The following is a 57,671-nucleotide window of genomic DNA, read 5'->3' as shown; positions in this document are numbered from 1 at the left end:
GTTCTGGGCCAATAATAGAAGTTCTTAATGTCAAATCTTTATCATTAACTATTTCGCCTAAAGCTTTTGATTGAGCATAGAAGCCAATTCCATTTTTAAAGCTATCTTCGGTATATTGCCCATTATCTTTTCCAGAAAACACGCAGTCTGTACTTATATGAATAACTTTACTGGAAGATTGTTTTGTAACATTCTCTAAAAAATGAGGAAAATAACTATTAAACCAAACTGCTTTTGCAGGATTATCTTCGGCATCTTTATTTAAGATACCAATTGCATTAATAATAATGTCAAAATTATTTTCTCGAATAAGTTTTTCCAAAGCATCAACGTCAGAAACATCTAAGTCATAAATTCTGTCTGTAGATTCTACATTTCGAGCAACCCCGTAGACATCAAATTCTTTTTTATTATTGAAATAATTAAAGAAGATATGTCCCGCCATACCTTTAATACCTATAATAAGAATCTTTTTCATGATTACATTGGTTTGTTCCAAATTGTTCTATTTACAATAGAGGTATAACTCATTATTGCTTTAATAACTCTGTCGGAAGTATTGGTAACTTCATATTCGAAAGGTTGTTTAATATTTTCATCAAACAAACCTTTTGTTATTTCGATTGCATTAAGAATCTGATCCTGGGTAATTCCTCCTAAGACAATAGTACCAGCATCAATCGCTTCTGGTCTCTCTGTACTCGTTCTAATACTTATAGCTGGAAACTTCATCATTGCAGACTCTTCACTAATTGTTCCACTATCAGATAATACAATAAAAGCTTGCTTCTGTAATTTAACATAATCAAAAAAGCCTAAAGGAGCGACATTCTTAATTAAATGATGAAATTTTATATTATTCTTTTCAATTCTATTTTTTGTTCTTGGATGGGTAGAAAATATAATTGGTTTAGCATATTTCTCTGCTACTTTATTGAGCGAATTTACAAGTATTTCGAAATTATCATTCAAGTCGATATTTTCTTCTCTATGTGCACTTACAACTATATAATTATTTTCTTCTAAACCGAGTCTCTTAACAACATCACTTTCTTCAATCTTTGAATTGTACTTTTCTAGTACTTCTTTAAGTGGCGATCCTGTTACAAATACATGATCTTTTCTAAAGCCTTCACTTAATAAATAGCGACGACTGTTTTCAGTATAAGTCAAATTAATATCCGAAATATGATCAGAAATTTTCCTGTTAATTTCTTCTGGTACGTTTTGGTCAAAGCAACGGTTACCAGCTTCCATATGAAAAATAGGAATTTTTAATCTTTTAGCAGCAATGGTACTAAGCACACTATTGGTATCTCCTAATACTAAAATAGCATCAGGTTTTTCTTTAGTTAATATTTCAAATGACTTAGCAATTACATTACCTATCGTCTCTCCAAGATGCTCACCCGCTACATTCAAAAAATAATCTGGTTTTCTAAGACCTAGATCTTCAAAAAATATTTCATTTAATTCGTAATCGTAATTTTGTCCAGTATGAATCAAAATATGTTCAAAGTAAATATCACTTTTTTTAATACATTCTGCTAGTCTTATAATTTCTGGTCTAGTTCCTAATATAGTTGCTAATTTTAATTTTTTCATAGTTATCTCCATTTTTGTGAGTCAAATTTATAGTTGTCATCTATTTCTCCTAATCGATAATTTGCGAAAACGACTAATTTTGCATTATCGCATAATGCATGAATAGAAGTTGCATAACCTGGCTGAATACACAAACAATCCATAGTTTCTGCTTTTAGTGTAAATTTTACAACTTCTAAGTTATCTGAAGGTGAGTTAAAATCATCCAATTCAATGAGTTTAATTTCAAACTGCCCCTCTACTGCAACGAACCACCTTTTCTCAATTTTGTGGGCTTGCCAAGCGCGAACAACATTTGTATCTTGATTCTCTATAACATACATTCTTTTAACCTCAGACAAGTCAAGATCATTATTAAATCGTAATTTCCCTCTATGATCTATAAACTCATTACCTTGAATTAGCATAAAATTTTATTGAAATAAGTTTAATTTTTTAAGTAAAACCTTTACACCTTCTACATCTTCTCTTTTCGTATTATGAGAATTATAATCTTCGATGGTCTCCTCTATTTGATTTCCTTGCGAGAAGTATTTTGCATAATTTAAATCTCGATTATCCGCCGGAATTCTATAAAATTCGCCCATGTCTTCCGCATTCATCATTTCTTCTCTTGTGCAAAGAGTCTCGTATAACTTTTCACCATGACGCGTTCCAATGATTTTAATATTATTTGTCGCAGATTTCAATTCTAAAACGGCTTTAGCTAAATCACCAATTGTGGCAGCAGGTGCTTTATTGACAAATAAGTCGCCTGGATTTCCGTTTTCAAATGCAAATAAAACCAATTCTACAGCTTCATCTAAAGACATAAGAAAACGTGTCATATTTGGATCTGTAATAGTTATGTCTTCGCCATTTTTAATTTGCTCCAAAAACAAGGGAATAACAGAACCACGTGATGCCATAACATTCCCATAACGGGTTAAACAAACCACAGTATCAGTAAGGTTTCTGGCTTCTGCGACCGCAACTTTTTCCATCATAGCTTTAGAAATCCCCATTGCGTTGATTGGATATGCTGCTTTATCGGTAGAAAGACAAATTACTTTTTGAACATTATTAGCTGCTGCTGCACGGATTACATTTTGTGTCCCTTCAACATTGGTTTTAACCGCTTGCATTGGGAAAAATTCGCAAGATGGTACTTGCTTAAGAGCTGCAGCGTGAAAAACATAATCCACGTCATGCATAGCATATTCTACACTATTATAGTCGCGGACATCACCAATAAAGTACTTAATTTTATCATTTTTGTAAAAATTTCGCATATCATCTTGCTTCTTTTCGTCACGAGAAAAAATGCGAATCTCCTTAAAATGATCAGTTTTCAAAAAACGGTTAAGAACAGCTGTTCCGAAAGAACCCGTCCCTCCTGTAATCAAGAGTATCTTATCTTTAATTTTCATTTTTTAATCTTTCAATAATTTTATTAATTCATCAACTTTGTTATAAATGTTCTGCTTACTTTCTGGTAGGTTTTGACTAGTTGCTATACAAAAACTATCATATATACTTTGTTCTTCAGTAGGATTAAAAACTAAACTGGGCTCACAAGCCTCGTACATGTATCCGAGATCAGCACCGATCACTTTACATCCATTTTCAATAGCTTCAACAATTCCTAATCCAAAACTTTCTGCTAAGGACGGAAAAATTAAGTACTCAGATTTTCTATAATACAAACATAAATCGTGACGAGTTATAAATCCCAAATTTTCTATTGGATAGCCTTGTTTCTGTCTATCTTCAATAATACCTTTAACTTCTGGAAAGCTATCGCTTACCGTTAATGTAAGTCGTCCGATTCCAAATTTATCATAAAATTTACAAAAAGAATTGATTAATCTAATATGATTTTTATTCGGTGTCGCATTACTAACAAATATAAAAGTATTTTTTTCTCTTTGGACATATAAATCTTGTATCGACAAAGGAGGATAGAACGGAATTTCTAATATTCTAGTATTTTCAATTTTAAATTTATTTTCCAAACCTTTTCTAATAAAATCACTCTGAACCATCCAAAAATCTGTGTTTTTATTATATTTTTTTAATACATAAATTTTTATATTAAATTTGACTTTTTCTAAAAGGCTAAATTCTTTAGGAATATTAAAGTAAATTGCTTGATGAAAGTAAGTATATACTGTTGCTTTCATTTTTACATTAGGAGGTGTGTTTCCAAAACATAAAACTTTACTAAATGCATTTTTATTAGTTTTGAGAAAAGTATTTCTTTCAGAAAATTTTTTCAAAAAAAATAAACTAATATTTTTATCTTGTTTTAGTATATATTCATCTTTAATACGCTCATCAATAAGCATTGTAACATTTAGACCAGACTCTTGTAATACTTGATATAAGTAGTCTAATAAAATTTTGCCACCACCACAATTAATAAAAATTGCATCAATTAATATCATTACTTGCTACTTAATTTGTTAAATAATTGAATCCATTCATTCATTATAAATGGTTTCGAAAATTTTGCAGAAGTTATTTTCGCAGCACTTCCTTTATCAACTCTCAAATGAAAATCACACATAAGAGCATCTAATGCTTCTGCAAACTTCTCTATATTAGAATCTTGTACCAAAATGCCGCAATCATCATTAATAATAATTTCATTTGGTCCCGTTTTGCAATCAAAACTAACTATAGGAACTCCGCAAGTAATACTTTCCAAAAGAACTAAAGGAAATCCCTCATATCTAGAGGATAATGCAAAAATAGAACTATCTAAAATCTTCTCGGTTATATTTTTGGTTTGACCTTCAAAGGAAATTGAGTTTACTAAATTGAGACTTCTAGCTTGATATTTCAATTCATCCTCGAGCTCGCCAGTTCCATAAATTTTCAAAATCCAATCCTTATTTTTTTTCGAAACAAGAGACCATGCTTGGATAAGTCGATCAAGACCTTTTTGTTCTGTTAATCGACCAACAGCAATAACTACCTTGTTATTGAGTTTAGCGACCTTCTCTGACTCAATTGCACTAAAGTTATAAATCTGGATTACATTTGCATTGGTAAGTCTCCAGGTTTTTTCATCTTCTTTTGTTAAAACAACTAACGCATCTAAACCTTGAGTCTGCTTTATAAATAACTTTGTCCTATAATCACCAATAAACTTCCAAAATAAATTTAAATTACGAGACAAATAAGCTTGTTTCCGATATTCTTGTGAAAAATGCAATTCGCAGATTTTTTTACAATTCATTTTAAGCTTATATAAAAACTCTATTTCCTTTGCCCCCGTTGATATACATATATCTACAGATTCAGAAACAAGAATTTGTTCAAGCTTGGCCTTGTATTCAATAAGCTTTTTATGTGTATTAATGTACTTGCGATATAACTTATCCTTAAAATTACTATTAAAATTAATATTCAATTCAACAATTTTAATTCTTGAATCGATACTAAAAAAAGGTTTTTCATTAATACCTTCTGTAGTCACAACAATAATATCTATATTATGACTAATCAGAAAATTAATTTTTTCGAATAAAATCCTCTCAGTTCCTCCGCTGGTAGATAAGGATGGGATACAATACAAAAGCTTCATAATAATACATCGATATTTAAATTCTAAAAAATATTGAAAATATCTTTAAGTAAATTTAATTTTTTTTGTTGCAAAGAAAACAACTACTAAGGTCCAAATTAAATACCTCATAAAAAAAAAGTATTCTGCTCTTGCTAGATATACTGCATAAGAAATGAGAACCCCATATATAGTCATGGAAAAAATACTATTCTGAGAATTTACTCTATTTTTATTAATAAAATATCCAAGAAAAGCCATAAAAAAGAATATTCCAATTTCTCCATAGGCGATATAAACATCAGCGATGATAGTTGTGCCAACTCCATAAAATTTAGCTAATTCTTCATAAGTCAAATATGTAAAAAGTTTTTGAGATGTGATATCCTGTTCTTTAAGTCCCATCTCTAGTAATAAATTTTGAAAAAATGGTACAGGTGCTACAAACTGAGACAATAATGATGTTCCATACGTAAAGCCATGATTATTAACTTCCTCAACAGCCAAAAAATTGTTTCTGTTGTTAATGATTAAGTCCATTACAACATCGGCAGCAGAATATTTGCTATCTTGGTTATAACCTCTACTAACAACAATTGTAAACATTATAGTGAGACCTACAATAATAAATGTAAAAAATCTAAGTAAGGATATCTTCCTATATAGTAAAGAATACAAACCAAAAATCATTAATATTACTTGTAGAGGAATTGTTCTACTTCCAGCAAAAACTAATCCTAATACTATAATACCAATAGAAATGTAGGCAATTTTACTAATCTTCTTTAGTTGAAACTTCTTTGGAGATAGATTTTTCATGTTATAAAAATCACAGATAATACCTGCAAACAAAAATGGTGGACAAAAAAGATTAATATACTTTGCTACAACATTTGCTTCATAATTACCTCCAAAGTAAACAGACCTTAACTCTTGATAACCTCCAGTCAAAACATATAAAACAAATAAAACTAGAGCAATTGAATAGAATTTCTTGGTTTTAATAGGTCTATAATCCTGCTGTTCTACTTCTGTCACCTTTTTTGTTTCTTGACTATTCTTAACAAATAGAGAACCGAAGATATAACATGCAGCACCAAGAACTGCTAATGATGAAGATTTAGGAATAACATGATAATCAAAAGGAAACAAAAAGAAAACATACCTTGTTGCATCCGTTTCATACATAAAGATGGGATAATACAAAGTCACAAAAAATAGTGTAAAAAAGAAAAGCGAATCAAAATCAAAATAATTATCCTTCTTACGAACTACATAATACATAATGATAATAATTGCATAAACAATCCCACAGATTATACTATAAGAGTATTCATATCTATCAGGAGCGAAATACGCAATAAAAAAACCCAAAATTACTATGATAAATGCAAAAATTTTACCCATTTTTAATTCTAAATTTTACTAACTTCCAAATACTGTTTAAAAGTTCCAGTCCTAAAATAAATGACCATGTATACTAGAGCAGCCAAAAAGTTCATAAATAAATATGCACCTGTTAAATAAATTGCTCCTTGTTTAATATTCAAAAAGAAAACAAAATAAGCAAAGCATAAAAAGGTGAAAGAATCTTTTATAAAGCAAATTATAAAAACCATCCAGTTTTTAGAAATAGAAAATAAAAATTGTTCTAAAACGTTCACAATACTTGAAAAAACAGGTATAAATACAATAATTCTTAGGACTGTTGTTAATTCTGTAAATGACTTACCATACATTGCGGAGATATACGGCGCGAAAATAAATACAATGACTGCAGGAATCAAAGTGGTAAATCCCGAAATTAAAATTGCATTTTTCAAAACACTAGCTCTTGTCGCCTCTTCATCCCGTGAAAAATATGACAATATTACATTACGTAAAACTGATGGAATAAATAATAAAACAACATACCACTGCATTGCCGCAGAATAAATCGCAACTTCATCATAATTTTGGTAATTCTGAAGCAAAAAATAATTCAACCATAGAAATATAGAAAAGAATGCTTCTATAAGTGTTAATGGAGTTGAAAAAAGCAAAATTTCTTTATAATTTACAGTATAATTAGTATTATTGATACGATTATTTCCAAGAAGTTTTAATTCTTTAGATATTAAAAAATAATTAAAGATACAATTCAAAAATTGTATTATTAATAAGGCAGTACAAGCACCTATCAGACCATTTGTATATGAAAATATGGGTAAAACAATAATTGTTATAATTCCCATTAAAACGTTTACAAATGACAACTTCTTAAAAATTCCTAGACCACCTATAATTCCACTTTGAGAGGTTGTAATTGCAGTCAAAACCACCCATGCAGCTAGTAATTTAATCTCATTCGAAAAATCAGCATTTTTATAATAAAACACTGAGATATCATTTGAAAATATAAATAATAAAAGTGAAACAACACCACTAAATACAAAGGTGATCGAATAAATTTGCAAAACAATCTTTTCCAAATTTGCTTTTTTCGAATGTAAAAAATCAGAAACAAACTTTGTCGATGTGTATCCTAAACCAAAAGTTGTAAAAACAGCCAATGTGGTCAAGGTGTTTTTCAATGAGTTAAATTCTCCAAAGGTTGTTTTCTGCAAAATATGAGCAAGCATAATGGAAGATACTAATGCTGACCCTCTCAGTATTACACTTCCTAACAGTGCCCAAAAGCTATCTCGAAAAAAATTATTTTGAAAAAATTTAGAAAATAGGGCTTTCATTGCTATTTCCCAAGAAGTTTTTGCAACCATGATTTCTCTTCAGATTGATTATAGCCATAACCATATTTATTACCATAACCAAAATTTTCCTTTGAAACATCGTTCACAACGAAACCAACATTATTAATCTTACCATTCTGTATAGTATCATTTGCAAAATTAATAATATTATTTTCTGTAAACCCAGATCTAGTAACATATAATGTTACATCAGCAAGATATGAGAACAGTAAAGAATCCGTCACTAACATTAATGGTGCTGTGTCAACAATAATATAATCATATAAACCCTTCAGATTTTCAATCAGATTGTCTATTCTACCATTACTTAATAGCTCGGTAGGATTTGGAGGAATACTACCAGAATAAATTACATCAAGATTGGGATTAAAACTTGAAACATGCGTTATGTCCTTGATATTTGTTGTAGTATCGTGTAAATACTCTGTTAGTCCTTCTAGGCCTTTTCTACTTGTATTATACCTCTGTAATTGTGGATTTCGGATATCAGCTCCAATAATAATAACTTTTACTTTAGATGTGGCAAGAGTAAGCGCTAAGTTAACAGAAGTAAAAGTCTTCCCCTCTCCTTTTATTGATGATGTTACAAAAATAGTTTTTCCCTTATCTTTTTTAGGAAGCATAAAATTCAAATTTGTAATCAAAATTCTAAATGCCTCTGCCAGAGGTGACAAATCATTAGGCTGTACAATCTCCGGACTACCTTTTACTATCCTTGGTAATTCTCCTAAAATAGTAGTATTTGTTTGTCGTTCCAAATCATGCTTTGATCTAATTTTATTATTAAACAATTCTCTAATATAGATTATAGCAAATGGAACCGCCATACCACAAATCAAAGCAGCTAATAAAACCACTAATTTTTTAGGTGAAATTGGTTTTTCACTAGGATAAGCATCATCAACTACTTTAGCTTTAGGAGTAGTATTAGCTAATGCAATTGCAGATTCCTCTCTTTTTTGCAAAAGAATAAGAAATAAACTTTCTTTAATAGCTTGCTGTCTTTCAATACTTCTAAATAATTTTTCTTGCATTGGGACTTTACTAATCTTTGAATTAGTAGAAGTTAGTTCACTTTGCAATTGATTTCTTAAAGCTTCAACGTTTGATCTATTTTTAACTAAATTATCCAAGACTGCAGCTCTAACATTTGAAATTTCTTTAGTTAATTCCACAACGGCTGGATTCTGCGTTGTGGCATTTTCTAACAATTTATTTCTTTGTAAAATTAACTCATTATATAAAGTTATATTCGCAGATGCTGTTGGATTACTTAAGCCAACAGCTGATGGTAATACCTGGTTACTACCTTGTTTTGACAAATAACCAATGAGATTGTTATTTAATTCTAACTGAGCATCTGCATTTACTAATTCCAATCTAGTTTTAGTAGTAGTTTCTAAGTTGAGCTTAGTTTCTTCAACTATATCTACTATATTATTATTTTTCTTAAATCTTTCTTTTTCATTTTCGACTTCTCCTAATTCTTTAGAAATAATATTAATCCTAGAATCGATAAATTCAATTGTTTTCTGAGATTCCGAATTTTTATCAACTATTGCATCATGATTAAATGCATCAATTAAACCATTTACAAAAACCTTTCCTTTTTCAATATTGGCTTGCTTAGCTTCTAATCCGACAATAGTTGCCTCCTTATCAACCAACTTAACATCCAAATCTTTTTGCAAAGAAGAAACAGTTTTATCTATATTATAATATTCAAATGATAAATCTCCTAATCTTGATTTATAAATCTCCTTGAATTTCGGGTTTTTAACAATGATAATATTGGCAAAGGGTAAGCTTATCGTTTTATTATAAGAAGCAATAAATGGTTGAGAAAAATCTTCCCCACTTAACTCAATTTTATCCCCAGACAGTTTTATCTTAACCGGTTTAATCCTTTTCTTTAATAAATTATACTTTTCTACATTTTTTTCATTAATCAATTTAATCATGATTGGAGATGATGACGCAAAAATTTCTTGCTTCAACATATCCTTTTCTGAAAACAACTTTATTTGAAAATCATATCGCTCCGCAACAGTCTTAATTAATTTCTTAGATTTAAAAATTTCTAACTCGTTATTAATCGTACTTGAACTTTTCCCCCCAAAACTAGATAAATCTGCGATAGCCCCAAAATCCAAAGCAGATTTTTTAACATCACGAATCAATACAGTTGATTGAATTTCGTAAACAGATGGGGTCGTTTTAATATAAAAAAAAGCAAGAAAAACAGCACAAATCACGGAAAACACAAACCATTTCCATTTATTAATGTAAGGTTTGATAATTTCGCGAACATTAATTTCGTCCGAAGAATTAATTTCAGTTTTAGAAGAACTCATCAATTAGAATTAAAATAATTATTTTTTAAAAATTGTAATAAAGATACCAGCTAGACCAATAACCATTCCAGCTACAGCCATGTAAATTCCAGTATTTGGATCTTGTTTAGCAATCTTTTCTTTTGTTTGATTCGAAGATACGTAAATAACGTCATTTTGTTTTAATTGAAAATATGGTGAATTTATAAAATTAGCATCCATCAAATTAATGCGTTCTTTTGTTATAATTCCATTTTCATTTCTAACCACAAGGATATCATTTCGTTTCGCATATATTGTTACATCGCCTGCAAGTCCCAATGCGTTAAGAAGTGTAGATTGACCTTCAGGAATAATATATTGACCAGGTTTATTAACTTCACCTAATACTACAACCTTATAATTAGTTATTTTTATAGTAACCGAAGGATTGATTACATATGCACTAATACTCCTTTTTATTTCATCTTGGAGTTGAAGCAAAGTCTTATCAAGAACATTAATTTTTCCTAAAACAGGAAAATCTATTTCACCATTAGCATCAACAATATAAGTAGGAGCAGTAGAAGATGTAGTACCAGAAACAGATGACTGTACCACTTCTCCCGAAAAATAGTTTTGATTAAACATTTTAACAACTTTCATATCTTTAGCAGACACAAAAATATTTAGATAATCTCCTTTCTGTATTGTATTAACTTGCATTTTATTTGAGATATCTGTTGCAACTTGTTCAATATTTTGCATATAATTAATCTCGCTTGGCTTTTCTTTAGTTTTACAAGAAGTAAGACCAATAAGACCGCAAAGCAATAAAACTTTTATTTTTCTATTCATACTTATATTTAATATACAATTTTGCAAATATAACATAAACTTATTTATCTAACGATTCGTACTCAGAATTATTACTCTTAAACTCCTTGACAATATGCTTAATTTTTGCAACTATTTCAAATTTTGTATCTGTCTCTAAGGAACTTAGCATAAAACACAACAATTGATCAATTTCTTCAAATTTCATAACTGGATCTTTAGAAATTAAGATTTTATCGTGCTGTGTTGGCAATGTTTTAGTATCATCACTCAGCAATTCCTCATATAACTTTTCTCCAGGTCTTAGTCCGGTGTAAATAATTTTAATATCTGTCTCAGGCTCAAAACCAGAAAGCTTAATCATACGTGTTGCCAAGTCCAAAATCTTCACAGGTTGTCCCATATCAAATACATAGATCTCACCACCATTCCCCATAGTTCCAGCATGCAGAACAAGCTCGCAAGCTTCGGGAATTGTCATAAAATAACGAACAATATCAGGATGCGTAATTGTTATTGGCCCACCTTTCTCTATTTGTTTTTTGAAATGCGGTATAACCGATCCATTGGATCCCAATACATTTCCAAAACGGGTTGTAATAAACTTAGTTTTATTTTCTGGGAGATTTTGTAATGACTGCACAAACAATTCAGCTACTCTCTTTGTAGCGCCCATCACGTTTGTTGGATTAACGGCTTTATCAGTTGACACCATTACAAACCTATTTACCCCATATTTGCTTGACAATGTCGCCAAATTTTTTGATCCTAAAATATTAACACGAACAGCTTCTTGAGGATTACTTTCTACTAAAGGCACATGCTTATATGCAGCTGCATGATACACCATTGAAAAATTATGCTTCTTAAATAACGGCTCTATGCGCTTAACATTTGAGACATCCGCTAAAATAAACTTAAAATTAATATGCGGAAATCTTTCTTTTAAACTTAGTTCCACTTCATAAAGTGGTGTCTCTGCTTGATCAACAACGACAATCAAAGATGGATTAAATTTTGCAACCTGATTAATGATCTCAGATCCAATTGATCCTGCACCCCCCGTAATTAAAACCTCCTTATCATAATGTCTTTTTCTAACTTCTTCATTGTCAAGCTTAATCGGCTTTCTATTTAGTAAATCTTCGATTTGAATAGCTTTAATGAAATTAGCATTATCCGTACTTCTCAACTTTTGAACACTTGGAGCCTTCAATATCTTGATATCTTTTTCTAACAAGACGCCAATCCATTCATCAAGCTCGTCCTTTGATAAAGATTCTTTAATAAGGATAACATCTTCAATGTTTAACTCCTCTTTATCTTGCTTAAGAAAAGATGATTTGCTCAAAATAGGTTTGCCCAATATCTTCGCAGAAATACCTCCTGTAATATTTTCATTAAGAGAAACAAATCCAACAACATGATATGGCAACTTAGGATTATCTAGAATTGCTCTTGCGATTGCAACAGACTGCTCATCTATACCAAGCACCATAACACGTTTTTTGAGGTGACTTCTAGACACCTCTCTAGCATAATGAAAAACCTCCTTAACCACTAACCTAAATACAAACAATAACATTGCTGAAAAAAGAAAATACAATACAATAAATGCATTGAGAAAAATTTTTCCAGTCCCAAATTGGACATAACAAAAGTTAATCGAGAACAAAACAATAGACGTACAAAAACAAGCTAAAAGAATCTTAAGTAAATCAATAAAGGTAGAATGTCTTATAACACCTGCATAGGTCTTGAAAATAAACATAAAAAGTACATTAATACTTATTGTCACCAAAAAAATTTGGGACATATTAATTACTTCATAAGGCTTGGCTTGAATCTTATAAACTACAAAATAAGTGAGTCCAAGTGAAGCAAAAAGAAACAAAATGTCAATAATTAATATCACCCATCTTGGGAGGTATTTGATATCAGTGAGTCCAATCACATTATCTCCTTTATATATTTTACTTTCAAAAATAGAATTAAACATATTTGATTTCATCATTTATTAAATTGTAAATTCTGCTCAAAAAACACACGCATTACATTTTTTTAGACCAAAAGTTCCAATAATACTTTTTCAATTTTATTTTTTTGCTCAATTGTTAAATTAGAACCTGAAGGAAGACATAAGCCTTGACTAAAAAGTTCCTCAGAAACATTACTTCCAAAATATTGGTAACATTCAAAAACTGGTTGCAAATGTAATGGTTTCCATAATGGTCTTACTTCTATATTCTCTTTTAACAATGCAATCCGAACTTCTTCTCTGCTGCATTTCGCCTCTTTAGAATCAATCAAAATATTAGTCAACCAATAATTACTAAAATAATTTTCATCTGGTTCCGGCAGTAACTTTACACCTGGTATTCCTTCCAAAAAAGACTTATAAAATAAATAGTTCTCTCGTCTTTGTATAATACGAAGATCTAAAACTTTCATTTGTCCCCGACCAATTCCTGCACAAATATTACTTAAACCATAATTAAATCCAATCTCAGAGTGCTCATAATGAGGTGCTACATTTTTTGACTGTGTAGATAGAAAATCAGCTTTAGCTTTCTGTTCTTCAGTCCTCGTAACCAAAGCACCACCACCAGAGGTTGTAATTATTTTGTTTCCATTAAAACTCAATACTGATAAATCACCAAAAGTACCACACTTTTGGCCTTTATACATACTACCTAAAGCTTCCGCACTATCTTCAACAATTGGAATACTATATTTATCCGCAATTTCTCTTATTCGCTCGACTTGATATGGCATCCCGAACAAACAAACAACAATAATTGCTTTAGGTTTTTTTCCGGCATTAATTCTAGAAAGAATCGCTTTCTCCAAAAACTCTGGATCCATATTCCAGGTTTCTCGCTCACTGTCAACAAAAATAGGTATTGCGCCTAAATAAATAATTGGGTTAGCAGAGGCTACAAATGTAAAACTCTGACAAATTACCTCATCCCCATCCTTAACACCTAACAGCATTAACGCAAGATGAATAGCCGCTGTACCTGACGTTACAGCAGATACATGTACGCTACCACCTAAAAAAAACTCAAGATCATCTTCAAAACCATCAACGTTTGAACCTTGTGTAGTGATCCAGTTTTGATCAAAAGCCTCTTGAATATAATTTATTTCAGCTCCTCCTAAGTGAGGAGGTGACAACCATATTTTTTCTTCCATCTAAATTCACATGATAATTTCAAAATTCAAAAAAACACATGCTTATTTAATACTCTGTATTTATATTGCAAATCTACATTAATCAGTTATAGTATTAACTATTTTTTTAATAAAATTTTAACAATAATTATCATATTTTAAAGACCGTTTTCAGCATAATTCGGAAGTCAGTAGCAAGAGACATCTCATAATAATACTTAAGATTTAATTTAACTTTATCTGGAAACAAGACCTCATCATTGTACTTCAACGGATTTTCTTGCTCGCGAAGCATTGACTCTTCATTTCTATATTTAATGCTAGCCTCTGATGTGATGCCCGGTTTTAGCTCAAGCACTTTTGAGTTTTCACCATTTAATTTATCATAATATCCAGGTATATCAGGACGGGGACCAACAAAACTCATTTCCAATTTCAAGATATTAATTAATTGAGGTAACTCATCTAATTTACTTTTCCTTAAAAATTCACCGAATTGACTTTGTTTATTCGAAAAACGATGAATACTCCGAATCTTATATATATTGAAAAGCCTTCCATATTGTCCTACTCTCTCTTGGATAAATAATCCATTTGACGCAGTATCAAAAGCCGAAACAAAAATAAGCACCAACAACAACGGCCAAAGGACTAAAAGCAAAACAAGAGCAACGAACCAATCGTAACAAATTTTAAAATATTTATAAAAGCTCATCTTAACTAGCATATACAAGTATAAGCCAAATAAAAACAATTTTAGATAGCTTATCGGACAAAAATAAGAAAGTCTTAGTTAGAATTTTGAAATTTGATGAGATTTTGACTTGTTATAAGCCTATTTTATCCTCAGCATCTCGCTATACAAATTTTCTAAGTGAAGAATCTTTTCAAAAGGGCTACTAACCGTCTTTAGAATTTCGGGTGTTTGGATGTAACTATAGCGTGATGACATATTGTGCATATTGGACACGAGAACTAGCCAACATTCATCAACCTTACTTTTATAAAGAGGATACTTGATGTTTTTCTTTTCAATGGCGTGTAGAATTTTGTCTGCACGCAACTCATCAAACAAAGACAAGCTGTAATCTAAAACCAAAAGAACGCCCTTATCATAAGGCGTTCTTCTAATTGAGGTCACGTATTTTGTACTTTTTTGATGCTTTACTGCATTACAGATATCTTTTACAACTTTTTCTTGATAACTATTGATGACAAGTTGAGAATCGAGACCAATATGATAGATACCAGAAGCCAACTCCGAAGTCAATAACCAATCTTCAACATATCGAAAAAGCTGATTGATATAGGCTTCTTGCTTCTTTTTTTCGAAATGATTAATCACCTCCGATATCTCCAAACCTATCCGTCTTCCATTTATTTTAACAATAAAATCAGGACTTTCGCCTGTAAGATTTTCAATTTCGATATCTGGATAATGTTGCAACAAAGCGCTTAAGAGAAGCACTTCGGTTTTCTTTTGGTAAGCTTCGCGCTCAGATAATCTTTCGCGGTCAATTTCATGACACCAATAGCTCAACTTTTCAGCAGCATCTTTATGTCGCAACATACATAAGGCTAGAGATTTGCCAAGATCTTCGGTAAACAACATAACAGTCTGGTTTACAATTAATCATATTCTAAAGCTACAAATAAATGCATTAAGTCTCTGACTATTAATAAAATTTAATACCAAGATTAACATCGTTTATCATTGGTTTTAGCCTGATCAAAAGCTCTTACCTAACCTGTTTCTTATTCAAAAATGATTAAATTTGAAATCAAAAAATAATCGTTAATGGATTTTAAGAACTTTAAGATGCCTTACAGCATCAACCCACAATATTCAAAAAAAACAGCTTATTTCTCAATGGAATTTGCGATAGATCAATCGCTAAAAATCTACAGCGGTGGACTTGGCTTCCTAGCTGGATCGCACATGAGAAGCGCCTACAACCTAAAACAAGATTTTGTAGGAATTGGCATTCTATGGAAGTTTGGATATTATGACCAAGCTCGTAACCACGATCAAACACTTAACCCTGTTTGGACAAAAAAATTATATTCTTACTTAGAAGACACAGGCATACAGTTTCAAATTGAAATCCATAACGCACCAGTTTGGGTAAAGGTTTGGTATCTTAACCCCGAAACTTTCAAGACTTGCCCAATGTTCTTTTTGAGTACTGACGTACCAGAAAACGACCATATTTCTAAAACCATTTGCCACAAATTGTACGACGCCAACGAGTCAACAAAACTAGCACAGTATATATTATTAGGAAAAGGCGGTGCTAAACTTTTAGACGAAATGAATTTCGAACGCGATGTTTACCACCTTAACGAAGCACATGGACTTCCTGCAGCATTTTATCTTTTAAGAAAATATGGTGGCGACCTTTCTAAAGTGAGAGAAAAACTAGTATTCACAACCCACACTCCAGAAGAAGCAGGAAACGAAAAACACGACTTAAGCCTTTGTCATAACATGTCTTATTTCTGCGGATTAACGATGAAAGAAGTGAAGCAAATTGAGGGTGCCGATGACGAAAGATTCAACCATTCGCTTTGCGCTCTAAAAATGGCAAGACTTGCCAATGGCGTTTCTCAACTTCACGGTGTTGTTTCTCGAGCAATGTGGAATAAATACCCTAACATCTGCGAAATAAAATCAATTACCAACGCTCAGGAATTCAAATATTGGGCGGACAAATTATTGTATATTTCTAAAGATGATGGCGACGCAGCAGCTTTTGATTTTAGAAAACATTATTTAAAGAGAAGAATGTTCCGCAATGTTGCCGATCAATGTGGAAAATTGTTTGATCCAAATGTCTTTACGATTGTTTGGGCAAGACGTTTTGCGGGCTACAAAAGAGCAGATTTGTTACTTGAAGATAAAGAACGTTTCCGTCGTTTATTAGAGAATAAAGAATTTCCAGTTCAGATCATTTGGGCAGGAAAACCTTATCCAATGGACTATTCAGCGATTTCTACTTTTAATAATTTGGTGGAAGAAAGCAAAAATTACAAAAATATGGCAGTCCTTACAGGTTACGAATTATCTTTAAGTAAATTACTAAAACAAGGTTCTGACCTTTGGTTAAACAATCCTCGTGTTCCGCGTGAAGCTTCTGGAACTTCTGGCATGACAGCCGCAATGAATGGTTCCGTTAACCTTTCCACAGACGATGGTTGGATTCCAGAATTTGCAAGACATGGCGAAAACTCGTTTGTCGTTCCAAAAGCAGATTACAACAATATGACAACTCTGGAACAAGACCAATATGACCTACATAAACTTTATGACCTCTTGGAAAACGAAATTATTCCAACTTATTATAAAGACAAAAACAAGTGGCGAAAAATTGTAACTAACGCAATGGATGACGTTCGATTCCAATTCAATAGTGATCGTATGGCAGACGAATATTACAAATTACTTTATAACAATTAAGATTAAAACTTAAATAAAAAGCTAGCAGAATTTAACAACTGCTAGCTTTTTTATTTTGTCTTTAAATGACTTCTGGATTTTGGGCATTGAAAAACTCAAATACCTACAACCTAAAAACTTCTACCCAAGCTTAAAACTGTGCCGTCTCCGTAGAATCTTTCATCGCAACTGTAGCAGCCATTCCGTTGGTAACAACATTCTGAACCTCATCAAAATATCCAGTCCCCACAAAACTTTGATGCTTCACGGCACGGAAACCTTTTGCTTGCAAAGCAAATTCTCGTTCTTGCAACTCAGAATAACCCGCCATTCCACGTTCTTTGTAAGCCAATGCCAACTCAAACATTGCCGTGTTCAAAGCATGGAATCCTGCCAAAGTGATAAACTGGAATTTGTATCCCATTTTCGCCAACTCTTCACGGAAACTTTCCATTTCTTCAACACTCAATCGCGCTGCCCAATTAAACGATGGCGAGCAATTGTAAGCCAACATTTTATTTGGAAACTTCGCATGGATACCTTCCGCAAATTGTCTTGCTTGTTCCAAATCTGGATTCGAAGTTTCCATCCAAATCAAATCAGCATAAGGTGCATAAGATAAACCACGATCAATACCTTGCTCTACTCCATTTTTAACAACATAAAAACCTTCCGAAGTTCTTTCTCCTGTTACAAATTTTTTATCTCTATCATCAATATCCGAAGTTAAAAGATCCGCAGCATCAGCATCTGTTCTTGCAATTATCAAACTCGGAACACCCAAAACATCTGCCGCCAAACGTGCTGCAATTAACTTATTAATCGCTTCTTGCGTCGGTACCAAAACTTTTCCACCAAGATGACCACACTTTTTCGCTGATGACAACTGGTCTTCGAAGTGAACACCTGCAGCGCCAGCTTCTATCATTTGTTTCATCAATTCGAAAGCATTAAGGTTTCCTCCAAAACCAGCTTCGGCATCCGCAACAATCGGCACCAAATAATCTTTTTCACCACCGCCATTTACCGACTGAATTTGGTCTGCACGCAACAACGCATTATTAATTTTCTTTACAACAGCAGGAACCGAATTCGCTGGATACAAAGATTGATCTGGATACATTTCTCCAGAAAGATTCGCATCAGCCGCAACTTGCCATCCAGAAAGATAAATTGCTTCTAGACCAGCGTCAACTTCCTGCACGGCTTGGTTTCCTGTTAACGCCCCCAATCCCGCAACAAAATCTTGAGTATTCAATTTTTCCCAAAGCAATTCTGACATTTGCGTAGCAATCGTATAATCGAGTTTGTATTTTCCTCGTAGTTTTAAAACTTCTTCCGCAGAATAAGGTCTCGTAATACCTTTCCAACGTGGATTGTTTAACCATTCTTGCTCTAACACTTGGATTTGTTCTTGTTTTGTTTTCATAATATTTTGTGATTTATAGTGATTAAAATGTTTAGAATTTTATTTTAAATTTTGAATAAAACTTCCCTCGTCACTCATTTTTACATTAAGTGACCTTTAAAAAACTGTCTTTAAAATTTGTTTATTATTTCCTGTTTAGGAAAAGTTTAAGAGCATTAAAAAGTTAACTCGTTTTCGATACGATTTTCTACAAAAATCACTCAAACTGATGTTACTTTTTTATAGCATCAAAAAAACTTACACTAAATATGGATAAGCTTTTAAGGTTAAAAATTCGTCGAAGTTATCAGAGAAAACCATGTCATTATATAGTTCCACAGCCAAATCAAATTTTCCATTTTCAAATCGAGTTTCGCCGACATAAGTTTTAATCTTTTCTATTTCTTCTTTTTGAAGTTTTAAAATCAAATCTTTAGTTACAACCTCGCCGTTTTCTAACTTCACCGAATGTTTTAACCACTGCCAAACTTGCGATCGCGAAATCTCCGCCGTTGCCGCATCTTCCATCAAATTGTAAATCGCAGCCGCGCCAACGCCCATCAACCAAGATTCTATATACAGAATCCCAACATTAATATTTTTGCGAAGTCCTTTTTCGGTAATCGTTCCAACAGGAACTTCCAACAATTGACTTTCAGAAATTCCGTAATCAAACAACTTATGGATTTGATTGGAAGTCGGCATATATTGATTGAAGACTTCAATCGCCACAGGTACCAAAGCTGGATGCGCAACCCAAGTCCCGTCGTGACCATTTCTCACTTCACGCTCTTTATCTGCGCGCACTTTCTCAAAAGCATCTTCGTTAGCTTGTGGATTATCTTTTACAGGAATTTGCGCCGCCATTCCACCAATTGCTGGCACACGTCGCTTATGGCAAATCTCTACAACTCTTTTGGTGTAAGCCTCCATAAAAGGCGAAGTCATCGTTACATGATCGCGGTCAGGCACTAAAAAATGAGGCAAATTTCTAAACTTCTTGATGTACGAAAAAATATAATCCCAACGACCGCAGTTAAGCCCTGCGCTGTGCTCTTTTAATTCAAATAAAATCTCATCAAGCTGAAAAGACGCTGTAATCGTTTCGATAAGAACAGTCGCTTTGATGCTTCCAGAAAGAATTTTCAGATAATCTTGCGCAAATAAAAACACATCATTCCACCAACGTGCTTCTTCGTAATGTTCAAGTTTTGGAAGATAGAAAAATGGACCACTTCCTTTTGTTAAAAGCTTCTTCGCATTTCTGAAAAAATAGATTCCAAAATCCACCAACGAAGCAGACATCAGCTCGCCATCAACCAAAATATGTTTTTCGTCCAAGTGCAAACCTCGAGGTCTAACCAACAAAACTGCGGTTTTCTCTTTTAATTGATATTGTTTGCCGTTGGTTTCAAAATCAATTGTACGATTAATCGCATCCGAAAGATTAATTTGTCCTTGCATACAATTGTCCCAAGTCGGCGAATTGCTATCTTCAAAATCTGCCATAAAGACTTTTGCACCAGAGTTAAGCGCATTAATAACCATCTTTCGATCCACTGGTCCAGTAATCTCTACGCGTCTGTCATGCAAATCACGCGGAAGTGGTGCACATACCCAAGCAGATTCGCGAACGTCTTTAGTCGCTTCCAAAAAGCTTGGTAATTTTCCATTGTCAAATTCTTTTTGAATCTTTTCTCTCTGTTTTAAAAGACGCAAACGTTCAGGATTAAACTTGTGATGCAAAGCCAAAAGAAAAACTTTTAATTCTTCAGTAAACAATTGTTTATAAGAATCTTGCATTTCTATTGTTAAACTTTCTAAACTTGTCATTTGTACTTTTTATTTGTGATTGATTTGACAAATCTAATAAAAAAAATTTCACAATTAGCGAACGTTCGCTAATTTTAATAAAAAATTATTATGCCGACAATCGCATTTATTTTATATTTGTTATATGAATGCCGATAGCGACTACATCCGTGTAATTTTTGGACTCAAATTAAGACAACAACGCCAAAAGAAAAATTGGTCGTTGCAAGATTTAGCAAACCAAACTGGCTTGTCAAAATCCTATCTTAACGAAATCGAAAACGGAAAAAAATATCCTAAACACGACAAAATCATCCAAGTTGCCGAAACTTTGGGATGCAGTTTTGACGACTTGGTGTCAACAAAACTTGACCGAAGTTTAGCACCAATTAATGAGATTTTGCAATCCGATGTGTTTAAAGAAATTCCGTTAGACCTCTTCGGAATCAACCGCAACAACCTCATTGGCATGATCAGCGAGGCGCCCAAAAAAGTGACCGCCTTCATCACAACGCTGATAGAAATTTCACAAAACTACAACCTCGGAAAAGAACGTTTTTTCTTTGCGGTACTTCGCTCGTTTCAGGAATTATACAACAACCACTTTCCGGAAATTGAAGAAAAAGCAGAAGCCTTTTATCAGCAATACAACCTCAATCCTCGCGAACTAAAATCCGCAGAGTTGGAAAAGATTTTAATAGAGAATTTCGGTTATCAAATTCACTCTGAAGATTTTGACAAATTCGGGACTTTGCAACATCTTCGTTCGCTTTACATTCCTGAAAAGAAAAATCTATTGCTCAACCAAAGATTAGACGAAAACCAAAAAACCTTTATTCTAGCTAAGGAAATTGGATTTCAGGTTTTGGATTTAAAGGCACGTCCCAACACTTATTCTTGGGTGGACATCAACAGTTTCGAAGAAATTCTTAATAATTATTATGCCTCGTATTTTGCTGGTGGATTACTTATTCCTAAGAAAGAATTGGTTAGAAAAACGGCGGACTTTTTTGATTACAAAGAGTGGAATCCGAAGCATTTTGAAGATTTAATTCAACATTTCACCAACTCGCCAGAGACTTTGTATTATCGATTAACCAATATATTAGCATCCGAATTTGGGATTAAAGACTTGTTTTATTTGTGTTTTGTACAAAAGAAAAACAGTCCAAAAGTTCAGATTCTAAAAGAGTTACACCTCAATCAACAGCAAGCACCGCGCTCTAATGCAATGAACGAGCATTATTGCAGACGTTGGGTGGCACTTAAAAATCTCGAACAACTTGAAAAAAGCGATGCGCAAGTTACCAATGCACAAATCTCACATTATAAAGATTTTGGCTTGAGCTATTTGGTGATTTCGACGTCGCAAAAAAATCCATTTTCAGATGGTAGCAACCGAAGCTATTGCCTCGGAATTTTGTTAAACAGTAATTCCCTCAAGAAAATTAATTTTACAAAAAGCGCAAATCTCACAACTGTAGAAGTTGGTGTTACCTGCGAACATTGTAGCATCAGCAACTGCGATGTAAGACAAGCACCAGCAAGTCGATTGGATAAAGAACTTTTCAATAACGATATGAAGAAGTCAATTGAAAAAATTAGAAATCAGATTTTAGGAAAATAAAAGCACGAAAATTCTTATATTTAAGTATAGAATTTCGCCATGTTTTTGGATTTATTTTTCCCAAATCGTTGTTTGTCTTGCGAAGAAGTTATCTCGACAGACCAAATTCTTTGTGATGTTTGTGAAGAGCAATTGAGTTTTAGCCATTTTAAATTTGATTCAGAAAACCCTTTAGCACAAAAAGCAAAACTGCTTTTCCCCATCGAAAAGGCTTATGCTTTATTTATTTTTAAAGAGGAAAATCTCGCCAGAAACCTACTCCACCGACTAAAATATGGCGACCAAGAATATATTGGAAAACATTTTGCAAAGTGGATGTTTGAAAAAATAGAAATCACTAACATCGACGAAATCGTCAGCGTTCCGCTTCATCCCCAAAAGTTCAAAAAACGCGGTTACAATCAATTGACTTTATTCGGTAATGAGTTATCAAAACTTTACAACATTCCGATAAATCACCAACTCCTCAAAAGGAACTTTCATAACAAAGCACAAGCTCAAAAAGATAAAAGCCACCGCACAGAAACCGAAAGTCTTTTCTCTGTTATTGGAAATCCCGAAAACAAACATATCCTTATAATCGACGATGTCTACACAACTGGAAATACACTCGCCAGCATTGCTTGGGAAATCTTAAAATATCCGAACACAAAAATTAGTATTTTGGTTGTTGCAATGGATTAAAAAATACGATTTGAGATTTGAGATTTGGGATTGCAAATTTAAAATTAACGTTGTAATTTCTCACCGTAAGATAAATCGCCAGCATCACCCAAACCTGGCGTAATATAACCTTTCGATGTTAAAGCGGCATCAATAACACCTACCCAAATTTTAGCATTCGGGAAAGCCTCCGCAACGGTATCAACACCTTGCTGACTTGCAATTGCCGCAACAATATGCATTTCTGTCGGCGTTCCGTTAGTCAACAAATCTTTAATTGCTTCAATCAACGAAGCGCCTGTTGCCAACATTGGATCCGCAACAATCAAAGGACGACCATTAAGATTAGGACAAGTCAAATAATCTTGTTTAATAGAAAAATAATCATTGGCATCATGCTTTCTGTAAGCCGCTACAAAACCACAATCTGCTTTATCAAAATAATTTAACAAACCTTGAAACAACGGAACACCAGCTCTCAGGATTGTTGTGATGACAGGTTGCACTGCAATTTCTTTTGATCCAACTTTATCAAGAGGGGTTGTAATTTCAACATTTCTAACTTCTAAAGACTTGCTAATTTCGAAAGCCGATATCTCGCCAATACGTTCCATGTTTCGTCGAAAACGCATTCTATCGTTTTGTACATCAACATTTCTTAATTCGTTTATCCATTCGGTTACTAAAGAAAAATTATTTGATAAAATACTGAGCATGAATATGTTATTTTGAATGAGGGTCGGATGACCAATTATTAAAGCAAAAATACAATTAAAAAACGGAAGAAATTGAGACAATCTGTCTAAAAAACAAGTATCTTTAAACTTGAAATAAAAACACGACTTTAAACAGAGAAACACACGCCCACTCAATGATGAAGAGTATAATTTTAGGAAAAGTAGCTCCCGAATTAATCCGTAGCGAAACTCTTCCACAACTTCTTGCACCCAATTTTGTAACCTACAAGGATAAAATTGCCTTTATCTTCAACGGTCGCGAACTTACTTATAAAGAACTTGATAACTGGAGCAATGCGATTGCCCAACATTTAATAAATATCGGCGTAAAGCCTGGCGACTGCGTTGGCGTTTGGTATCCACGAAGCTTAGAACTTCCTGTTGCAATTTTAGGAATTCTAAAAGCAGGCGCTTCGTATGTGCCTTTGGATCGAGAAATGCCTGAAGACCGAATCAAAAAAGTTTTTAGCGATATTAATGTGAAAACTTATTTTTCGGATGCTGATGCTGAAATCCATTGTTCGCCAATATCGATTCCTGCGCAACCAACGGAAGAAGTTGCTGCACCTGATATCACGCCGAATCCCGACGCTTGGGCTTATATTTTGTTCACTTCGGGAAGTACAGGAAACCCGAAAGGAATTCCGATTACGCAGAAAAATATTTGCCACCTTATCCGCTCCGAAGAGGATTTTATTCAGATAAAAGATACAGACCGCGTTTATCAAGGATTCTCTGTTTCCTTTGATATGTGGTGCGAAGAAGTTTGGATCAGTTTATTTGCTGGTGCGACGATTTGGATTGCAGATGCTTTTACAGTCAAAGCGATTGATGATTTGAGCAATGTTTTGACTGAAAACAAAATCACCGTTTTACATGCTGTACCAAGTATCCTTGCGATTATCGATGAAGTTCCCACTTTGCGAATTGTAAATGCTGGTGGCGAAGCTTGTACGATTCAAGTACTTCAAAAATGGTCAAAACCTTATCGTGTTTTCATCAACAGTTATGGACCGACCGAAACGACGGTTTCCAGTAATATGGCAAAGTTAAATGCCAACGACGAGCTTACAATCGGACCACCTTTGCCAAATTATAACATGGCTGTGGTTGACGAAAACATGAACATCGTTCCGTTTGGTGAGCGTGGCGAAATGATTATTTCGGGACCTGGCGTTAGTAATGGTTATTATAATTTGCCTGAATTAACGGCACAAAAATTTTTAGACAATCCTTTTCCAGAACTTCCTGGAGATAAAATTTATAAATCGGGCGACGCTGTTGTTTTCCGTGAAGATGGCTTTATCGAATTCCAAGGTAGAATTGACGACCAAATAAAACTTCGTGGTTATCGTATCGAATTGGGCGAAATCGAATCTCGTCTTAATCAATTAGAAGGCGTTAGTTCGGCTGCTGTTGCAGTAAAAAAAGATGGCAACGACCAAGAACAGTTGGTTGGTTATGCGGTGATGAAAAACGGAACAACCTTCAACGAACACGATATGCGATTGGAACTGGCAAAATTCTTGGCGCCTTATATGGTTCCGATTGCGATTATCGAAATGAAGGAAATGCCACGTATGCCGAGTGGAAAAATCGATCGTAAGAAACTTCCACTTCCTGAGAGTTTCTTGATCACACATGCTGAAAGTCCTGTTGAAATCGACAAAAATGCATCGATCTCGGAAAAGGTTTTACAAGCTTTGGATATCGTTTTCCCAGGAAAGGATATTACTTTGGATCAAGATTTCTTCACCGATTTGGGTGGACATTCCTTGTTGGCAGCGACTTTTGTATCGCATCTTCGTCAAAAAGCAGATTTGCCTTACGCAAGTTTGAAAGATGTTTATGAAAACCGTCCTTTGTCTGCTTTTGTTGAAAATCTTGAACATAAAGAAGGGAAAACGAAACGCAAAGAAACACATGCTTTCTCGCGGGTTTCGACTTTACAATATATCTTGTGCGGAATCGCGCAAACGTTCTGTTTGCTCATCGTTTTCGGATTGTTGAGTATTCAGATTTTCTTCCCATATCTTAGTTATTACTACTTCCAGCTCAATAACTACGGGACTTTTTATGCGCTTTTGAGTGCTGTTTTACTCTATACTTTAATCCCGCCAGTTTATTCATTGATCATCCTTTTGACCAAATGGATTGTCATTGGCAAGATCAAAGAAGGCGATTATCCACTTTGGGGTTGGTATTATTTCCGTTGGTGGCTGTGGAAAACCATCAAAAGGCTGATGCCATCGGAATTGTTTGTTGAAACGCCACTTTACCCAAGATATCTACGATTATTAGGGGTAAAAGTTGATAAAACAGCGCAATTGAGTTTATTACCAATTGCAGCCGAAGATTTGGTAACGATCGGCGCAAACGTGGTAAGCAGCTCGGGATGTGCGATTGATAATGCTTTTGTAGAAAACGGAATTTTGCATATCCGCAAAGTCGAAATTAAGGACAACGCTTATCTTGGCTCTTCGGTTATTGTTGGCGCAGGTTGTGTTATTGAGGAATTTGGTGAATTGCAAGATCTTTCTTGTCTTAACGAAGGTGAAAAAATCGGCTTTGGCGAAGTTTGGAACGGAAGTCCCGCACAAAAAATTCGTGACAAATCTAAGGAAGAAACCACTGCTCCAAAATTGGCAAGCAACGCAACAAGAAATCGTTTTGCATTGTTGTATTCGATTTCAATTTTGTTGTTCCCTTTAATTATCGTTGTTCCGTTGGCACCGACGTTGTACACGCTTTATTATTTGGACGACAAATCTTCGGATTATAGTTTCTACTATTTGTGGCAAGCTCCACTTTTATCCATCGTTTATATCGTGCTTTTCATTTTGGTGGTAAGTGGATTGACACGACTTTTACAATACAAAATGAAACCTGGTGTCTATTCAGTTTTCAGCGGAATGTATTATAGAAAGTGGATTAAAGATCAGATTTTCAATATTTCGTTGGTGGTTCTTCACCCACTTTTTGCGTCGATTTATATCTCAAAATTCTACCGAATGATGGGCGCAAAAGTTGGCAAAAACTCCGAAATATCGACGGCAAGTGATGTTTCGCACTGTCTATTAGAAATTGGCGAAGGCTCCTTTATCGCGGATGCCGTTATTTTGGGCGAGCACGATGTCCGCAACGAGAAACTAATTTTAGAGAAAACAAAAATCGGAAACAATAGTTTCGTTGGAAACAGCGGCTTGATTCCGCAAGGATACACGCTTGGTGACAATATGCTAATTGGTGTTTTGAGTAAAGCGCCAACCGAAGAACAATTGGAAACATCTACGGAACGCGACTGGTTTGGATCGCCACCAATTGGTTTGCCAGCACGTCAAAAGGTCGAAGGATTCAACAATCATTTAACCTACAATCCACCATTCTATTTGAAAATAGCCCGTGGAATTGTGGAAGGAATTCGTATTATTTTACCTCAAACTACAATTATTATTTGTAGTGTCTTATTCATCGCCTATACCAGTAATTATATGGATGGCAGAATTGGCAAACTACTCCTCTATTCACCGTTTTACTATTTAGGAATCGTGGCAATTCCGACCTTTTTCTTAACTGTACTTTTCAAATGGTTATTGGTAGGAAAATACAAGAAAACCGAAATGCCGATGTACAGCTTACGCGTTTGGATTAGTGAAGGTATTACCACTTTGTATGAAGCTTTGGCGGTTCAGTTCTTTTTGGATTTCCTACGTGGAACGCCGTGGCTGCCTTTCTTCCTAAGATTTTTAGGGGTTAAAATTGGTAAGCGCGTTTGGTTAAATACAACCGACATTACCGAATACGATATGGTAAGCATCGGCGACGAAGCGATGTTAAACGAAGATTGTGGTCCACAAACCCACCTTTTTGAAGACCGAATTATGAAAGTCGGTGGTGTTAAAATCGGTAAACAAACGACTATTAACTCGCGAACTATTATTCTATACGATTCCGAAATTGGTGATCATGTCAATATTGATCCGCTTTCTTTGGTGATGAAAGGCGAAGTATTGTCCGACAACACCGAATGGCAAGGAAGTCCAGTACGAGGCAAATAAATTTTGACACAATGAATTACGAAATCAAAAAAATAAATATCGCTGAAAACCTCCCAATTGTTGACGAACTTTTGGGAGAACTTCACGATTACGAAAGAGAATTAAGCGACAAAACTGCCAATTGGCAAGACTTTCGCGAAAGTTACATCCGCCACATGATCGAATGTGAAGAGGAAAACGATGCTACTTTTTTAACCGCTTTTGTTGATGGAAAAGCCATTGGATTTCTCTTTGGTTATGTTGAAGACGAAGACGACAGCAATTTTGAAGTTGGCGATGGCAAGGATCTTTATGTTTCCGAAGGTTACGTAAAATCGGAATACCGCAAGCATGGAATTTATACAGCACTTAACCAACATTTTGAGGAATCTTACAACAACCTCAACATCCGCAAAATCTATCGCTTCACGCTAACCAATAACACAAGAATGCAACGCTTTTTGGAATCTCAGGGTTACAAAGCGACGCGGATTTTGTATGAGAAATGGAAGTAGAAATCACAGACTAAAAAGTATTCTTTAATTTAAAAATTGGTAAAAAAGATTGATAGCTGCTATAATTTTACTTCTACTTGGCTCCTCGACATTGTTTTTCGGAATTTTTTCTCAAAGCAAGAATAGGAGTATTTTGAAAAATGGAATAAAAACAACTGCAATAATAACAGGCCGCGAAGAACGAAAAATCAAAGGTCTTCAGGGAGCAACCGAAATGGCCTATGCATATTTTTTTTATAAAATCAAATATACCACAAGATCAAATAGGACAATAGAAATTGAATCAAACGAAGGATCTAAAACAAAATTAGAAATAGGAGAAAAAGTTGAGATCATATACAACAAAAACAATGAATCTAGCTTCTTAATATTTGAAAATCAACAAAATAATCTATTTTCAGCTTTTATTATTTTAGGAATTCTAATGATTTGCATATCTATAATTCTGATTGTAAAAAACCAACACTTCATATAAAAAGCGCATTTTTATTTTTACAACAAAAAACCTAGTATTTCCTTTTTTACCTCAACCACAAAACTCTCAACATTCGCTGCGATTGCGCATTGGTAACCACTTTTAATTTGCATAAGTTTAGAAAAATAAACTTCATTTTGATAAGTGAATCTTTCTAATGAATTCACAGAACTAAATTCGGCGGAAACGCCAAGTCCAACAGCTTTTAACAAAGCTTCTTTTCGCGTCCAAATTTCGTAGAATGCGCTAAGATTATGATTTGTGGATTCTAAATATTCTTGTTCTTTGGGATGAAGAAAATCTTTTAAATCAGAAATTTCACGAGCTTGGATAAACTCTATATCGATGCCACATTTCAAAGTTTTGGAAGCGCAAACGACTACCAAATCTTCACTGTGACTGGAACTAAAACTAAACTCTACATTTTTAAAGTAAGCTTTCTCGCCGTTTTGTTTTTGGTATAAATCCCAACTAAAATCGATTTCGGGATTCAAGGTTTCAAAAGCTTTTTGAAGCAAATATTTAGACCAAATTCTTTGTGATCGATCTTTCTCAATTTTATATTCGGAAATATTTTCTTGCAAAGCACTTGGTAAAGTTTGGAAATAATCACTTTCCAAAGATTTATCTTGCTTCGAAAGATCGAGGTAAAGTATTAAAACTTCATTTTTGGGCATAAAAAAACTTTGCAGTAACAAAATTCATCAAAAATCTCGTTACTGCAAAGTTTTGTATGATTTAGTACAATTATTTTTGTCTAAAGTAAACTTCAATAGGAACTCCCGTAAAACCAAATTCCTTACGCAATTGGTTCTCTGTAAACCTTTTGTACGGTTCTTTAACATACTGCGGAAGATTACAGAAGAAAACAAACTGTGGCGACGGCGTTGGCAATTGCACACAATATTTGATTTTCACATATTTTCCTTTAATTGCAGGTGGTGGCGTACTTTCGAAAATTGGTAACATCACCTCGTTTAGTTTAGAAGTTTTGATTTTCTTCTTACGATTTTCGTAAACTTCCATTGCTGTATCAACAGCTTTCAGGATACGTTGCTTAGTTAAAGCTGAAGTAAATAAAATCGGAACGTCGCTGAACTGACCAATCTTGTGGCGAATCGCAGCTTCGAAATCACGCATTGTATTCGTTTTTTTATCTTCGATCAAATCCCATTTGTTGATAACGATTACGATACCTTTACGGTTTCTTTGGGCAATTCCGAAGATACTCATATCCTGAGCTTCCCAACCCAAAGTTGCATCAACCATAATGATCACAACATCCGAGTTTTCAATCGCACGAACTGAACGCATCACCGAATAAAACTCCAAATCTTCGGAAACTCTATTCTTCTTACGCATTCCCGCAGTGTCCACCAACACAAACTCGTGTCCGAATTTGTTATACAAACTCTGTACAGAATCTCTCGTTGTACCAGCAATATTGGTAACGATATTTCTTTCGTTGTCTAGCAAAGCGTTTGTCAAGGTCGATTTACCAACATTTGGACGACCCACGATGGTAATTTTTGGAAGACCTTCGAAAGGATCATTATATTCTGTCGTAGGGAAATCCTTAACAACATCATCTAGCAACTCTCCTGTACCAGAACCCGTTGCCGAAGACAAAGTATAATATTTTTCGATTCCCAACTGATAGAATTCTGTTGCAGCCAATTCCTCTTTTGCAGAGTCAACTTTGTTGACAACGATGTAAACAGGCTTATTTGCTCTTCTTAGCATTTCGAAAATCTCTTGGTCAGTCTCAGTAAGACCTTCTTCAACATTTAACATAAATACCACAGAAGTCGCTTCATCAATCGCTAATTGTACTTGTTTAGAAATTTCTTCTTGGAAGATATCGTCGTTATTAACATCATAACCTCCAGTATCGATTACTGTAAACTCAACACCATTCCAGTCCGATTTTCCGTAATGACGGTCTCTCGTAACACCAGCAGTTGAATCAACAATAGCTTCTCTTCTTTCTAATAAACGGTTAAATAAGGTAGATTTCCCAACATTTGGGCGGCCGACAATGGCAACAATATTTGACATAAAAAAATGTTTCTTTTTTAATTAAATGATTAAAACTAAACAAGCATATTAGTTGCTCGCCTTTTAAAATCAAAAATCATTTAACTAGTAATGATTAAGAATGGGTTTCTCCGACTTTCGGAGCCCAATTTTTTTGCAAAGATAATCTTTTTAAAATAAAAACATTTGAGGGCAATATTAATAATGAATCTCACAATCAAATCAATATACTTTTCCAAACAATACTAGAATCAATTTATCTCAAATCCTAAAAAAATGATTTAAAACCCGTTTAAAATTCTTACCAGAAATTTTCTTAAATTCACCTTTTAAAAACCATTCGGAATGAAAAAAGTAATAACGGTACTTTTGGTCGCTTTTATCATGATTCAATTTTTCCCAATTGATAAAACCAATCCTGAAATTAATCCGCAAATGGATTTTGTAAACACGAAAAAACCACCTATTGCGATTGCAAAAATTATGAAAACCTCGTGCTACGATTGCCACTCCAACGAGACAAGATATCCTTGGTACGCAGACATTGCACCAGCATCATGGTTTCTAAAAAATCATATCGACGAAGGTCGAAAAAAACTGAATTTCTCAGGTTGGGCGACCTATGAGCCAAAAAGCCAAGTACACAAACTGGATGAATGTATCGAAATGGTCGAAAAAGATAACATGCCTTTAGAATCTTATATTTTGGGACATTCGGATGCTAAGCTTACTCCCGAAGCAAAAAAACTTTTACTCGATTATTTCCGCCAAGTTAAACAAGACACACAAGAAGCTAATATTTTTTAATGGAAAATTTTGATGCCGATTACCAAAATAAATACATTGTTTTCTACGATGGTGATTGTGGTTTTTGTAACTTTTGGGTTCAATGGATTTTGGATAGGGACAAGAAAGACCAGTTTTTGTTTGCTGCCTTACAATCTAATCTTGGGCAAAAATTTTTAAAAGAAAGACACCAAAATTTTCAAGATTTTGATAGTATTTTCCTTTGGAAACCAACATCTTTTTATCTTAAAAAATCGGACGCTGCTATTAAAATTGCACAAATTCTGGGTGGCCTCTATCGCACTGCAATTGTCGGAAAACTGCTACCACACTTCGTTAGAGATTTTATGTATGACCAAGTTGCCAAACGCCGCAAAAAATTAATGTCTCTACATTGCCGCATTCCCACAGAAAACGACCGCAAAAAATTTATCAACGACTAATTGTTGCAACAAGCCCCAAAGGCTTTACCCGCAAAATATTTAACCAGAAGCCTAAAATTTTAATATAGGTTCTTAGATTAGGTTTAACAAAAAAATCTATTATTTGCTATATTTGCATTATGGAATATAACACCCAAAGAAATGCGCTTCAGATGCCAGAATATGGCAGAATGATCCAAGAGATGGTAGAAATATGCAGAACACTGCCTACCAAAGAAGAACGTAATGATGCCGCAAGATCCATTATAGAATTTATGGGACAACGCAACCCGCATCTGCGTGACGAAGAAAATTACAAACACAAACTTTGGGATCACTTGTTTATTTTAGCCAAACATGATCTTGATGTAGATTCACCATATCCAATCCTGACACCCGACGAATTGTCGACCAAACCTAGAAAAATGCTTTATCCATCGTATGATAACGAGTACAAATTCTATGGTAAAAGTATTTTGCAATTGATAGAACGTGCAATCGAATTGGAAGCTGGCGAAGAAAAAGATGCTCTTATCCAAGTCATCGCAAATAATATGAAAAAATCCTACAATGTCTACAACAAAGAGCATGTGCAGGATGATGTTATTATTAGACACCTCAAAGATCTTTCTCAAAACAGATTGGATCTTACAGGCATCGATTCTCTAGATAAGAGTAAAATCTATTACAACAACAATCGTAATAATAACAACAAGAATAATAGAAACCAAAACACAAATAACAACGCGAAAAAAAGACATCACCACAACAACCAGAATAATCAAAACAATCAGAAAAATAACAGAAAATAATGAACGGAGCATTTGAGATAAGAGGAGGAAAGCAACTACATGGCGAGATTACACCACAAGGTGCAAAAAATGAAGCGCTTCAGATTTTATGTGCTGTATTGTTAACGGACGAGGAAATCAGAATTAAAAACATCCCTGATATCCATGATGTTAACCATTTAATTGAAATTCTTGGTGACCTCAACGTAAAAATTACTAAAAATGGTCAAGGCGATTATACTTTCAAAGCGGATGATGTTAATTTTGATTACATCAAATCAAAAGAGTTCAAAAAAGATGGTGCAAAACTTCGTGGCTCTGTCATGCTGCTTGGACCAATGTTAGCACGTTATGGCGAAGCTTATATGCCAACGCCTGGTGGTGACAAAATCGGAAGACGTCGTCTAGACACGCACTTCCAAGGTTTTGTTGAATTAGGTGCTGAATTCGCTTACGACGAACAAGAACAATATTATTCTTTAAAAGCAAAAGGATTACAAGGAAAATTCATCCTTTTGGAAGAAGCTTCTGTTACAGGAACTGCCAACATATTGATGGCAGCAGTTTTGGCAAAAGGAAAAACGAGAATCTATAATGCTGCTTGCGAACCTTATTTGCAACAACTTTGCAAAATGCTGAATCGTATGGGTGCTAATATTTCGGGAGTTGGATCTAACCTTTTAACAATCGAAGGCGTAACATCGCTTCACGGGACAGAACATACAATGCTTCCAGATATGGTGGAAATTGGTTCTTGGATTGGTCTTGCTGCAATGACAAAATCTGAAATTACCATCAAAAATGTAAACTGGAATCAGCTAGGAATTATCCCTGATACATTCAGAAAATTGGGTATCCAAATTGAAAAAAGCGGGGACGATATTTTGATTCCTGCACAAGAACATTATAAAATTCAGAAGTTTATCGATGGATCAATTTTAAATATTTCTGATGCACCGTGGCCAGGTTTTACACCAGATTTATTGTCCATTATTTTGGTGGTTGCAACGCAAGCAAAAGGAACTGTTTTGGTACATCAAAAAATGTTCGAATCGCGATTATTCTTCGTTGATAAATTAATTGATATGGGCGCACAAATTATTCTTTGTGACCCGCACAGAGCAACGGTGGTTGGACTTAATCATGAAACGCCTTTGCGTGGCACAACAATGACTTCGCCCGATATTCGTGCAGGAAATGCTTTGTTAATCGCAGCACTTTCGGCAGAGGGAAAATCAACCATCCACAATATTGAACAAATCGACCGTGGTTACGAAAACATCGATGGTCGTCTGAAAGCTTTAGGCGCAGATATTCGAAGAATTTAACTCTAAATAATTAAAAGGCATTCTGAAAAGAATGTCTTTTTTGTTTCTGATTTTTTTTCAATCATTAAACCTTTGTAATCAAATAAGCTACGAGCAAGATGCTCGAACAAGCGCAGAAATGTTCTTAAAAAAAATGTATTCCTAAAAAGTTCCGGAGGAACGAGCTGATAATAGAAACCAATTTTTATGTTAAGCGGAGCTCCGTAGGAGCGACCTGTTAATCTAGTTTATTTTAAAACTTTCTACGCTAGCGCAAGCGTCACGCTTGTGCTAAAACATAAAATAGCACACAAGGAAAATACATACACCAGCGTAGAAACGTTCTTGAAAAAAAATGTACTAATCAAAAGTTCCGAAGGAACGCACTGATAATAGAAACCAATATTTATGATAAGCGGAGCTCCGTAGGAGCGACCTGTTAATCTAGTTTTTTACATCACTAAAACTTTATCGTCGAACCTGAACTCGCTGGCGCAAGCGTCACGCTTATGCTAAAATACAACATAGAACACGAGCAAGATACTCGCATCAAAATTGGAAATAAGTCTAATTCCAATTTTACTTTAAATTCTTAACAAAATTCGATAACTTTAGATTTCAAAAAAATAAATGATGGATAAAAAACATGTTGGCATATTTGTAGGAAGTCTTCGAAAAGAATCTTTTTCAAAAAAAATTGCGGAACAGTTGCTAAGTATTGCTCCAGATAATATGGAATTCGAAATTATCCCAATTGGACAACTAGAACTGTACAATCAGGATTTTGACGATCATAATGAATTACCAGAATCTTACATTCAATTTAGAGAAAAAGTTAGTCAACTCGATGCTGTAATTTTTGTAACGCCAGAATACAATCGTGGTTTGCCTGCGGTTCTCAAAAATGCGATTGATATTGCTTCTCGACCATCTGGCAAAGGCGTTTGGGCTAAAAAACCAGGTGCAGTCATTAGTAACTCGCCAGGATTGTTAGGCGCTTTTGGAGCCAATCATCAGTTGAGACAAAGCTTAACATCAGTTAATGTTTACACCATGCAGCAGCCTGAAATCTACTTAAGTCAAATTTCAAAAGCTTTTGATGAAAACGGAACTATGGACGAACGTACAACAGAATACTTAAAAAAGTTTGTCACCGCTTATGCTGATTGGTGCTCGGTTTTTTGGAAGTAATTTTTAAACAAACATTTTTTTGAAATACATCAAATTTGTTTTAATAACACTAAGCCTAATAGTTATTTTGCTACTAGGCTTGTTTTTGTTTTCGAAACCTAAACAAATTATCATTGCAGAATACAATTCAAACTACAAATCAATTTATCCAAAAACGAACTTTGTAAAATTTGAAAACAAAGATTTTTTAATCAAGGATATTTACCAATATCGACTCAATTTGTTAAATGAAATTCAGTTTATTGGAAGTGAAGGTCTTGCCGTGCAAAAAATCGGATTCTTTGAACTTTTTAAAACCAATGAAAATTCGGAAATACCTAAGTACTTAAAGTTTAGAAAATTAAATAAGCAAATTATTTACAACTCGAAAACCTATACTATTTCTGAAGAACGAAAAGACACAATAATTTCAAAAATTAAAGAGGATAAGATTATTCTTTTTGTCACAGAATAAAAAGCGAAAAACACTACCAGCCACCTCCGCCGCCACCGCCACCGCCACCGCCTGACGAACCTCTTCCACTTGATCCACTAGATCGCGAACCACCAGAATAAGAACTGGATGAGGACGATCGTGACGAGGATGACGAATAAGAACCTGATGAAGAAGACGAAAATGATCGACTGCTCGTATAGATTGGTGTACTCGACGATGACAAAGACATCGAAAGTGCTGAAGCCGCATTAGAGTCAAAGGCGAAACTAGAAAAAGTTGAAGATTCTAAAACCGATGCCCCCAAACTATCTCGAAAGCGCTTTCCCCAAATCTCTTGGACACCTAAAGCAATGGCATAAGGCAAAAACTTCTCATACAAATCCGTTGTCATTTCTGGTGGGTTATGGAATTTTAGTTGCGCTTCTTCTGCTGCCCCAAGGTACATTTTGAAACCATCAATTTCTGATTTCATTAAGATTTTATCAGCAGATGGTCTTTTTATGAAGTATTTAAAAATGAGTAAACTGACACCTCCAAAAATTAAAAACTTAAAACAATCTGAGCCTAATCTCGTCATATCACCTGAGTTACCAAAAGCAAATAAAAACAAGGGTAACGAAAAAAGCGATAAAAATGCTAATAAAGCGAAAACGACAAAGGTTTTAGAAAACTCTTTCCAAAGTGTTAAAACAAGCATTACAATTAAGCCATCAAAAAAGATTAGCATCGATCCAATCCCAAGCATTTCAAAACTTCCATCAACCAAACAAGCATAAAACAAACCCAATAAAAAGGTCGCGACAATAATCCATAAAGCATTGTACACAAGGCGAATATTAGAAATTTCAATTGTGAATTTGACCAAGTTTTTCTCTAAAAAAGCAGATAAACTAGTGTCCGCATTTCGAAGCTGCGAATTGTAAGTGCCATCCACTTTTATCGACGTTGTCTTGTCATTAAAAAGTTTTTTAAACACTAACTCTTCATCCTCTTGCAAACTTCTTGGTCCTTCAAAAAGTTTAACAATATTATAAACTCGGTTAACACTGTACTCCACTTGCGAAGACAAATCTTCTTTAAGAGAAATCACTTTTTTGACCGCCAAATCTACAAGATTGGCAGCAAGTTGTGATGTATCGTATTTGCCCGCATTAATATATCCAATGCTTGCAGGAGACAAATCATAAGGCGCGTTGAATTGTGGAATAACAATCGGTTTTTCGATGTTTCTTCCATACCTCAGCCAATTTCGGATGTAGTAAAAAAGCAAATAACATGCGACCAAAACCAAGGGAATTCGGTCTTTATTTTTTTTAATAAATTTTGAAAAAGCAGATGGCGCTTCCAAGACATTCGGTTTAAAACCAACTGCAATTGTCAAATTTTCCTCAGGTTTAAGATTAGAAGCTTTAAAATTCATTTCTAACTTCGTAACTTTTTCGGAAGTACAATTCGACTCTTGGCTTCCATACCGTCCAGTATAACAAGAATTTTGAAGAATATCAGCGCCAGCAGGCAATACCACATTTGCACTAATATGTTCTATTGGAAAACTCCAATCGGTTCCGTTAACATTCCAATAAAACTCATCATAATTTTTGAAATGTCCAATTTGGTCTGTTGTTTCGTAGCTTATTTCGTAGGTGTAAAATCCAGCTCTTAACAAAACATCTTTCGAACCGATATAGATATTAAAAACACCATTCATTTTTTCGATGTGGTAATTTTCATTAACACCGTCTTTTTTAATGGAAATAATTTTGTAATCAACCTCTTCGACACCATCATTAATGTTTCGAAGCATTGGTAATGCACGGAAAAGTCCACGTTTTATTTGCTCACCAGTTGCATAGACTTTAATGGTCTCGGTAACTTTGACCACCGACTTTTTGGAAATTACAATATCGGAATGAAAATCAATGACACGCTCTTGCTGAATAGAAAGTGAATCCTGAAGACTATCTTTATAATCTTCAGGAATTTGATTTTCTATAGAAATTGTTGGTGTTATTCCTTGCGAAAAAACCAGTGAATAAATCGCTAGGAAAAAAACTAAAAATATTTTTTTCATTATGTTAGGATTACCAGCCGCCGCCACCACCACCGCCACCGCCGCCGCCAGAAAATCCGCCGCCGCCAGAGCCGCTACCGCCAGAACTGCTGTTAGATGGTGCCGTAGATCCAGAGCTGATAGAATTGGTAAGACTGTTGTTAAGTGAACTGCCAAAACTGCCAAGCCCCATATAGTTACCAACATACCAAGATGCTGTATAGCCCACAGCCATTGATAATAGCGCCGCTTCAAACTTTTTACCCCAAATATCGTCAACACCTAAAACCATGGCGTAAGGCAAATATTTTTCGAAAATCTCGGGCGTCATTTGAGGAGGATTATGGAATTTCAGTTGTTCATTTTCTGCAGCTCCCATATACATTTTGAAACCGTCAATCAGAGATTGTTGTCTCAACTTTTCTTCGGATGGACGTTTTATTAAATATTGGAATACCAATAGCAAAACAAAAGAAACCAAAGCAAACTGAATGCAGTATCTAATATCTGGCTCAATTGCTGACGTAAATCCCATTGCTAAAAACTGTCCTGCAAAGATCAACCCAAAGAAAGCGCCTATCAATCCACCACAACCGACAATTTTTATTTTTCGGAAAAACTGTGTGATAACAAAATAAACGACCACTAAAATAACATACAAGAATCCACCAATCATTACAAATGCAAAGTCATCATTTTTGAAGCAAGCCAAAACCAAACATCCAAAATAGATCAGTGTCGCAATAAGGAAAGGCTTCAAAACAAATTTCTGATTGTTTCCCTGTTGCAGAAACGCTTTATGTTGCATATCAAGATTAACTGTAAACTCTTGAACCGAGTCTTCAATTTTTGGATCATAAGAACCATCCAAAGAAACTTCATGACGATTTTTGAAAAGGTAATTCATCAATGCGATTTCTTCTTTTGGAAGACTTTCGTCTGGTTCTTTAATTTTCTCAATGTTAAAAATCTGAGACTTCCCTAATCCCAAAAAGCCTTTGGATTCGGACTCGACAATTTTTGTATAACCTTTAATAGAAAGATCCACTAAAGCTGCCGTTAAATAAGTATTGTTATAAGACTCGTTTTTGATGTAGCCAAGACTTGCAGGCGAAAGATTCTCTGGCACATTAAATTGCGGATATACTGTAGGTTTCGGTGGATCGATACCATATTTTCTCCAAAGTTGATAACAATAACCAGCCAAACCTAGTAAAGAAGCTAATAGAATAGCAACAATACCATATTTCTCAAAGAAACTTGGCGGTGGCGGCGGCGCAAAAACCCCTTTGTTAAAACCAACTGCAATCGTTAAGTTCTCATTATTGCGTAGATTGTCTGCACTCCACTCCATTGTATGATCATCAATTTTTTGTGAAGAACAATTGGATTCGGTGCTTTTCGCGGCTCCTGTATAACAAGAATTTTGTAAAATTTTCGCTGCACTTGGCAAAACAACTTTCGCTGAAATATGATCTACTGCAAAATCCCAATCCAATCCATTGACATTCCAATACAGCTCATCATATTTATCAAAAAAACCAATCTGGTTCGCAACTTTATATTTAATTGCAAACTCATATTGTCCTGATGGCAGGTCTGTGTCTTTGCTGCCAATATAGATTTTGTAATATCCAGAACCTGTTTCGCTGTGATAATCAACTTTTTGACCATCTTGTGTTACAGAAATGATATTGTATTTTAATTTTTGATTTTTTCCGTTAAGTTTTCTTTCAGTCAAAAAAGTTCTAAAAATACCATGACGAATATTAATGCCTAGACTATTAACTTTAATAGTCTCCGTCACCTCCAATCCACCTTTATCATCAACTAAAATGTCCGAATGATAATTGAGGATTTTTTCGGTTTGGCTATAATCGGATTGTGTCGCTTCGGACTCGCTCGCAACATCTTGGCTGAAACCAAGCAACGAACAGCAAAGCGTAAATATCAGCAGAAAATATTTCATTGCTAGAATTTTACAGTTGGAACCTCGCGCTCAGCAGCATTTTGAAGCTCAAAGAAAGGTGCTTTTTCAAACTTATACATATTTGCAACAATATTGCTAGGGAAAGATTCTACAGCAGTATTATTTTCGCGAACCGTTCCGTTATAATAACGTCTTGCTTTTTCGATATCGCCTTCGATGTTAGAAAGTTCGCCTTGCAATTGTTGGAAGTTAGCATTCGCCTTCAAGTCTGGATATTGCTCTGCAACTGCCATCAAATTAACCATCGCTTGGCTCAAGTTTTTCTCGGCCGATTCTTTATCTTGGACATTGTTAGCACTTACCGCATTAGCTCTAGCTTGGATCACACTATCCAAAGTAGAACGTTCATGCGTCGCATAACCTTTAACAGTCTCTACTAAATTGGGGATTAGATCGTGGCGTTTCTTCAACATAACATCAATACTACTCCAGCCTTCTTGGACTAGATTACGAAGTCTAACCAACTTGTTATAGGCTGAAACAAAATAAAGAACTACAAAAAGCGCGATCGCTAAAATTATCAATAATGGAATCATAAATAAGGTTTTGATTAAAATTAAACATTTTCTGTAAAACACAAAGCTAATTCTAATTTAATTTTAAATTATTATTTTTGAATTAAAGCTTTTAATCAAAATGAAACTATTATTGTTTTTTGTATGCTTTATCAGTTTCAAAATCTGTAAAGCGCAGACCAATTATCCGACACCTGACAAAAACCAAAACCATCTATTCTACATACAACACAGTGATAATCATAACACTTTTGTATATGACGCTGTTATGGATGGCACAAATATTTCGGAGAAAAATCCCATCAACATTTACCGAGTTTTATACGATGAAAATGCTGAAATAAAACCTTTGACTATGGTTCAGAAATCGATGGCTTACGGTTATGATTTCAAAAAAATCGATAGCAACTATTTTGAATTTTCTTTAAAAGGACAAAAAAGCCTGAAGCTCTACCTAGGTTTTAACAACCAACAAAAACCCGCAGTTTTCTTAACGGTTAATGGCAACAAGATTTATCTTGAAAAAATGTTTATTCAATTAAAAAGTTTTGCACTCAAACCTAGTGCCGAATATATTTTGCTAATTGGTAAAGATTTTGAAACGGGAAAAAGCGTCACCGAAAAGGTGAAAATTTAATCTAAAGTTTTAACGCGTTCTAGTTTTTCTGATCCCGCCAATCCATTAGGATTACAGCCCAATTTACCTTCTGGAACTTCGAGATTTTTCTTTTGATAAAATTCTTTCCAAAAAACATTCGTTTGACCAGTTTTCGGATCGACAAAAGTCATAGGCTCTAACTTAAAAATTTGATCTTTTCTAAAGGCACGCTCAATAAAATCAGAGCAATAATAAGAATTCTCATTTAGGATATAATCAAAATTATAAGGTTTCCCGACCAAAGCATTTGCTTGTTTTATGGCATACGGAATGCTATTCTGAAATGGATTTTTTAAACGATAAACGACAATATGCTGACCATTTTGTTTTTGTTCTTTTACAAAATCCGACATGGCTTGTCGCTGAGATCCACCACGAGGTGCGGCATGCAAAACAAAATAATCTTTGCCTGATTTTTCGACCAAACCAATATGATCAAAATTGGCTAACTCTTCCCTTTGCGTAACATTGTTAATCGCGCCAGAAAGACCTTCCTGCTTTGCGGTTACAAATAATAAATCACCATTTTCCACACCATTATATTTTTTGTGAGAAGCGCAACCAACCAACATCCAACAAAATACAAGGAAGAATAATTTCAGTTTCATAAGGCTTCTTTTTTCGGTTGCAAATTTACGAAAGCATTTCAAAACTTTTGAAAGTCATTTTTTTTCCTTTAGAAAAGACATAAAAGCAGATTTATCTTTTGTAAATTGCAAAGAGATTGTTCTAGCAAAACCTTGAATATTATTAGTAAAAAATAGATTTTTGAACAGTCAGATTTTCCAAACTTTAAAAACACAAATATAATTTCTAAATATGATCCTTGACAAAAATGAAGTCCAAAAAAGACTAGGATTGTTGGTTATTTTGGCAACATCAATGATCGAATCTGGACGCTCGATAAGCGGAACCGTTAGAATCGTAAAAGCCTCAGCAAAAGGAATCGGTTTAAAAAATGTCTTAATAAATGCAACTGGCAAAATTGTTTCTATTCAATACATTGATCCCGACAATGAAGTTTTCATACGAAATGGGATTGCAAAATCTGTTGACGCTTTCGACTGTGATAAGATGAAGCAACTAGAAATTGTCGCGAGCAAAATATCTTCGGGGGATTTCACCGTCGAAAAAGGCATTGAAGCCATTGAGCAGTGCAAAAATATTTCAAAACCTTGGTGGTGGGTTACTGGTGGACTTTCTGTTCTAGGCTTTTGTGTGGCATTACAAGTTGGCGGACTATTTGTAACCGCATTAATTGCGGGACTTCTACATTTCCTTGTTTCAATTTCTGGGCGACTGCTATCGCGTTTCAATATTCCAAACTTATTTTCTGTCGCGTTACAATGTATTGTAGGAGGCGCAATCGCATTTGGCGCTCATTATTTAGGATTAATTTCCCTCACAGGAGCCATTGTAGCTTTGGCAGTAAGTTGGATGCTTTTGGTTCCACAATCATTAATAATTTCTGCGGTCTTGGATATTACCAATCAACAATATGTTGCCGGAATTACCCACACATCTTTGATTGTCCTTATTAGTTCCGGAATTTTAATGGGCGCAGTTATGGCATTATCGATGACTTCCGTATTGCAACTTCCGCAGGATCAAAAAATAATTCTGCCCACGTTGTCAATTCCTTTAGGCATTCTTTTTTCGGTGATTGGTGCAACCGCCAATGCGATGGCCAATTCTGGAGGAAAAAGCCTCATTATTCCTGCTGCGATTATAGGTCTTGTCACCGCAAGTATTAATCAAATATTACTTCATTTTTTTGAAATGCCTTCACTTTGGGCAGCTTCAATAACGGCAATTATTTTAGGTTTTTTCTCAGAATTACTAGCGCGAAGAGTAGTATACCCTGCTCCTGTATTGGCTTTAATGGGAATTGCAGGTGCTCTACTACCAGGTTTAGTGGTTTATAATGGCGTTGCGTTACAACTCTTCAATGAGGATGGAACCAAATACTTTATACAAGCTGCTTTAACTTGTATCTGTCTAGGCATTGGCGTGACGTTTGGATTTTTGTTGGCTTCCTATATTAAAACAAGATACAACCGAATTCAGTCATCCTTTGTACAATCTTAGAATAAACTAGAAATCACTCAGAGCCTGCTTAAAGTTTTGTTTCCAACATTTTTAAATAGGCTCTAAGTTTAACTGAGTTTTTTTTATCGTTTATAATTGGTTTCGTAAAAACTAATCCAATCTTGCGGTGTCATTTTCGTACACAATTCTCCAATTAATTCCAATGGAATATCATCCATTTTTTTGAATCGAATACAAGATTTACCCATGTCCAATTTTCTTTTAGAATGCTTTGGATATTCTTCTGTAAACCACTTTAGCAATTCTGGTTTCGCATAAAGTCCCATGTGATATAACGCTACAAAATTCTTTTGCGACGCCAAATTAATAAACGGCAACGGTGTTCCTGGCGCACAATGATAACCTGCAGGATAATCTTTGAGAGGAATCGCCCAGCCGAGCATTCCATAACTTGGGATATTCTCAAAACCTTTGGGAAGATTAGCATTAATGGTCTCTACAATTTTCAAGACAACCTCTTGGCGATCTTCAGGAATTTTAGAAATGTAATCTTCAACACTCGACGCTTCTATTTGCATAAGTAGTTTATATTTAGAATTATATAAATGAAGCCTAAATTTAGAAAATTAAATCTTATTTTTGCCATACAAATTTTTGAAATTATGCCAAAAATATCACAACGCGCGCGTCACATGCCGCCTTCTCCGGTTAGAAAATTGGTTCCATTTGCTTTGCAAGCCAAACAAAAAGGAATGAAAGTCTACCACCTCAACATTGGTCAACCCGATATTGAAACACCACAAACAGCTTTAGATGCTATTAAAAATATAGATTTAAAAGTTCTAGAATACGCACTTTCTGAGGGAAATCTTGACTACAGAAAAGCTTTAACAACTTATTACAATACGCTTGGTTTTGAAGATATCACACCAGATAACATTATCGTTACCAATGGTGGTTCCGAAGCATTAAATTTTGCAATCTCAACACTTTGCGATGATGGCGACGAAGTAATCATCCCAGAACCTTACTATGCGAATTACAATGGCTTTACCAGCACTTTCAATGTAAATGTTGTTGCAATCCCATCGAGCATTGACAGTGGTTTTGCATTGCCTCCAATGGAAGAATTCGAGAAAAAAATCACGGACAAAACCAGAGCGATTATCATTTGTAATCCAGGCAATCCAACAGGTTACCTTTATACAAAAGAAGAATTACAACAACTTGCTGACATTGCATTAAAACACGATATCGTGGTAATCTCTGACGAAGTGTACAGAGAATACGTATATGATGGCAAGCAACAGATATCAATGTTGTCATTCCCAGAATTGGCTGACAATTGTATCATTATCGACTCCGAATCTAAACGTTACTCGATGTGTGGTGTTAGAATTGGATGTCTGATTACACGTTCTCAAAAGATTCACGATGCAGCAATGTTGTTTGCACAAGCAAGATTGAGCCCAGTATTAATTGGTCAAATTGCAGCAACTGCGGCGCACGTTAACGATGACGCTTACATCCGTGGCGTTCGCGAAGAATATACAAAGCGTAGAAATCTTCTTGTTGACTTGCTAAACGAAATTCCTGGTGTAATTTGTCCAAAGCCAAAAGGTGCTTTCTATTGCGTTGCAGAACTTCCTGTTGATGATACAGAAGTGTTTGCACAATGGCTTTTGGAAAGTTATTCTAACAACGGCGAAACCATTATGGTGGCGCCCGCAGGAGGATTCTATAGCAATCCGGAATTAGGAAAACGCCAAGTAAGAATTGCTTACGTTTTAAAATCTGATGATTTGAAGCGTAGTGCAGAAATCCTTCGAGACGCTCTTAAGGTCTATAACGAAAGATAATTTTAAAATATTGAAGCGGGAATTTTTCCCGCTTTTTTTATGATGCTTTATGAAGTTAAATTCTTTTAAATTTGATAATTTAGCAGTTTCAAATTCTAAGAATGATTCAGAAAAATCTTTCCCTAAAAGCTTTCAACAGTTTTGGTGTTGACGCACAATCTAAATATTTTGTAAAAGTAGAATCTGTTGAAGCACTTCGCGAAGTACTTCAAAATCCAGAAATCCAAAATGAAAACTTATTGTTCTTGGGTGGTGGAAGCAATATTCTTTTGACAAAAGATTTTGAGGGTTGCGCCATTCAGCTAGATTTTAAAGGGATTTCTGAAAAACAATTGGACGAAAATCATGTTTTGGTAACAGCAAAGGCTGGCGAAAATTGGCATCAATTTGTGCTGTATTGTTTGGATAAAAACTATGGTGGTCTGGAGAACTTATCCTTAATTCCTGGGAATGTTGGTACATCGCCAATGCAGAATATTGGCGCTTACGGCACCGAAATAAAAGATGTTTTTGAATCTTGTGATGTTCTAAATCTGGAAACTTTAAAAGTTGAAACTTTCGATTTAGAGAAATGCAGATTTGGTTACCGCGATTCTATTTTTAAACAAGAAGGAAAAGGTAAATACGTCATCTTGGATGTCACCTTTCGTTTGACAACGCATCAACACAACATTAAAACGGAATACGGCGCTATCAAAGGCGAACTCGAAAAAATGAATATCGAGAATCCTAGCATTCAAGAGGTTTCTAAAGCTGTGATTGCGATTAGAGAAAGCAAACTTCCGAATCCTAAAGAAATTGGAAACGCGGGAAGCTTCTTCAAAAATCCAACAATTCCGTTAAGTCAATTCGAGGTTTTAAAAGATAAATCCCCCAACATACAAGGCTATCCAAATGGCGATTGGGTAAAAGTCCCTGCAGGTTGGCTCATCGAACAATGTGGCTGGAAAGGCAAACAAATTGGAAATGTTGCGACGCATCATCTTCAGTCTTTGGTGATTATCAACAAAACAGGAAATGCGACTGGAAAAGAGATTTTCGATTTTTCAACAGAAATTATTAATTCGGTTAAAGAAAAATTCGGCATCGAGTTAGAGCGCGAAGTGAATATTATTTAAAAAAGCAGCCTTTCAGTATTTCTGAAAGGCTGTTTTGGTAAAATTATTTTTTCTCATAAATCCCTGTCAATATCGTATCATACCAACCATCGGGATGATGATAAAATCTTTGGTAAACAGTTACTTTTATCTTCATATCTGGTAGCATTTCTATATTTTTAATAATTGGCATACCATATTGCAACTGATATTCTTCACTATTATTCCCTCTCCTATATTCTATCATATTATTTTTTTTATAATACTTCACATAAGCTAAGTCGCCTCTTGATAAATAATCAATATCATAATTATTGTACTCAGGAAAAAAAGAGGCAAAAGGGATTATTATTTCAAGTAGCGAATTTTCATTTATTTTGAGTGGATGATTACGATAATAACTATAAAAAACATCCAACTCGTTTTTAAAATCTGTTGTCGCAACACCATCTAAATTAAGATCCAAAGCTGTATCCGAAACCAAAGAAAGCATTTTATAAATTCCCATAATCTCTCTCGTTTGCGCATTAGACTCTTCATCTCGGCTACACGATGATAAACAAAAAACAAGCAATAAAGTCGCTAATATTCTCATAAAATTTGATTTGATTTTCTAAATGTATAAATATAGTGCTTAAAAAAAATAATTCATCCTTTTTCCCCAAACAAATTATTAAAATCACCAAACAACAACAAAAGAAAAGAAAATATTTCTACTTCAAATAAAACAAAAGAATAAAATCACTATTTTTAAACAAAATTAAAACAAAATTAAAACAACATTATCCAAATCATTATTTAAACATGAAAATTTGCGTTTTAGGAGCAGGCAATATGGGCGTCTCCTTTTCAAAATCTTTTTTAAAGTACGAACTTATCAAAGCTTCAGATTTAGAATTAATCGTTAGAAGCGATAACAAAGCCGAAAAACTTCAATCCGAATTCTCGAAATCGACGGTTAGCACTTTCGAAAAGGTTGATAACATTGAGGCAGATTTAATAATCATCGCCGTAAAACCGCAAGATTTTCAATATGTTGTAGAACATCTTCCATTCAAAATAAAAGAAAACCAAATGCTTTTATCCATAATGGCTGGTGTCAAAATCGAAAAAATACAAAAAGCTTTTAATCATAAATTGGTCGTTCGAGCGATGCCAAATTCACCAACACTTTTAGGCATGGGCATCACAGGTTATACGGCGGCAGAAGGCATCAGTTTTAGCCAACTTATCAATATCGAGCGATTGCTTAACAGCACTGGCCGTTCGGTTTATTTGGAAGACGAGGAGCAATTGGACGCTGTGACGGCACTTTCGGGAAGTGGACCTGCTTATTTTTATTACATTATCGATGCGATGATAAAAGCAGGAATCGAAATGGGCATCGAAGAAAATCTTTCGAAACTTTTTGTAAAACAAACAATGCTGGGCGCTTATCACCTAATCAACAATTCGGACAGAAGTTTGGAAGATTTAATAAAAGATGTCGCGTCCAAAGGTGGAACAACCGAAGCTGCACTAAAAAGTTTCAATGAAAGTGAATTAAAATCGACCATCGAAAAAGGAATTTTAGCAGCCGAAAAACGCTCGAAAGAACTTAATGCTTAGCAGCAAAAATCCTTTCAAAAAAATTCATTAACAGAAATCCGAGACTCATCCCAATCGAGTTAAGGAGAATATCATCAATGTCGAAAACACCAAGCCTTGTGAAATATTGCAAGGCTTCTAATATGACCAACACAAAAACAAAACCGATAAGCAAAGTTCTGTAATCATAGTACTTTGGGAAAATCCAAGCCATAAATCCAAAAGGTAAAAACATAAATAAATTCCCAAAAATGTTGATGAGAATATCTTTAATAAACAAGGTATTTTCGACAAAGCGAATGGTCGACGCAAGAGGTTTTAACCTTACAATATTAATTGACATCACCTCTCGACCAAAGCCCAAAAACATAAAGTACAGCAACAAAATACTGTACGGAATAATGAGAATTCTGAAACTTGTTTTTAAAAACTTGAGCATTATTTTTTAAAGATAAAATAAACGGCGAGAATCAGAAAGCCAAAACCGATAAGATGATTTGGTCGAAGCGTTTCATTTTTGAAAACGAAAATCGCAAACACTGTAAAAACACTCAAAGAGATTACTTCCTGAATAACCTTTAGTTGCCATAAATTAAATGGTCCACCGTTTTCTTTAAAACCCATTCTGTTTGCAGGAACTTGCAAGACATATTCGAAAAAAGCGATGCCCCAACTTATCAAAATAATGCTGATAAGACCGAGATTTTGCGACCAATTCATATCCTTAAATTTGAGGTGTCCATACCACGCCAAAGTCATAAATGTATTCGACAAAATCAAAAGCCCAATTGTTAAAATCACTTTTCCCATAAACCGTTAAATATCATTGCAAAAATAAAGTTTACACCATTATAATATCGTATTTTTGGGTAAATTTTCAGCAATGAAGTACATCATCCTAAGTTTAATTTCCGCGTTATTATTTTGTGTTTCTTGGCCAACATACGGCGTACCTTATTTTATATTTTTAGCCTTTGTGCCTTTACTTCTAGTTGAGCACGAGATTACAAAATTTAGCAAAATAAAACACAAGTCTTGGGCGGTTTTTGGATTATCCTATTTAGTATTTATCATTTGGAATATCGTGACGACAGGATGGTTGTACAATTCTCTTAACCCTGATGGAAGCCACTCGTTGATGGCAGTTGTTTTCCCTGTGGTCGTTAATTCGTTGTTGATGTCGTTGACCTTTCAGTTTTATCATTGGTACAAAAAAAGTCAAGGAACCTATTTTGGATTGGTATTTTTTGTGGCGATTTGGATGGTTTTCGAAAAATTTCATTTGAGTTGGGAGCTAACTTGGCCATGGCTAAATCTCGGAAATGTTTTTGCAGATCAACACCAATTTATCCAATGGTATGACACTTTGGGCGCAACTGGTGGTAGTCTTTGGATATTGTTAGTTAACGTTTTAGCATTTTACACCATCAGAATTTGGGAAGCTGGCAGACAACGAAAGTCTTTAATCATCAATACTTCTTTGGTTGTAGGATTGGCGGTTATTCCGATGTTGATTTCTTATTTGATGTACTTTAATTACGAGGAAAAACCTGTCGGAAGTGTTAATGTGAGTATGTTGCAACCCGACCTCGATCCGTACAAAGAAAAATACCAAAAAGATAGCATTACAATCGTTTCGGATTTGTTGAATATTGCAGGAAAAAATAGTGTTCTGGATACCAAACATAATCCTGAAAAAATTGATATTTACCTTGCGCCCGAAACTTCTTTCCCTGGTTATGGAAGTATCAGCGAACGTGGTTTCCACAATAGTTTGCTGATTAATGATATTAAATCTTTTCTTTCGCAGCATCCCAAAACTTTGTTTGTAGGAGGTGTCTCAACCTATTATGTTTACCAAAATGAAGAGGAGAAAAATCAAAAGTCAAAAACAGCAAGTCTTATTGAAGGACGCAATTTTTGGGTTGACGAATACAATTCGGCGGTACAAATTATTCCGAACCAAAATGTAGAAGTCTATCACAAAGGCAAATTGGTGCCTGGTGTCGAAATTTTCCCTTACATGAATGTCCTAAAACCACTTCTTGGTGATGCTATGCTTAACATGGGTGGAACGGTTCATTCGTTAGGGATTGATCAAGAGCGTAAAGCATTTTCGAATCCTTTTAACAAAGCGAAATTAGCGCCGATTATTTGCTATGAAAGTATCTATGGCGAATTCACGAATGACTATGTTAAAAAAGGGGCAAACCTACTAACAATCGTTACCAACGACTCTTGGTGGGGCTTTTCGCAAGGTCACAAACAATTATTGGCTTATGCTAAACTTCGCGCTATCGAAACACGACGCGAGATCGTCCGTGCAGCCAACAGCGGAACCAGTGCGCACATCAATGCGCGCGGTGATATTTTGGAAGAACTTCCCTATGGTGCACAAGGTGCTTTAACAGCGAAAGCAAACCTTTTAGAAGGCGAAACATTCTATGTGAGAACTGGCGATTTGTGGTCGCGCATCTGCATGTTTGTTGTTGGATTTTTAATTTGTTTTATTCCAGGAAGAAAATATCTAAACCGAAAATAAACCACCTTGGCGCTTCAAGATTTTATTACGCAAATTTGGGCAAAATCGACTGGTCGAAAATTAAATTCTCCACAAGATGATTGGTTGCTAGGACCAATTGGCGATTCGGATTTCCAAATAAACTATGTTGATAAAATCGCAAAAGAAGAAAATTTATATTTAGCTGAAAATAGTCCCGAATCGGGATTAATGGAAGACGACATCTTTTTTAAAACCGATTCTGACACAAGAATCCATCCTAAGATTTTAGATTTTTATCAAAAAACCTCGAATTATAGTTTTGGAATCGAAGCCACTTGGAATCCTTTTTTCAAAATCTTTTCGAATCTGCTGCAATTGCTTTTTAGTAATCGATTGCAACAACTCAATTTGCCATCGAAATCTGCCGACCTCAACACCAGCTTGATTAGTAGCATTTTAAAACTTAAAAATAAATCTACTAACAAAACAGTTTGGACAATTTGGAATCGTAAATCTGCGAAAACTCAAAAATTAATATTTTCGGGAATCTACACGTTTTGTAAAATTAAAGACCGCGATTTTTTTAAAGTTATTTTTCCACTTCCCAATGGCAACGCCAGCGTTCTCCTCGAAAAGGAAATCTTAAACGATGGAAGTTTGATTTTAAAATCAAATGGAAAAAAGTTTGGCGAAACTGGTTTTTATTTTGTTTTAAAAGACAAGAAAAGTCAATTCTACGGACGTTATGTCAAGACTATGCACGAACAATTGGATTTAAAATTTAATTCCGAAAATCAACAGATTGATGCCTTACACCAATTTTCTATTTGGGGTATTACTTTCTTAAAATTAGAATATACGATCAAGGAGAAAGCGAATTGATTTTTGATTTTTGATTTTTAAAGCCGTAAAAGATCTAATTTTTAAAAAAGGTTTAATATTAAACTACAAAAGTTTTTCAAGTTAAATATTGTGATTAATAGGTCGCTCCTACGGAGCTCGCTCTTTGCATTATTTAATTGCTACTAACAGAATGCTCCGCTGGAGCATTTTTCAACAACTATTTTAAGATAAAAAAACTTAAGCTTGAAAATATATTAAAGCAAAAAAAAATTATATTAAAAGCATCATCACAGAAATCAAAAGCAATCACTACGAACCGCAAAAGATTCTTCTTACAAGTTTGAATTAAAAAGCTTTAAGATTATTAGGTCGCTCCTACGGAGCTCGCTTTTTGCATTATTTAATTGCTATTAACAGAAAGCTCCGCTGGAGCATTTCTTCAGCAACTATTTCAAGAAAAAAAATAAAGCTTTGAAAATACATTAAACCTAAAAAGTTTTTTATCTAAAGCTTGATCACAGAAAATAAAAGCAATCATTATGAACCACAAAAGATTCTTCTTACAAGCTTGAACTAAAAAGTTTTAAGATTATTAGGTCGCTCCTATGGAGCTCGCTTTTTGCATTATTTAATTGCTATTATCAGAATACTCCGCTGGAGCATTTCTTCAGCAACTATTTCAAGAAAAAAAATAAAGCTTTGAAAATATATTAAACCACAAAAGCTATTTGTACCTTATAGTAATTAAGACGAACTAAAAATTTAAAACACAAGTTTTTTTTAATTCAGAAAAGTTAAGACTAGAATTTATCTAAAATCCTTCCAACGTGGAATAACGACCAACAATCCTAGTCCTACGAAGAAAAACAAAACGCTGACATCGGAATACAAAAAGGTTGATAAAAAGTAATTGTGGATAAGGAAATGAACTATTAGGAAAAACGGAAAAGCATAAACTCCGATTTTTTTGTACATGGCTATCAAAATCAAACTTAGAACCGCCAATGCATCAACCGCAAAAACAATATAAAAATACCAAGTCGGAATGTTAATATCGGTATGCTGCGTATATTCTGCCAAGTCGGTATTAACAGACAAATAAAAATGCAGTCCTAGGAATATTAAAATTCCGTAAAAATATTTGTTAGCAGCCCAGCTTTTATCGAGTTTTGTTGTCGTTTCGTTCATGCTATAAAGATAAAAAGGGCATTTGAATAAACAAAGCCCTTTTCATTAAGTTTTGGATGATATAAATTATATCGAAACTGCGTTGATCAATCTATTTTTGTCACTTAAGTATTCTTCCATAGAAATCATACTTTCAGTTCTCATAACATCTTGGATGTCATCAATTTGATAGATAATACGTTTAGCATCTTCAGTATTTTTAGCTCTCACTTTACAGAAGATATTGTATTTTCCAGAGATAACGCTAGCTTCTACAACATTAGGAATCAACGACAATTCTTTAAGAACATCTTGCGTTCTGTTAGACTTCGTTAAAAGGATCCCTATAAAGGCTGTAAAGTGGTAATCTAATTTTCCATAATCGATGTTAAGAGACGATCCCAAAATGATCCCAGCATCTTCCATCTTCTTCACTCTCACGTGGATTGTACCCGCAGAAACGTCCATTTGCTTTGCAATTTCAGTAAATGGCATTCTCGTGTTTTCTACCAAAAAATCTAATATTTTTTTATCGATTTCGTCTAGTTGGTAATTCATAACTATTAAATATTGTATTGTTAAAAATTCTAAGAATCTTTTGCAAATTTATAAAAAATCATTAAAACAAAAAAAAATCAGCATAACATTAACAAGATTTAACGAACTTTCACAATTCTTCTAATAAAAACCTATTTAATTGTATCTTTTTTTAAAGAATCAATTTTTATGACTTGATTTTTATCATCTTTTTTATTCTCATTTTTTTCTTTTCTTTTACTCTTGAACAGATATTTAAAAGAATCAAAACTTTTAGAATACACAACCCCAACACCATAACTTTGGTTAAGTCCCGCAGATGCGACACCTACACCAATATTTGACGGTTTAGAATAAGCTCTTAACAATCGCGAACCGTTATTCGTCTTACTCCAATCATATTCGATAATTCCTTCCCCAGAAAGGAAGTTATTGGTAGAAGCATTGTCTGATCTAGCTACTGGAATCCCCAGACCAGTTTTAATTTTAACTCTTGGCGAAAGTGCGAAACTCACACTCGTATTGACACGGTCTCCTGTATTAGAGCCTGCATCACCTTGGATATAGCCCAAGTCAATTTGGTAAACATTACTAATGGTATTAAGTACAGAACCTAGTTGTTTGAACAACATATTATAACCAGCGTTTTCTGCAGTACGACCAAGATTAATATCGAAACCTGCCGTGTTAGAAACATTAAAACTGTTCATGGCAAGGATAGACCCAAACTGAATAATCTTTTCTCCTTCGTCTGACATTTTGGTTGCCAAAGCCTCTTTAACTTGTGACGAAACATCTGGCGCACCAACTCCAAAAGCGATTTGCGGTTTAGTAAGACTTCCTGTAATATCTGCTGTTAGCTGCACATTGATTGGCTGCAAACTTAAACCTAAATATTCACCAGCATTGGTCACGGTTCTCATATAATTGGCCGTAATTGCCAAATCTGGTGTCATCGCATTACCATCCCAACGGATGCTACTTCCTTTTGCAATTTGGAACGTTCTACTAAGAATTGCTTTAGAAACAAAAGTTCCGTTATCAACATTATAAGTTCCGTTAATGGCAATATTTCCGTTTCGTTCCATTCGGAATTTCAATGGATTAGCGTCTCCTCGAACACTAATATCACCAACATCATCACCTACCAAAACATTAACCGTAGTACCTTTGTCAACAACAAGGTTAAAGTCAATCAACATATTAGCACCACTTTTCTTCTTCTCTTCTGCAACAATAACGCCCGCCTCATCACGCTTGAGGAATCTTAATATTTTGAATTTCTCAATATGCGATGTCGAGTTACTGTTAAATGTAAAACTACTCATATTAAGCGCTTTCATATTTGGCGTGGTAATTTCTAAAGCAGAAACTGGTCCCGAAACATACAAGTCACCTTTCGCATAGACTCTACCCCAGAATAAATCGTTATCGTCTTGCGTACTATTCAGAACTAAAAGATTGTCTGCTTCCATGATTAAGTTGATCGCCATAGAAGACAAAGTTTCAAACTGGATCATCCCCGAAATACGACCTTTGGAATTAGCACGACCATCACTCACTTCGACACTGTTGATTAAGGCTTGACCTTTAGATAAATTAATAACTGTATCTGCAAACTTGTAATCTACACCTGTAAATAAAAGTTTAAGTCCGAAACCTTTTAATGCAACATCTCCACTGTAATCCAAATTCGCTAAAGTCCCAGAAATCTTCAAATCTCCAGAAGCTTTACCTCGGAAATTGCCGAAAATTGACTTCACAAATTGTTGTGCAAAACGAAGATCAAACTCGTTCATTTCTGCGTTCAGATCAAGTGTCGGCGATTTGGTATTATTGTCAACATTTCCCGTTACATGCAAGTTGTTGCTACCAAACATTTCACTAGACTTCGCCTGGATGTCAATGTCAAAAATATTTGGTTTGGCACTCTTGGTTGCATTAATGACAAAGTCGCCCATTTTTTCACCATTCATCTTAATGTCTTGGACTTTAAGATCGATAAGTGGTTCTAGGTTTTTGTCATTCATTTTAATCTTGACAGAACCATTCGCAAGTCCTTTGATATCGAGATTATTATCACTATCACCAGATGATGTTAGTGCTAAAATTTTGCTAATGTCAAAATTCGTCACTTCGGCATCCGCGTCAAAATCTTTAGCAGACTTAAAGGTTGCTTCTTTCAACAACAACGAACTATCATCTGAATAAATCCTCAAATTATGAACTTGGAAATCTTTTTCTTTAATACGATAGGTAATCGAATGATCCAGCTCTGGACTGGTATCAATACTAAATGCAACGTTATTGACTTTAACCTCGGTTGGCTCGAACCTAAAGACATAATCGCCTCGGTTATTTGTCGTTTGGTTAAGGTTAACAGCATAATCTTTGAGTTTGTTATCAGCTTCTTCGTCCAAAGTTCCCAATTTGAAATTGGTAGCAATATGCAATCTTTGGTTATTCTCGTTATTCGCTTTTAACTCTAGATCCTTAATAACATTTTTGTTATACTCGCCTCTTTTAACACTAGCCAAAAGTTGTTGATTAAGATCCGCTGTATTAATACGCAATTGCAGACTATCAACCATTGCACTATCTATAGTTTTCTTAAGCTCTGGCTTGTAATGTTCATCTGTTTCTGCCAAGAATTTTTCAGCTTCGGTTAGCTCTTCTTGCTTGGTCATGATGTATTTAAGATAAGGCGCATCAGCATCCAAAACCAAATCGTTGGTAGAACCCTGATAATTACCTTTTACAATTGCGCCTTTAGGAATTTTAATTTCTGGCATAAAAAAGGCTACCAAACCTTGTTGGATATCCAAATCAAAATTAAAATATTGTCCATTATAAGTCTTACGTGGCGGATTACCAACCATAATTTTGTTAACACTATTGGTTAACATCTTTCCAATATCTTCTAAGTTAAAATGACCATGAACTTTAGCTTCCAATGCACCTGGCGAATCTACCGAAACGATGCGATTTCCATTTTCGAAAAAGGCTTTAACTGCTGAATTTGGCAACACCAATTTTTGCTTAGGTGACACTAAAGTCAAATCTTTAAGATTAGCATCCACATTGAGGTCGTTAAGATCCGTCATTGCAATTTTGCCATCGATAACGCCACTTACGCTGTTCATATCTCCTGCAGAAACACCCCAATGCTGTAAATTAACATATTGAAGATTTGCGACTACATCCGCTTTTAATCTTTTCGTTGCAAAATCAATAGTTCCTTTTACGTTAGCCTTTGCATTAGGATCGTTAACATTCACTATTCCGTTGTAGACTTTTCTGGTCAAAGTACCATCCAAAAGAATGTTTGTGATGTTTTTGCCCATTAACTCAATGCGCGCAATTTCGGATTTGGTACGAAGTTGCATTGTGTTGATGTCAAAACTATGTCCATCCACATTGAATTTCCCTGTAACCAATCCAACTTGTTTATTCTTAGTAAAGGCTGTTACATTAAGATCTTTAACATCGAAGTAACCTCGGTAATGCGGATTTTTTGTACTATAATCTGTTAAATAAAAATTCTGAATTTTAGCTTGTCCAATTCCAGTGATTGCTTCACCGTTTGCAAATATCTCTTCAGGTCTTGCACTTATTGCGCCTTTGTATTTTAAACGACCAAAATCGTCGGCGATGTTTCCTAAACTTTTAGCAATAAAACTTGGCAATGCTGCTTTCAGTCCTTTATAAGTAAAATCGGCATCTAATTGATCACTTTGTATAAAGAATTTCTTATGGAGCACGTCAGCAATTTTCAGACTTTTAGAATGTAAATTAACATCCGTTGAACGAACTTGGAAATTCTCCAGTTGCATTTTATTAAGTGGTCCAGTCATCGTTCCCGACATATTAATCGGTGTATAATTGTCCCAATTGGTCACAAAATAACTTAGGTCATAACCGCTCAATTGACTGCCTGGCTTAAACTCCAAATCCCAATTAACTTTATCGCCAAAATCTGCAAAGCCTGTTTTTGGATCGAGATTAAGCGTAACACCGCCCATCAGCAAAGAATGATCTGTGTTAAACACCAAATCACCTAATTTTAGATGTTGTTTGGTAAGTTCAAAATTAGTTGCGAATTGATCTACAATATGCTCTTTTCCCCAACGTTTTGTAATCAACGAAAACTTGTTAACAGCGGCATTAACATTTGGTCCAACAACTTTAATCTCGTTGGAATGGATGTTAATATTTCGAGCATCTAACCAACGTCCCTCCTCGCCTGGATGATTTTCGTTGACAATACTTGCCGTACCATTAACAATGTCAAGTGCTAGATTTAAAGTAAAAGGTTTCTTTTTTGGATCTCGAGGTTTACCATCCTCAAAATTTTCGATGTAGCGAATAAAATTGCTGATGCTATCACCTTTGTAGGTAATAACTTTAAAATTAGGTTCAACAATTTTCGCTTTATTAAACTTAAGATTTCTCGTGTTAAAAGCTAAGGCAAACCAATCCGAATTGACTTGCAACTCTTTAGCATTAATAAATTCAAACTTCTTATAGTCATTAATATGCACACCTTTGAGAACGACATCGCCAAAAAAATTAATTTCAATGTCATCCACCTTTAATCCCATGTGGAGGTCTTTATTTAGAAAGGTGATCGCTTCGTTTGCGATATAGCGTTTGGTAACTGGAAGATTAATTGCAATAAGAATTAGCAATATAAGTCCGAGTAGCCCGACAATAAGGTAAAGTGGTATTCTTACCCAAAGCGAACTTTTATGCTTTTTGGTCACCGCTTCCGTTTTTTCCGGATTTGGTTGATTTGTGTTTTGTTTATTTTCTAACTTTGCCATTCTTATGAGCGAAACAATTATTTTAGGAATTGAGTCATCTTGCGACGACACTTCTGCTGCAATTATCAAAGGAAATCAAATTTTA

Annotated in this window: 49 protein-coding genes (1 of these 49 running past the window's edge); 19 read left to right on the top strand and 30 right to left on the bottom strand. The window is 34.6% G+C overall.

The window, feature by feature from the left end:
• The 14 genes from Q1V95_RS09110 to Q1V95_RS09045 all read right to left on the bottom strand — a co-directional run.
• On the bottom strand, positions 1-478 hold the 5' portion of the coding sequence (locus tag Q1V95_RS09110) for an SDR family oxidoreductase (RefSeq protein WP_300672948.1). Its footprint begins 383 nt before the window's first position; 478 of the gene's 861 nt are visible here — the first part of the coding sequence; the start codon lies at positions 476-478; its stop codon lies off the left edge, out of view.
• Between the two features lie 2 nt (positions 479-480).
• Positions 481-1,605: a UDP-N-acetylglucosamine 2-epimerase (non-hydrolyzing) gene (wecB, locus tag Q1V95_RS09105; protein WP_300672946.1), complete on the bottom strand. Its 1,125-nt coding sequence runs from the start codon at positions 1,603-1,605 to the stop codon at positions 481-483.
• Between the two features lie 2 nt (positions 1,606-1,607).
• Entirely contained in the window at positions 1,608-2,012 is a 405-nt protein-coding gene (locus Q1V95_RS09100; protein ID WP_300672944.1) for a WxcM-like domain-containing protein, read from the bottom strand.
• A gap of 6 nt (positions 2,013-2,018) precedes the next feature.
• A complete protein-coding gene (locus tag Q1V95_RS09095) occupies positions 2,019-3,014 on the bottom strand; it encodes a polysaccharide biosynthesis protein (protein ID WP_300672942.1) in 996 nt (331 codons plus the stop codon).
• 3 nt (positions 3,015-3,017) lie between these two features.
• Complete coding sequence (locus Q1V95_RS09090; RefSeq protein ID WP_300672940.1) at positions 3,018-4,031, bottom strand: glycosyltransferase; 1,014 nt, start codon at positions 4,029-4,031, stop codon at positions 3,018-3,020.
• On the bottom strand, positions 4,031-5,176 hold the full coding sequence (locus Q1V95_RS09085) for a glycosyltransferase family 4 protein (protein ID WP_300672938.1): 1,146 nt from the start codon (positions 5,174-5,176) through the stop codon (positions 4,031-4,033). Before Q1V95_RS09085 ends, Q1V95_RS09090 begins: the two co-directional genes overlap by 1 nt.
• Positions 5,177-5,221: 45 nt before the next feature.
• Positions 5,222-6,562: an O-antigen polymerase gene (locus Q1V95_RS09080; RefSeq protein ID WP_300672936.1), complete on the bottom strand. Its 1,341-nt coding sequence runs from the start codon at positions 6,560-6,562 to the stop codon at positions 5,222-5,224.
• An 8-nt stretch (positions 6,563-6,570) separates the two neighbouring features.
• Positions 6,571-7,914 carry an oligosaccharide flippase family protein gene (locus Q1V95_RS09075; protein WP_300672934.1) on the bottom strand — a complete coding sequence of 448 codons (1,344 nt, stop codon included), beginning with the start codon at positions 7,912-7,914 and terminating at the stop codon, positions 6,571-6,573.
• Positions 7,887-10,259: a polysaccharide biosynthesis tyrosine autokinase gene (locus Q1V95_RS09070; protein ID WP_300672932.1), complete on the bottom strand. Its 2,373-nt coding sequence runs from the start codon at positions 10,257-10,259 to the stop codon at positions 7,887-7,889. Before Q1V95_RS09070 ends, Q1V95_RS09075 begins: the two co-directional genes overlap by 28 nt.
• A gap of 18 nt (positions 10,260-10,277) precedes the next feature.
• A complete protein-coding gene (locus Q1V95_RS09065) occupies positions 10,278-11,075 on the bottom strand; it encodes a polysaccharide biosynthesis/export family protein (protein ID WP_300672929.1) in 798 nt (265 codons plus the stop codon).
• Positions 11,076-11,115: 40 nt separating this feature from the next.
• Positions 11,116-13,068 (bottom strand): nucleoside-diphosphate sugar epimerase/dehydratase, encoded by a 1,953-nt coding sequence (locus tag Q1V95_RS09060; RefSeq protein WP_300672927.1) that lies wholly within the window; start codon positions 13,066-13,068, stop codon positions 11,116-11,118.
• Positions 13,069-13,115: 47 nt separating this feature from the next.
• Positions 13,116-14,249: an aminotransferase class I/II-fold pyridoxal phosphate-dependent enzyme gene (locus tag Q1V95_RS09055; RefSeq protein WP_300672925.1), complete on the bottom strand. Its 1,134-nt coding sequence runs from the start codon at positions 14,247-14,249 to the stop codon at positions 13,116-13,118.
• Between the two features lie 130 nt (positions 14,250-14,379).
• Positions 14,380-14,943 carry a sugar transferase gene (locus tag Q1V95_RS09050; protein ID WP_300672924.1) on the bottom strand — a complete coding sequence of 188 codons (564 nt, stop codon included), beginning with the start codon at positions 14,941-14,943 and terminating at the stop codon, positions 14,380-14,382.
• 120 nt (positions 14,944-15,063) lie between these two features.
• Positions 15,064-15,840, bottom strand: a complete 777-nt coding sequence (locus tag Q1V95_RS09045; RefSeq protein WP_300672922.1) for a hypothetical protein — start codon at positions 15,838-15,840, stop codon at positions 15,064-15,066.
• Between the two features lie 186 nt (positions 15,841-16,026).
• Between Q1V95_RS09045 and glgP the strand changes: the two genes are divergently transcribed.
• Complete coding sequence (gene glgP, locus Q1V95_RS09040) at positions 16,027-17,685, top strand: alpha-glucan family phosphorylase (RefSeq protein ID WP_300672920.1); 1,659 nt, start codon at positions 16,027-16,029, stop codon at positions 17,683-17,685.
• A 130-nt stretch (positions 17,686-17,815) separates the two neighbouring features.
• Here the strand turns inward: glgP and aceA are convergent, their stop codons facing one another.
• Both aceA and aceB read right to left on the bottom strand, forming a co-directional pair.
• Positions 17,816-19,096, bottom strand: coding sequence for an isocitrate lyase (aceA, locus tag Q1V95_RS09035; protein WP_366143275.1), 1,281 nt, complete (start codon positions 19,094-19,096; stop codon positions 17,816-17,818).
• A gap of 234 nt (positions 19,097-19,330) precedes the next feature.
• The gene (aceB, locus tag Q1V95_RS09030; protein ID WP_300672916.1) at positions 19,331-20,905 is read right to left on the bottom strand and encodes a malate synthase A; all 1,575 of its coding nucleotides are present in this window, start codon (positions 20,903-20,905) and stop codon (positions 19,331-19,333) included.
• A gap of 124 nt (positions 20,906-21,029) precedes the next feature.
• Between aceB and Q1V95_RS09025 the strand changes: the two genes are divergently transcribed.
• Both Q1V95_RS09025 and Q1V95_RS09020 read left to right on the top strand, forming a co-directional pair.
• On the top strand, positions 21,030-22,511 hold the full coding sequence (locus Q1V95_RS09025) for a helix-turn-helix transcriptional regulator (RefSeq protein WP_300672914.1): 1,482 nt from the start codon (positions 21,030-21,032) through the stop codon (positions 22,509-22,511).
• Positions 22,512-22,550: 39 nt separating this feature from the next.
• On the top strand, positions 22,551-23,195 hold the full coding sequence (locus tag Q1V95_RS09020) for a ComF family protein (RefSeq protein ID WP_300672912.1): 645 nt from the start codon (positions 22,551-22,553) through the stop codon (positions 23,193-23,195).
• 44 nt (positions 23,196-23,239) lie between these two features.
• Here the strand turns inward: Q1V95_RS09020 and upp are convergent, their stop codons facing one another.
• On the bottom strand, positions 23,240-23,890 hold the full coding sequence (gene upp, locus Q1V95_RS09015) for a uracil phosphoribosyltransferase (protein ID WP_300672910.1): 651 nt from the start codon (positions 23,888-23,890) through the stop codon (positions 23,240-23,242).
• 155 nt (positions 23,891-24,045) lie between these two features.
• On the opposite strand from upp, the gene Q1V95_RS09010 reads away from it, so the two are divergent.
• Genes Q1V95_RS09010 through Q1V95_RS09000 form a run of 3 tightly spaced genes read left to right on the top strand, consistent with a single transcriptional unit; the run spans position 24,046 to position 28,938 of the window.
• Positions 24,046-27,969 carry a Pls/PosA family non-ribosomal peptide synthetase gene (locus Q1V95_RS09010; protein WP_300672908.1) on the top strand — a complete coding sequence of 1,308 codons (3,924 nt, stop codon included), beginning with the start codon at positions 24,046-24,048 and terminating at the stop codon, positions 27,967-27,969.
• An 11-nt stretch (positions 27,970-27,980) separates the two neighbouring features.
• The gene (locus tag Q1V95_RS09005; protein WP_300672902.1) at positions 27,981-28,463 is read left to right on the top strand and encodes a GNAT family N-acetyltransferase; all 483 of its coding nucleotides are present in this window, start codon (positions 27,981-27,983) and stop codon (positions 28,461-28,463) included.
• 49 nt (positions 28,464-28,512) lie between these two features.
• The gene (locus tag Q1V95_RS09000) at positions 28,513-28,938 is read left to right on the top strand and encodes a DUF3592 domain-containing protein (protein ID WP_366143274.1); all 426 of its coding nucleotides are present in this window, start codon (positions 28,513-28,515) and stop codon (positions 28,936-28,938) included.
• A gap of 17 nt (positions 28,939-28,955) precedes the next feature.
• Here Q1V95_RS09000 and Q1V95_RS08995 read toward each other — a convergent pair whose 3' ends face one another.
• Positions 28,956-29,615 carry a 4'-phosphopantetheinyl transferase superfamily protein gene (locus tag Q1V95_RS08995; protein ID WP_300672898.1) on the bottom strand — a complete coding sequence of 220 codons (660 nt, stop codon included), beginning with the start codon at positions 29,613-29,615 and terminating at the stop codon, positions 28,956-28,958.
• Positions 29,616-29,685: 70 nt separating this feature from the next.
• Entirely contained in the window at positions 29,686-30,996 is a 1,311-nt protein-coding gene (der, locus tag Q1V95_RS08990) for a ribosome biogenesis GTPase Der (RefSeq protein ID WP_300672896.1), read from the bottom strand.
• A gap of 324 nt (positions 30,997-31,320) precedes the next feature.
• On the opposite strand from der, the gene Q1V95_RS08985 reads away from it, so the two are divergent.
• The 6 genes from Q1V95_RS08985 to Q1V95_RS08960 all read left to right on the top strand — a co-directional run bounded on the left by Q1V95_RS08985 (position 31,321) and on the right by Q1V95_RS08960 (position 35,926).
• On the top strand, positions 31,321-31,782 hold the full coding sequence (locus tag Q1V95_RS08985) for a heme-binding domain-containing protein (RefSeq protein ID WP_300672894.1): 462 nt from the start codon (positions 31,321-31,323) through the stop codon (positions 31,780-31,782).
• Positions 31,782-32,204 carry a DCC1-like thiol-disulfide oxidoreductase family protein gene (locus Q1V95_RS08980; protein ID WP_300672892.1) on the top strand — a complete coding sequence of 141 codons (423 nt, stop codon included), beginning with the start codon at positions 31,782-31,784 and terminating at the stop codon, positions 32,202-32,204. Before Q1V95_RS08985 ends, Q1V95_RS08980 begins: the two co-directional genes overlap by 1 nt.
• A 119-nt stretch (positions 32,205-32,323) precedes the next feature.
• Positions 32,324-32,995 carry a DUF4290 domain-containing protein gene (locus tag Q1V95_RS08975; RefSeq protein WP_300672890.1) on the top strand — a complete coding sequence of 224 codons (672 nt, stop codon included), beginning with the start codon at positions 32,324-32,326 and terminating at the stop codon, positions 32,993-32,995.
• Positions 32,995-34,302: a UDP-N-acetylglucosamine 1-carboxyvinyltransferase gene (gene murA, locus Q1V95_RS08970; RefSeq protein WP_300672888.1), complete on the top strand. Its 1,308-nt coding sequence runs from the start codon at positions 32,995-32,997 to the stop codon at positions 34,300-34,302. The genes Q1V95_RS08975 and murA overlap by 1 nt, the downstream gene beginning before the upstream one ends.
• 609 nt (positions 34,303-34,911) lie before the next feature.
• Positions 34,912-35,472 (top strand): NAD(P)H-dependent oxidoreductase, encoded by a 561-nt coding sequence (locus Q1V95_RS08965; RefSeq protein WP_300672887.1) that lies wholly within the window; start codon positions 34,912-34,914, stop codon positions 35,470-35,472.
• Between the two features lie 220 nt (positions 35,473-35,692).
• Complete coding sequence (locus Q1V95_RS08960) at positions 35,693-35,926, top strand: hypothetical protein (RefSeq protein ID WP_300672885.1); 234 nt, start codon at positions 35,693-35,695, stop codon at positions 35,924-35,926.
• A 13-nt stretch (positions 35,927-35,939) separates the two neighbouring features.
• Here Q1V95_RS08960 and Q1V95_RS08955 read toward each other — a convergent pair whose 3' ends face one another.
• Genes Q1V95_RS08955 through Q1V95_RS08945 form a run of 3 tightly spaced genes read right to left on the bottom strand, consistent with a single transcriptional unit; the run spans position 35,940 to position 40,484 of the window.
• Positions 35,940-37,979, bottom strand: coding sequence for a DUF2207 domain-containing protein (locus Q1V95_RS08955; protein WP_300673084.1), 2,040 nt, complete (start codon positions 37,977-37,979; stop codon positions 35,940-35,942).
• A 10-nt stretch (positions 37,980-37,989) separates the two neighbouring features.
• Positions 37,990-39,927, bottom strand: coding sequence for a DUF2207 domain-containing protein (locus Q1V95_RS08950; RefSeq protein WP_300672883.1), 1,938 nt, complete (start codon positions 39,925-39,927; stop codon positions 37,990-37,992).
• 2 nt (positions 39,928-39,929) lie between these two features.
• Positions 39,930-40,484, bottom strand: coding sequence for a LemA family protein (locus Q1V95_RS08945; RefSeq protein ID WP_300672881.1), 555 nt, complete (start codon positions 40,482-40,484; stop codon positions 39,930-39,932).
• 100 nt (positions 40,485-40,584) lie between these two features.
• Here Q1V95_RS08945 and Q1V95_RS08940 point away from each other — a divergent pair, with 100 nt between their 5' ends.
• Complete coding sequence (locus Q1V95_RS08940) at positions 40,585-41,100, top strand: DUF4833 domain-containing protein (RefSeq protein ID WP_300672879.1); 516 nt, start codon at positions 40,585-40,587, stop codon at positions 41,098-41,100.
• Here Q1V95_RS08940 and Q1V95_RS08935 read toward each other — a convergent pair.
• Positions 41,097-41,729: a YiiX/YebB-like N1pC/P60 family cysteine hydrolase gene (locus tag Q1V95_RS08935; protein WP_300672878.1), complete on the bottom strand. Its 633-nt coding sequence runs from the start codon at positions 41,727-41,729 to the stop codon at positions 41,097-41,099. The genes Q1V95_RS08940 and Q1V95_RS08935 overlap by 4 nt on opposite strands.
• Positions 41,730-41,940: 211 nt before the next feature.
• Between Q1V95_RS08935 and Q1V95_RS08930 the strand changes: the two genes are divergently transcribed.
• On the top strand, positions 41,941-43,209 hold the full coding sequence (locus Q1V95_RS08930; RefSeq protein ID WP_300672876.1) for a threonine/serine exporter family protein: 1,269 nt from the start codon (positions 41,941-41,943) through the stop codon (positions 43,207-43,209).
• An 83-nt stretch (positions 43,210-43,292) separates the two neighbouring features.
• On the opposite strand, the gene Q1V95_RS08925 is transcribed toward Q1V95_RS08930, so the two are convergent.
• Complete coding sequence (locus Q1V95_RS08925; RefSeq protein ID WP_300672874.1) at positions 43,293-43,748, bottom strand: DUF1801 domain-containing protein; 456 nt, start codon at positions 43,746-43,748, stop codon at positions 43,293-43,295.
• An 84-nt stretch (positions 43,749-43,832) separates the two neighbouring features.
• Between Q1V95_RS08925 and Q1V95_RS08920 the strand changes: the two genes are divergently transcribed.
• Entirely contained in the window at positions 43,833-45,029 is a 1,197-nt protein-coding gene (locus tag Q1V95_RS08920) for a pyridoxal phosphate-dependent aminotransferase (protein ID WP_300673082.1), read from the top strand.
• A gap of 101 nt (positions 45,030-45,130) precedes the next feature.
• Positions 45,131-46,147, top strand: a complete 1,017-nt coding sequence (murB, locus tag Q1V95_RS08915) for a UDP-N-acetylmuramate dehydrogenase (protein WP_300672872.1) — start codon at positions 45,131-45,133, stop codon at positions 46,145-46,147.
• Positions 46,148-46,190: 43 nt separating this feature from the next.
• Here murB and Q1V95_RS08910 read toward each other — a convergent pair whose 3' ends face one another.
• Positions 46,191-46,721, bottom strand: a complete 531-nt coding sequence (locus Q1V95_RS08910; RefSeq protein WP_300672870.1) for a hypothetical protein — start codon at positions 46,719-46,721, stop codon at positions 46,191-46,193.
• A 209-nt stretch (positions 46,722-46,930) separates the two neighbouring features.
• Between Q1V95_RS08910 and proC the strand changes: the two genes are divergently transcribed.
• Positions 46,931-47,734 (top strand): pyrroline-5-carboxylate reductase, encoded by an 804-nt coding sequence (proC, locus tag Q1V95_RS08905; protein WP_300672868.1) that lies wholly within the window; start codon positions 46,931-46,933, stop codon positions 47,732-47,734.
• Here proC and Q1V95_RS08900 read toward each other — a convergent pair.
• Both Q1V95_RS08900 and Q1V95_RS08895 read right to left on the bottom strand, forming a co-directional pair.
• The gene (locus tag Q1V95_RS08900; protein ID WP_300672866.1) at positions 47,724-48,152 is read right to left on the bottom strand and encodes a VanZ family protein; all 429 of its coding nucleotides are present in this window, start codon (positions 48,150-48,152) and stop codon (positions 47,724-47,726) included. The two genes, proC and Q1V95_RS08900, sit on opposite strands and share 11 nt — an antisense overlap.
• The gene (locus tag Q1V95_RS08895; RefSeq protein WP_300672864.1) at positions 48,152-48,523 is read right to left on the bottom strand and encodes a DMT family protein; all 372 of its coding nucleotides are present in this window, start codon (positions 48,521-48,523) and stop codon (positions 48,152-48,154) included. Before Q1V95_RS08895 ends, Q1V95_RS08900 begins: the two co-directional genes overlap by 1 nt.
• A 73-nt stretch (positions 48,524-48,596) precedes the next feature.
• Between Q1V95_RS08895 and lnt the strand changes: the two genes are divergently transcribed.
• Positions 48,597-50,255: an apolipoprotein N-acyltransferase gene (gene lnt / locus Q1V95_RS08890; protein WP_300672862.1), complete on the top strand. Its 1,659-nt coding sequence runs from the start codon at positions 48,597-48,599 to the stop codon at positions 50,253-50,255.
• Between the two features lie 6 nt (positions 50,256-50,261).
• Positions 50,262-51,098, top strand: a complete 837-nt coding sequence (locus Q1V95_RS08885) for a hypothetical protein (protein ID WP_300672860.1) — start codon at positions 50,262-50,264, stop codon at positions 51,096-51,098.
• 768 nt (positions 51,099-51,866) lie between these two features.
• On the opposite strand, the gene Q1V95_RS08880 is transcribed toward Q1V95_RS08885, so the two are convergent.
• The 3 genes from Q1V95_RS08880 to Q1V95_RS08870 form a co-directional block, all read right to left on the bottom strand.
• Positions 51,867-52,247: a hypothetical protein gene (locus Q1V95_RS08880; protein ID WP_300672856.1), complete on the bottom strand. Its 381-nt coding sequence runs from the start codon at positions 52,245-52,247 to the stop codon at positions 51,867-51,869.
• Between the two features lie 66 nt (positions 52,248-52,313).
• A complete protein-coding gene (locus tag Q1V95_RS08875) occupies positions 52,314-52,784 on the bottom strand; it encodes an AsnC family transcriptional regulator (protein WP_079666753.1) in 471 nt (156 codons plus the stop codon).
• Between the two features lie 131 nt (positions 52,785-52,915).
• Positions 52,916-57,586: a translocation/assembly module TamB gene (locus Q1V95_RS08870; RefSeq protein WP_300672851.1), complete on the bottom strand. Its 4,671-nt coding sequence runs from the start codon at positions 57,584-57,586 to the stop codon at positions 52,916-52,918.
• Between the last annotated feature and the right edge of the window lie 85 nt (positions 57,587-57,671).

This window comes from Soonwooa sp., from assembly GCF_030151385.1.
Classification (GTDB): domain Bacteria; phylum Bacteroidota; class Bacteroidia; order Flavobacteriales; family Weeksellaceae; genus Soonwooa.
This window is presented reverse-complemented; position numbering and strand designations above follow the sequence as displayed.

What these genes read in the sequence shown, in the direction of transcription:
- Q1V95_RS09075 (WP_300672934.1), bottom strand. Translation starts at nt 7,914, where the DNA reads ATGGTTGCAAAAACTTCTTGGGAAATAGCAATGAAAGCCCTATTTTCT.
- Q1V95_RS09095 (WP_300672942.1), bottom strand. Translation starts at nt 3,014, where the DNA reads ATGAAAATTAAAGATAAGATACTCTTGATTACAGGAGGGACGGGTTCT.
- Q1V95_RS08985 (WP_300672894.1), top strand. Translation starts at nt 31,321, where the DNA reads ATGAAAAAAGTAATAACGGTACTTTTGGTCGCTTTTATCATGATTCAA.
- Q1V95_RS08925 (WP_300672874.1), bottom strand. Translation starts at nt 43,748, where the DNA reads ATGCAAATAGAAGCGTCGAGTGTTGAAGATTACATTTCTAAAATTCCT.
- Q1V95_RS09020 (WP_300672912.1), top strand. Translation starts at nt 22,551, where the DNA reads ATGTTTTTGGATTTATTTTTCCCAAATCGTTGTTTGTCTTGCGAAGAA.
- Q1V95_RS08940 (WP_300672879.1), top strand. Translation starts at nt 40,585, where the DNA reads ATGAAACTATTATTGTTTTTTGTATGCTTTATCAGTTTCAAAATCTGT.
- Q1V95_RS09100 (WP_300672944.1), bottom strand. Translation starts at nt 2,012, where the DNA reads ATGCTAATTCAAGGTAATGAGTTTATAGATCATAGAGGGAAATTACGA.
- Q1V95_RS08955 (WP_300673084.1), bottom strand. Translation starts at nt 37,979, where the DNA reads ATGAAAAAAATATTTTTAGTTTTTTTCCTAGCGATTTATTCACTGGTT.
- Q1V95_RS09070 (WP_300672932.1), bottom strand. Translation starts at nt 10,259, where the DNA reads ATGAGTTCTTCTAAAACTGAAATTAATTCTTCGGACGAAATTAATGTT.
- murB (WP_300672872.1), top strand. Translation starts at nt 45,131, where the DNA reads ATGATTCAGAAAAATCTTTCCCTAAAAGCTTTCAACAGTTTTGGTGTT.
- Q1V95_RS08965 (WP_300672887.1), top strand. Translation starts at nt 34,912, where the DNA reads ATGATGGATAAAAAACATGTTGGCATATTTGTAGGAAGTCTTCGAAAA.
- Q1V95_RS09080 (WP_300672936.1), bottom strand. Translation starts at nt 6,562, where the DNA reads ATGGGTAAAATTTTTGCATTTATCATAGTAATTTTGGGTTTTTTTATT.
- proC (WP_300672868.1), top strand. Translation starts at nt 46,931, where the DNA reads ATGAAAATTTGCGTTTTAGGAGCAGGCAATATGGGCGTCTCCTTTTCA.
- Q1V95_RS08980 (WP_300672892.1), top strand. Translation starts at nt 31,782, where the DNA reads ATGGAAAATTTTGATGCCGATTACCAAAATAAATACATTGTTTTCTAC.
- Q1V95_RS08930 (WP_300672876.1), top strand. Translation starts at nt 41,941, where the DNA reads ATGATCCTTGACAAAAATGAAGTCCAAAAAAGACTAGGATTGTTGGTT.
- Q1V95_RS08880 (WP_300672856.1), bottom strand. Translation starts at nt 52,247, where the DNA reads ATGAACGAAACGACAACAAAACTCGATAAAAGCTGGGCTGCTAACAAA.
- Q1V95_RS08935 (WP_300672878.1), bottom strand. Translation starts at nt 41,729, where the DNA reads ATGAAACTGAAATTATTCTTCCTTGTATTTTGTTGGATGTTGGTTGGT.
- der (WP_300672896.1), bottom strand. Translation starts at nt 30,996, where the DNA reads ATGTCAAATATTGTTGCCATTGTCGGCCGCCCAAATGTTGGGAAATCT.
- Q1V95_RS08895 (WP_300672864.1), bottom strand. Translation starts at nt 48,523, where the DNA reads ATGGGAAAAGTGATTTTAACAATTGGGCTTTTGATTTTGTCGAATACA.
- Q1V95_RS09005 (WP_300672902.1), top strand. Translation starts at nt 27,981, where the DNA reads ATGAATTACGAAATCAAAAAAATAAATATCGCTGAAAACCTCCCAATT.
- Q1V95_RS08870 (WP_300672851.1), bottom strand. Translation starts at nt 57,586, where the DNA reads ATGGCAAAGTTAGAAAATAAACAAAACACAAATCAACCAAATCCGGAA.
- Q1V95_RS08910 (WP_300672870.1), bottom strand. Translation starts at nt 46,721, where the DNA reads ATGAGAATATTAGCGACTTTATTGCTTGTTTTTTGTTTATCATCGTGT.
- Q1V95_RS08950 (WP_300672883.1), bottom strand. Translation starts at nt 39,927, where the DNA reads ATGAAATATTTTCTGCTGATATTTACGCTTTGCTGTTCGTTGCTTGGT.
- lnt (WP_300672862.1), top strand. Translation starts at nt 48,597, where the DNA reads ATGAAGTACATCATCCTAAGTTTAATTTCCGCGTTATTATTTTGTGTT.
- murA (WP_300672888.1), top strand. Translation starts at nt 32,995, where the DNA reads ATGAACGGAGCATTTGAGATAAGAGGAGGAAAGCAACTACATGGCGAG.
- aceB (WP_300672916.1), bottom strand. Translation starts at nt 20,905, where the DNA reads ATGACAAGTTTAGAAAGTTTAACAATAGAAATGCAAGATTCTTATAAA.
- glgP (WP_300672920.1), top strand. Translation starts at nt 16,027, where the DNA reads ATGGATTTTAAGAACTTTAAGATGCCTTACAGCATCAACCCACAATAT.
- Q1V95_RS08975 (WP_300672890.1), top strand. Translation starts at nt 32,324, where the DNA reads ATGGAATATAACACCCAAAGAAATGCGCTTCAGATGCCAGAATATGGC.
- Q1V95_RS09045 (WP_300672922.1), bottom strand. Translation starts at nt 15,840, where the DNA reads ATGTTGTTTACCGAAGATCTTGGCAAATCTCTAGCCTTATGTATGTTG.
- Q1V95_RS09085 (WP_300672938.1), bottom strand. Translation starts at nt 5,176, where the DNA reads ATGAAGCTTTTGTATTGTATCCCATCCTTATCTACCAGCGGAGGAACT.
- upp (WP_300672910.1), bottom strand. Translation starts at nt 23,890, where the DNA reads ATGCTCAGTATTTTATCAAATAATTTTTCTTTAGTAACCGAATGGATA.
- Q1V95_RS09010 (WP_300672908.1), top strand. Translation starts at nt 24,046, where the DNA reads ATGATGAAGAGTATAATTTTAGGAAAAGTAGCTCCCGAATTAATCCGT.
- Q1V95_RS08900 (WP_300672866.1), bottom strand. Translation starts at nt 48,152, where the DNA reads ATGCTCAAGTTTTTAAAAACAAGTTTCAGAATTCTCATTATTCCGTAC.
- Q1V95_RS08995 (WP_300672898.1), bottom strand. Translation starts at nt 29,615, where the DNA reads ATGCCCAAAAATGAAGTTTTAATACTTTACCTCGATCTTTCGAAGCAA.
- Q1V95_RS09025 (WP_300672914.1), top strand. Translation starts at nt 21,030, where the DNA reads ATGAATGCCGATAGCGACTACATCCGTGTAATTTTTGGACTCAAATTA.
- wecB (WP_300672946.1), bottom strand. Translation starts at nt 1,605, where the DNA reads ATGAAAAAATTAAAATTAGCAACTATATTAGGAACTAGACCAGAAATT.
- Q1V95_RS08920 (WP_300673082.1), top strand. Translation starts at nt 43,833, where the DNA reads ATGCCAAAAATATCACAACGCGCGCGTCACATGCCGCCTTCTCCGGTT.
- Q1V95_RS09065 (WP_300672929.1), bottom strand. Translation starts at nt 11,075, where the DNA reads ATGAATAGAAAAATAAAAGTTTTATTGCTTTGCGGTCTTATTGGTCTT.
- Q1V95_RS08945 (WP_300672881.1), bottom strand. Translation starts at nt 40,484, where the DNA reads ATGATTCCATTATTGATAATTTTAGCGATCGCGCTTTTTGTAGTTCTT.
- Q1V95_RS09055 (WP_300672925.1), bottom strand. Translation starts at nt 14,249, where the DNA reads ATGGAAGAAAAAATATGGTTGTCACCTCCTCACTTAGGAGGAGCTGAA.
- Q1V95_RS08875 (WP_079666753.1), bottom strand. Translation starts at nt 52,784, where the DNA reads ATGAATTACCAACTAGACGAAATCGATAAAAAAATATTAGATTTTTTG.
- Q1V95_RS09050 (WP_300672924.1), bottom strand. Translation starts at nt 14,943, where the DNA reads ATGAGCTTTTATAAATATTTTAAAATTTGTTACGATTGGTTCGTTGCT.
- Q1V95_RS09090 (WP_300672940.1), bottom strand. Translation starts at nt 4,031, where the DNA reads ATGATATTAATTGATGCAATTTTTATTAATTGTGGTGGTGGCAAAATT.
- Q1V95_RS09060 (WP_300672927.1), bottom strand. Translation starts at nt 13,068, where the DNA reads ATGATGAAATCAAATATGTTTAATTCTATTTTTGAAAGTAAAATATAT.